This is a genomic window from Streptomyces sp. NBC_00223, assembly GCF_036199905.1.
Taxonomy (GTDB): domain Bacteria; phylum Actinomycetota; class Actinomycetes; order Streptomycetales; family Streptomycetaceae; genus Actinacidiphila.
This window is the reverse complement of sequence record NZ_CP108109.1, coordinates 1202156-1258954: the sequence shown is the minus strand read 5'-3', so window position 1 is coordinate 1258954 and position 56799 is coordinate 1202156. Positions and strand designations below refer to the sequence as shown.

52 protein-coding genes and 1 tRNA gene (2 of these 53 only partly in view) are annotated in these 56799 nt (G+C 73.7%); 28 read left to right on the top strand and 25 right to left on the bottom strand.

Going from position 1 to position 56799, the window contains the following annotated elements; genetic code table 11:
- The 4 genes in view from OHA30_RS05270 to OHA30_RS05255 are tightly spaced (at most 41 nt apart) and all read left to right on the top strand, a layout consistent with a single transcriptional unit that may run on beyond the window.
- Positions 1 to 94, top strand: partial view of a M55 family metallopeptidase gene (locus tag OHA30_RS05270; protein WP_328912625.1) — the 3' portion only. 740 nt of this gene lie to the left of the window's left edge; only the last 94 of its 834 coding nucleotides appear in the window; its start codon lies beyond the left edge, outside the window; it ends in the stop codon at positions 92 to 94.
- Positions 87 to 1463 carry a M20/M25/M40 family metallo-hydrolase gene (locus tag OHA30_RS05265; protein ID WP_328912624.1) on the top strand — a complete coding sequence of 459 codons (1377 nt, stop codon included), beginning with the start codon at positions 87 to 89 and terminating at the stop codon, positions 1461 to 1463. The genes OHA30_RS05270 and OHA30_RS05265 overlap by 8 nt, the downstream gene beginning before the upstream one ends.
- Positions 1460 to 3454 carry a prolyl oligopeptidase family serine peptidase gene (locus tag OHA30_RS05260; RefSeq protein WP_328912623.1) on the top strand — a complete coding sequence of 665 codons (1995 nt, stop codon included), beginning with the start codon at positions 1460 to 1462 and terminating at the stop codon, positions 3452 to 3454. Before OHA30_RS05265 ends, OHA30_RS05260 begins: the two co-directional genes overlap by 4 nt.
- 41 nt (positions 3455 to 3495) lie before the next feature.
- Positions 3496 to 4419 (top strand): S66 peptidase family protein, encoded by a 924-nt coding sequence (locus tag OHA30_RS05255; protein ID WP_328917732.1) that lies wholly within the window; start codon positions 3496 to 3498, stop codon positions 4417 to 4419.
- Between the two features lie 220 nt (positions 4420 to 4639).
- Here OHA30_RS05255 and OHA30_RS05250 read toward each other — a convergent pair whose 3' ends face one another.
- Positions 4640 to 5533 carry an alpha/beta fold hydrolase gene (locus OHA30_RS05250; protein WP_328912622.1) on the bottom strand — a complete coding sequence of 298 codons (894 nt, stop codon included), beginning with the start codon at positions 5531 to 5533 and terminating at the stop codon, positions 4640 to 4642.
- 1095 nt (positions 5534 to 6628) lie between these two features.
- Between OHA30_RS05250 and OHA30_RS05245 the strand changes: the two genes are divergently transcribed.
- Positions 6629 to 7867, top strand: coding sequence for a M14 family zinc carboxypeptidase (locus OHA30_RS05245; protein WP_328912621.1), 1239 nt, complete (start codon positions 6629 to 6631; stop codon positions 7865 to 7867).
- Positions 7868 to 8002: 135 nt separating this feature from the next.
- Positions 8003 to 8248, top strand: a complete 246-nt coding sequence (locus tag OHA30_RS05240; RefSeq protein WP_328912620.1) for a DUF1049 domain-containing protein — start codon at positions 8003 to 8005, stop codon at positions 8246 to 8248.
- Between the two features lie 99 nt (positions 8249 to 8347).
- Here the strand turns inward: OHA30_RS05240 and OHA30_RS05235 are convergent, their stop codons facing one another.
- Complete coding sequence (locus tag OHA30_RS05235; protein WP_328917731.1) at positions 8348 to 8773, bottom strand: GNAT family N-acetyltransferase; 426 nt, start codon at positions 8771 to 8773, stop codon at positions 8348 to 8350.
- Between the two features lie 176 nt (positions 8774 to 8949).
- Here OHA30_RS05235 and OHA30_RS05230 point away from each other — a divergent pair, with 176 nt between their 5' ends.
- Both OHA30_RS05230 and OHA30_RS05225 read left to right on the top strand, forming a co-directional pair.
- Positions 8950 to 9756, top strand: coding sequence for an exodeoxyribonuclease III (locus OHA30_RS05230; protein WP_328912619.1), 807 nt, complete (start codon positions 8950 to 8952; stop codon positions 9754 to 9756).
- Positions 9757 to 9895: 139 nt separating this feature from the next.
- Entirely contained in the window at positions 9896 to 10639 is a 744-nt protein-coding gene (locus tag OHA30_RS05225; protein WP_328912618.1) for a Mut7-C RNAse domain-containing protein, read from the top strand.
- A gap of 54 nt (positions 10640 to 10693) precedes the next feature.
- On the opposite strand, the gene OHA30_RS05220 is transcribed toward OHA30_RS05225, so the two are convergent.
- The 3 genes from OHA30_RS05220 to OHA30_RS05210 all read right to left on the bottom strand — a co-directional run bounded on the left by OHA30_RS05220 (position 10694) and on the right by OHA30_RS05210 (position 16484).
- The gene (locus tag OHA30_RS05220) at positions 10694 to 13615 is read right to left on the bottom strand and encodes a hypothetical protein (protein ID WP_328912617.1); all 2922 of its coding nucleotides are present in this window, start codon (positions 13613 to 13615) and stop codon (positions 10694 to 10696) included.
- Positions 13612 to 15453, bottom strand: coding sequence for an HSP90 family protein (locus tag OHA30_RS05215; RefSeq protein WP_328912616.1), 1842 nt, complete (start codon positions 15451 to 15453; stop codon positions 13612 to 13614). Before OHA30_RS05215 ends, OHA30_RS05220 begins: the two co-directional genes overlap by 4 nt.
- A gap of 110 nt (positions 15454 to 15563) precedes the next feature.
- Entirely contained in the window at positions 15564 to 16484 is a 921-nt protein-coding gene (locus OHA30_RS05210) for a hypothetical protein (protein ID WP_328912615.1), read from the bottom strand.
- Positions 16485 to 16829: 345 nt separating this feature from the next.
- On the opposite strand from OHA30_RS05210, the gene OHA30_RS05205 reads away from it, so the two are divergent.
- From OHA30_RS05205 to OHA30_RS05185, 5 genes are all read left to right on the top strand, one after another.
- Positions 16830 to 17570, top strand: a complete 741-nt coding sequence (locus tag OHA30_RS05205; RefSeq protein WP_328912614.1) for an ArsR/SmtB family transcription factor — start codon at positions 16830 to 16832, stop codon at positions 17568 to 17570.
- Positions 17567 to 18133 (top strand): dihydrofolate reductase family protein, encoded by a 567-nt coding sequence (locus OHA30_RS05200; RefSeq protein ID WP_328912613.1) that lies wholly within the window; start codon positions 17567 to 17569, stop codon positions 18131 to 18133. Before OHA30_RS05205 ends, OHA30_RS05200 begins: the two co-directional genes overlap by 4 nt.
- Complete coding sequence (locus tag OHA30_RS05195; RefSeq protein ID WP_328912612.1) at positions 18126 to 18857, top strand: SRPBCC family protein; 732 nt, start codon at positions 18126 to 18128, stop codon at positions 18855 to 18857. The genes OHA30_RS05200 and OHA30_RS05195 overlap by 8 nt, the downstream gene beginning before the upstream one ends.
- A 118-nt stretch (positions 18858 to 18975) precedes the next feature.
- Positions 18976 to 19701, top strand: coding sequence for an alpha/beta fold hydrolase (locus OHA30_RS05190; protein WP_328917730.1), 726 nt, complete (start codon positions 18976 to 18978; stop codon positions 19699 to 19701).
- A gap of 266 nt (positions 19702 to 19967) precedes the next feature.
- Positions 19968 to 20738: a L,D-transpeptidase family protein gene (locus OHA30_RS05185; RefSeq protein ID WP_328912611.1), complete on the top strand. Its 771-nt coding sequence runs from the start codon at positions 19968 to 19970 to the stop codon at positions 20736 to 20738.
- 103 nt (positions 20739 to 20841) lie between these two features.
- Here OHA30_RS05185 and OHA30_RS05180 read toward each other — a convergent pair whose 3' ends face one another.
- The 3 genes from OHA30_RS05180 to OHA30_RS05170 all read right to left on the bottom strand — a co-directional run bounded on the left by OHA30_RS05180 (position 20842) and on the right by OHA30_RS05170 (position 24147).
- Entirely contained in the window at positions 20842 to 21945 is a 1104-nt protein-coding gene (locus OHA30_RS05180) for a phosphatidylinositol-specific phospholipase C domain-containing protein (protein ID WP_328912610.1), read from the bottom strand.
- A gap of 1153 nt (positions 21946 to 23098) precedes the next feature.
- Positions 23099 to 23422 (bottom strand): AzlD domain-containing protein, encoded by a 324-nt coding sequence (locus OHA30_RS05175; RefSeq protein ID WP_328912609.1) that lies wholly within the window; start codon positions 23420 to 23422, stop codon positions 23099 to 23101.
- Entirely contained in the window at positions 23419 to 24147 is a 729-nt protein-coding gene (locus OHA30_RS05170) for an AzlC family ABC transporter permease (RefSeq protein WP_328912608.1), read from the bottom strand. Before OHA30_RS05170 ends, OHA30_RS05175 begins: the two co-directional genes overlap by 4 nt.
- 130 nt (positions 24148 to 24277) lie before the next feature.
- On the opposite strand from OHA30_RS05170, the gene OHA30_RS05165 reads away from it, so the two are divergent.
- On the top strand, positions 24278 to 24853 hold the full coding sequence (locus tag OHA30_RS05165) for a helix-turn-helix domain-containing protein (protein ID WP_328912607.1): 576 nt from the start codon (positions 24278 to 24280) through the stop codon (positions 24851 to 24853).
- A gap of 65 nt (positions 24854 to 24918) precedes the next feature.
- Here the strand turns inward: OHA30_RS05165 and OHA30_RS05160 are convergent, their stop codons facing one another.
- Entirely contained in the window at positions 24919 to 25416 is a 498-nt protein-coding gene (locus OHA30_RS05160) for an anthrone oxygenase family protein (protein WP_328912606.1), read from the bottom strand.
- 226 nt (positions 25417 to 25642) lie between these two features.
- Between OHA30_RS05160 and OHA30_RS05155 the strand changes: the two genes are divergently transcribed.
- The 3 genes from OHA30_RS05155 to alc are packed head-to-tail and all read left to right on the top strand — an operon-like array spanning position 25643 to position 28872.
- On the top strand, positions 25643 to 26590 hold the full coding sequence (locus OHA30_RS05155) for an AraC family transcriptional regulator (protein ID WP_328912605.1): 948 nt from the start codon (positions 25643 to 25645) through the stop codon (positions 26588 to 26590).
- Positions 26591 to 26650: 60 nt separating this feature from the next.
- Positions 26651 to 27574 carry a LysR substrate-binding domain-containing protein gene (locus tag OHA30_RS05150; protein ID WP_328912604.1) on the top strand — a complete coding sequence of 308 codons (924 nt, stop codon included), beginning with the start codon at positions 26651 to 26653 and terminating at the stop codon, positions 27572 to 27574.
- A gap of 59 nt (positions 27575 to 27633) precedes the next feature.
- The gene (gene alc / locus OHA30_RS05145) at positions 27634 to 28872 is read left to right on the top strand and encodes an allantoicase (RefSeq protein WP_328912603.1); all 1239 of its coding nucleotides are present in this window, start codon (positions 27634 to 27636) and stop codon (positions 28870 to 28872) included.
- Positions 28873 to 29023: 151 nt separating this feature from the next.
- Here the strand turns inward: alc and OHA30_RS05140 are convergent, their stop codons facing one another.
- The 4 genes from OHA30_RS05140 to OHA30_RS05125 all read right to left on the bottom strand — a co-directional run bounded on the left by OHA30_RS05140 (position 29024) and on the right by OHA30_RS05125 (position 32387).
- Positions 29024 to 30283 (bottom strand): hypothetical protein, encoded by a 1260-nt coding sequence (locus tag OHA30_RS05140; protein WP_328912602.1) that lies wholly within the window; start codon positions 30281 to 30283, stop codon positions 29024 to 29026.
- A gap of 110 nt (positions 30284 to 30393) precedes the next feature.
- A complete protein-coding gene (locus OHA30_RS05135) occupies positions 30394 to 30819 on the bottom strand; it encodes an ankyrin repeat domain-containing protein (RefSeq protein WP_328912601.1) in 426 nt (141 codons plus the stop codon).
- A gap of 9 nt (positions 30820 to 30828) precedes the next feature.
- Positions 30829 to 31503, bottom strand: a complete 675-nt coding sequence (locus tag OHA30_RS05130) for a hypothetical protein (RefSeq protein WP_328912600.1) — start codon at positions 31501 to 31503, stop codon at positions 30829 to 30831.
- Between the two features lie 83 nt (positions 31504 to 31586).
- Positions 31587 to 32387 (bottom strand): maleylpyruvate isomerase family mycothiol-dependent enzyme, encoded by an 801-nt coding sequence (locus OHA30_RS05125; protein ID WP_328912599.1) that lies wholly within the window; start codon positions 32385 to 32387, stop codon positions 31587 to 31589.
- Between the two features lie 225 nt (positions 32388 to 32612).
- On the opposite strand from OHA30_RS05125, the gene OHA30_RS05120 reads away from it, so the two are divergent.
- Complete coding sequence (locus OHA30_RS05120; RefSeq protein WP_328912598.1) at positions 32613 to 34655, top strand: DUF5107 domain-containing protein; 2043 nt, start codon at positions 32613 to 32615, stop codon at positions 34653 to 34655.
- Here OHA30_RS05120 and OHA30_RS05115 read toward each other — a convergent pair.
- Entirely contained in the window at positions 34652 to 35665 is a 1014-nt protein-coding gene (locus OHA30_RS05115) for a ketopantoate reductase family protein (protein WP_328912597.1), read from the bottom strand. The two genes, OHA30_RS05120 and OHA30_RS05115, sit on opposite strands and share 4 nt — an antisense overlap.
- 110 nt (positions 35666 to 35775) lie before the next feature.
- Here OHA30_RS05115 and OHA30_RS05110 point away from each other — a divergent pair, with 110 nt between their 5' ends.
- Both OHA30_RS05110 and OHA30_RS05105 read left to right on the top strand, forming a co-directional pair.
- Complete coding sequence (locus OHA30_RS05110; protein ID WP_328912596.1) at positions 35776 to 36009, top strand: hypothetical protein; 234 nt, start codon at positions 35776 to 35778, stop codon at positions 36007 to 36009.
- A 227-nt stretch (positions 36010 to 36236) separates the two neighbouring features.
- Positions 36237 to 36659 carry an SseB family protein gene (locus tag OHA30_RS05105; protein ID WP_328912595.1) on the top strand — a complete coding sequence of 141 codons (423 nt, stop codon included), beginning with the start codon at positions 36237 to 36239 and terminating at the stop codon, positions 36657 to 36659.
- Between the two features lie 73 nt (positions 36660 to 36732).
- Here the strand turns inward: OHA30_RS05105 and OHA30_RS05100 are convergent, their stop codons facing one another.
- Positions 36733 to 38193 carry a bifunctional phosphatase PAP2/diacylglycerol kinase family protein gene (locus tag OHA30_RS05100; protein ID WP_328912594.1) on the bottom strand — a complete coding sequence of 487 codons (1461 nt, stop codon included), beginning with the start codon at positions 38191 to 38193 and terminating at the stop codon, positions 36733 to 36735.
- Positions 38194 to 38362: 169 nt separating this feature from the next.
- Here OHA30_RS05100 and OHA30_RS05095 point away from each other — a divergent pair, with 169 nt between their 5' ends.
- The 3 genes from OHA30_RS05095 (at position 38363) to OHA30_RS05085 (ending at position 42201) form a co-directional block, all read left to right on the top strand.
- Positions 38363 to 38989, top strand: a complete 627-nt coding sequence (locus tag OHA30_RS05095; RefSeq protein ID WP_328917729.1) for an HAD family hydrolase — start codon at positions 38363 to 38365, stop codon at positions 38987 to 38989.
- An 837-nt stretch (positions 38990 to 39826) separates the two neighbouring features.
- The gene (locus OHA30_RS05090) at positions 39827 to 41038 is read left to right on the top strand and encodes an aminotransferase class I/II-fold pyridoxal phosphate-dependent enzyme (protein WP_328912593.1); all 1212 of its coding nucleotides are present in this window, start codon (positions 39827 to 39829) and stop codon (positions 41036 to 41038) included.
- A gap of 98 nt (positions 41039 to 41136) precedes the next feature.
- Positions 41137 to 42201: an MBL fold metallo-hydrolase gene (locus OHA30_RS05085; RefSeq protein WP_328912592.1), complete on the top strand. Its 1065-nt coding sequence runs from the start codon at positions 41137 to 41139 to the stop codon at positions 42199 to 42201.
- 177 nt (positions 42202 to 42378) lie between these two features.
- On the opposite strand, the gene OHA30_RS05080 is transcribed toward OHA30_RS05085, so the two are convergent.
- Together OHA30_RS05080 and OHA30_RS05075 are read right to left on the bottom strand one after the other, a co-directional pair.
- Complete coding sequence (locus OHA30_RS05080) at positions 42379 to 43032, bottom strand: DedA family protein (RefSeq protein WP_405786153.1); 654 nt, start codon at positions 43030 to 43032, stop codon at positions 42379 to 42381.
- Positions 43032 to 43823: an MBL fold metallo-hydrolase gene (locus tag OHA30_RS05075; protein ID WP_328912590.1), complete on the bottom strand. Its 792-nt coding sequence runs from the start codon at positions 43821 to 43823 to the stop codon at positions 43032 to 43034. Before OHA30_RS05075 ends, OHA30_RS05080 begins: the two co-directional genes overlap by 1 nt.
- A 186-nt stretch (positions 43824 to 44009) precedes the next feature.
- Between OHA30_RS05075 and OHA30_RS05070 the strand changes: the two genes are divergently transcribed.
- On the top strand, positions 44010 to 46052 hold the full coding sequence (locus OHA30_RS05070) for a phage holin family protein (protein ID WP_405785793.1): 2043 nt from the start codon (positions 44010 to 44012) through the stop codon (positions 46050 to 46052).
- A gap of 349 nt (positions 46053 to 46401) precedes the next feature.
- Positions 46402 to 47118: a Clp protease N-terminal domain-containing protein gene (locus OHA30_RS05065; RefSeq protein ID WP_328912589.1), complete on the top strand. Its 717-nt coding sequence runs from the start codon at positions 46402 to 46404 to the stop codon at positions 47116 to 47118.
- 51 nt (positions 47119 to 47169) lie between these two features.
- Here the strand turns inward: OHA30_RS05065 and OHA30_RS05060 are convergent, their stop codons facing one another.
- A complete protein-coding gene (locus tag OHA30_RS05060; RefSeq protein ID WP_328912588.1) occupies positions 47170 to 47901 on the bottom strand; it encodes a class I SAM-dependent methyltransferase in 732 nt (243 codons plus the stop codon).
- Positions 47902 to 48081: 180 nt separating this feature from the next.
- Here OHA30_RS05060 and OHA30_RS05055 point away from each other — a divergent pair, with 180 nt between their 5' ends.
- Positions 48082 to 48786, top strand: a complete 705-nt coding sequence (locus OHA30_RS05055; protein ID WP_328912587.1) for an SLATT domain-containing protein — start codon at positions 48082 to 48084, stop codon at positions 48784 to 48786.
- A gap of 39 nt (positions 48787 to 48825) precedes the next feature.
- On the opposite strand, the gene OHA30_RS05050 is transcribed toward OHA30_RS05055, so the two are convergent.
- The 3 genes from OHA30_RS05050 to fdhD all read right to left on the bottom strand — a co-directional run bounded on the left by OHA30_RS05050 (position 48826) and on the right by fdhD (position 52250).
- A complete protein-coding gene (locus OHA30_RS05050) occupies positions 48826 to 50652 on the bottom strand; it encodes an AMP-dependent synthetase/ligase (protein ID WP_328912586.1) in 1827 nt (608 codons plus the stop codon).
- Between the two features lie 258 nt (positions 50653 to 50910).
- On the bottom strand, positions 50911 to 51285 hold the full coding sequence (locus tag OHA30_RS05045; RefSeq protein ID WP_328912585.1) for a hypothetical protein: 375 nt from the start codon (positions 51283 to 51285) through the stop codon (positions 50911 to 50913).
- A gap of 119 nt (positions 51286 to 51404) precedes the next feature.
- A complete protein-coding gene (gene fdhD, locus OHA30_RS05040; RefSeq protein WP_328912584.1) occupies positions 51405 to 52250 on the bottom strand; it encodes a formate dehydrogenase accessory sulfurtransferase FdhD in 846 nt (281 codons plus the stop codon).
- Positions 52251 to 52505: 255 nt separating this feature from the next.
- On the opposite strand from fdhD, the gene OHA30_RS05035 reads away from it, so the two are divergent.
- Positions 52506 to 52835 (top strand): chorismate mutase, encoded by a 330-nt coding sequence (locus OHA30_RS05035; protein WP_328912583.1) that lies wholly within the window; start codon positions 52506 to 52508, stop codon positions 52833 to 52835.
- 159 nt (positions 52836 to 52994) lie between these two features.
- Positions 52995 to 53082, top strand: a tRNA-Leu gene (locus OHA30_RS05030).
- Positions 53083 to 53299: 217 nt separating this feature from the next.
- On the opposite strand, the gene OHA30_RS05025 is transcribed toward OHA30_RS05030, so the two are convergent.
- From OHA30_RS05025 to OHA30_RS05010, 4 genes are all read right to left on the bottom strand, one after another.
- On the bottom strand, positions 53300 to 54154 hold the full coding sequence (locus tag OHA30_RS05025; protein WP_328912582.1) for a hypothetical protein: 855 nt from the start codon (positions 54152 to 54154) through the stop codon (positions 53300 to 53302).
- Complete coding sequence (locus OHA30_RS05020; RefSeq protein WP_328912581.1) at positions 54135 to 55040, bottom strand: aldo/keto reductase; 906 nt, start codon at positions 55038 to 55040, stop codon at positions 54135 to 54137. Before OHA30_RS05020 ends, OHA30_RS05025 begins: the two co-directional genes overlap by 20 nt.
- Positions 55037 to 56224 (bottom strand): cupin domain-containing protein, encoded by a 1188-nt coding sequence (locus OHA30_RS05015; protein ID WP_328912580.1) that lies wholly within the window; start codon positions 56222 to 56224, stop codon positions 55037 to 55039. The genes OHA30_RS05020 and OHA30_RS05015 overlap by 4 nt, the downstream gene beginning before the upstream one ends.
- A 338-nt stretch (positions 56225 to 56562) precedes the next feature.
- Positions 56563 to 56799, bottom strand: partial view of a helix-turn-helix domain-containing protein gene (locus OHA30_RS05010; RefSeq protein ID WP_328912579.1) — the final stretch only. It continues 597 nt past the right edge of the window; 237 of the gene's 834 nt are visible here — the last part of the coding sequence; its start codon lies off the right edge, out of view; the stop codon is at positions 56563 to 56565.

Genomic DNA, 56799 nt, shown 5'->3' with positions numbered 1-56799 from the left:
GGCCTACACGCTGCCCACCATGTACGAGGCGATCAGGGCCTTCAAGGCCGTCACCACACTCGTGTCGCAGGCCGTGGAGGAGCAGTATGGCTGAGCAGTCCGTGGACACCCTTCCGGTCCCGAGCGAGGGGCGGTCCGCCGTGGACGGCCGGGCGCTGGACGAAGTGGTCCGCTTCACCTCCGACCTGATCCGTATCGACACCACCAACCGCGGCGGCGGCGACGGCAACGAACGGCCCGCCGCCGAGTACGTCGCCGAGCAGCTGGCCGACGCCGGGATCGAGCCGCGCGTCCTGGAGTCCGCGCCCGGCCGGGCCAATGTCGTGGCCAGGATCGCCGGCACCGACCCGGCCGCCGACGCCCTGCTCGTCCACGGCCACCTCGACGTGGTGCCCGCCGAGGCCGCGGACTGGTCCGTCCACCCGTTCTCCGGCGAGATCCGCGACGGCGTCGTCTGGGGCCGCGGCGCCATCGACATGAAGAACATGGACGCGATGGTGCTCGCCACTGTCCGCGCCTGGGCCCGCTCGGGCCTGCGCCCCCGGCGCGACATCGTGCTGGCCTTCACCGCGGACGAGGAGGACAGCGCCTCCTACGGCTCCGGATTCCTCGCCGACCGCCACGCCGACCTCTTCGAGGGCTGCACCGAGGGCATCAGCGAGTCCGGCGCCTACACCTTCCACGCGAGCGACACCCTGCGGATCTACCCCGTCGCCGCGGGCGAGCGCGGCACCGCCTGGCTCAAGCTCACCGCGCACGGCACGGCGGGCCACGGCTCCAAGGTCAACCACGACAACGCGGTCAGTCACCTCGCCGCCGCCATCACCCGGATCGGCGAACACCGCTGGCCGGTCAGGATCACCGACACCGTACGGGCCGCGCTGACCGAACTCGCCGCGCTCCACGGGGAGTCCGCCGACTTCGCCGACGTGGACGTGCTGCTCGCCCGGCTCGGCCCGACCGCCTCGCTGGTCCGGTCCACCGTCCGCAACAGCGCCAACCCGACCATGCTCCAGGCCGGCTACAAGGTGAACGTCGTCCCGGGCTCGGCCACCGCCTATGTCGACGGACGCGTACTGCCCGGCGGCGAGGACGAGTTCGTCACCACCATGGACCGGCTCACCGGCCCGCATGTCTCCTGGGAGTACGCCCACCGCGAGGTGCCGCTGGAGGCCCCGGTCGACTCGCCCACCTTCGCCGCCATGCGCGAGGCGCTCGGCCACTTCGACCCCCAGGCGCACGTCGTGCCGTACTGCATGTCCGGCGGCACCGACGCCAAGCAGTTCTCCCGGCTCGGCATCACCGGCTACGGCTTCTCGCCGCTGAAGCTGCCCCCGGACTTCGACTACCAGGCGCTCTTCCACGGCGTGGACGAGCGGGTACCCGTCGACGCCCTGCACTTCGGCGTCCACGTCCTCGACCGCTTCCTGCGCGGCGACACCCGAGAGGAGCCCCGGGCATGACCTCCGCCACCGGGCAGCACCCGGTCCACGGCAGCTGGCCGTCCCCCATCGACGCGGCCACCGCCGCCGCCCACGACGGAAGCCCCGAATTCGTCGGCGTGGTCGGCGACGAGGTGTGGTGGACCGCGCCCCGGCCCGCCGAGGAGGGCCGCCGCGCGCTGATCCGCCGGCTGCCCGACGGCAGCGAGCAGTGCCCGCTGCCCGCGCCCTGGAACGTCCGCAGCCGCGTCATCGAGTACGGCGGCACGCCCTGGGCCGGCGCCGTGCTCGACGGCTCCCCGCTGATCGTCTTCGTCCACCACCCCGACCAGCGGCTCTACGCCTTCCGGCCGGACGGACCCGACCCCGCGCCGCGCCCGCTGACCCCGCTGTCCCCGGTGGGCGGCGGACTGCGCTGGGCGGATCTGGCGATCCACCCGGACCGCGGCGAGGTCTGGGGCGTCCTGGAGGAGTTCACCGGCGAGGGCCCGGGCGACTGCCGCCGGGTGCCGGCCGCCGTACCGCTGGACGGCTCGGCGGCGGACGACCGCGGCGCGGTACGCGAACTCGCCGCGGACACCCACCGGTTCGTCACCGGGCCGCGGCTGTCCCCGGACGGGCGGCAGGCCGCGTGGCTGGCCTGGGACCACCCGAGGATGCCGTGGGACGGCACCGAGCTGAGGATCGCCGACACGGCGGCCGACGGGACCTTCGGGCCCGCCCGCACCCTGATCGGCGGCCCCGAGGAATCCGTCGCCCAGGTCGAGTGGGCGGCCGACGGCACCCTGCTGGCCGCGACCGACCGCACCGGCTGGTGGAACCTCCACCGGGTCGACCCGGTCAGCGGCGAGGCCGTCAATCTGTGCCCGCGCGAGGAGGAGTTCGCCGGCGCGCTGTGGAAGCTCGGCCAGCGCTGGTTCCGCCCGCTGCACGACGGCCTGGTCGCCGTCCTGCACGGTGTCGGCGCCCCCCGGCTCGGCCTGCTCGACCCCGCCACCGGCGAGGTCACCGACGCGGGCGGCCGCTGGACCGAGTGGAACCCCACCCTCGCGGTCACCGGCAGCCGCGTCATCGGTGTCGCCGCGAGCGCCCGCACCTCGTACGAGATCGTGGAGCTGGACGCGGCCACCGGCCGGACCCGTGTCCTCGGCAACGCCCACCACGACACCGTCGACCCCGCCTATCTGCCGGACGCCCTCGACCGGGTCTTCACCGGGCCCGGCGGACGCGAGGTGCACGCGCACATCTACCCGCCGCGCAACCCGGACGCCGGCGCGACCGGCCCGGCCCCCTATGCGGTGTGGGCGCACGGCGGCCCCACCAGCCGCGCCGCGATGGTCCTCGACCTGGAGATCGCCTACTTCACCTCCCGCGGTATCGGCGTCGCCGAGGTCAACTACGGCGGCTCCACCGGCTACGGCCGCGCGTACCGCAACCGGCTGCGCGAGCAGTGGGGCGTCGTCGACGTCGAGGACTGCGCGGCGGTCGCCGAAGGACTCGTCGCCGAGGGCGCCGCGGACCCCGCGCGGCTGGCCGTCCGGGGCGGCAGCGCGGGCGGCTGGACCAGCGCCGCCGCGCTCACCACGACCGGCACCTACGCCTGCGGCACCGTCATCTACCCGATCCTCGACCTGTCCGGCTGGTCCCCGGCCGGCGGCGAGACCCACGACTTCGAGTCCCACTACCTGGAGTCGCTGATCGGGCCGCTGGCCGAGGTGCCCGAGCGCTACCGGGACCGCTCCCCGGTCAGCCACGGCGACCGGATCACCGTGCCCTTCCTGCTGCTCCAGGGCCTGGACGACCCGATCTGCCCGCCCGTGCAGTGCGAGAGGTTCCTGACCGCGGTCGCCGGGCGCGGGATCCCGCACGCGTATCTGACCTTCGCCGGGGAGAGCCACGGCTTCCGCCGCCTCGACACCATGGTCACCGCCCTGGAGTCCGAACTCGCCCTCTACGGACGGGTCTTCGGCTTCCACCCGGCCGGGATTCCGGAGCTGGAGCTGACCTGGTGAGCGAGCGCCTGAAACGGGTGGCCGACGTGGTCGGAGTGCCGGTGCCCGCGCTGATCCGGCCCCGGCGGCTGGTCCCCGGCGACCGGATAGCCGTCGTCGCGCCCAGCGGACCCGTACCGCGCGACCGGCTCGACGCGGGACTCGCCGTGCTGCGCGGGTGGGGCTTGGAGCCGGTGGTGTTCCCGCATGTGCTGGACGCCCACCGGTCCGGGTATCTGGCCGGCGAGGACCGGGCCCGCGCCGACGACCTCCAGGACGCCTGGTGCGACCCGGACCTCGCGGCCGTGCTGTGCGCCCGGGGCGGCTACGGGGTGCAGCGCATGGTGGACCTGCTGGACTGGGAGGAGATGGGGGCGGCGCGGCCCAAGGCGTTCATCGGCTACAGCGACATCACCGCGCTGCACGAGGCGTTCGCCACCCGGCTGGGGCTGGCCACGCTGCACGGGCCGATGGCGGCCACCGAGACGTTCCTCCACGACCGCGCCACCCAGGAGCATCTGCGGCGCACGCTCTTCGCGCCGCAGGACACACGTGAGCTGACCTCGGCGGGCGCGCGCACGCTGGTGCCGGGCCGGGCGCGCGGGGTCACCCTCGGCGGGTGCGTCAGCCTGCTCGCGGCCGACCTGGGCACGCCGTACGCGCGGCCGTCCGCCGCGGGCGGTCTGCTCGTCCTGGAGGACGTCGGCGAGGAGCCCTACCGGCTCGACCGCATCCTCACCCAACTCCTGCGCTCCGGCTGGCTGGAGGGCGTCGCCGGGATCGTGCTGGGCTCCTGGCAGGACTGCGGGCCCTACGACGAGGTGCGCGCGCTCTTCCTGGACCTGCTCGGCGGTCTCGGGGTGCCGATCGTGGAGGAACTGGGCTTCGGGCACAGCCCGTCCACGCTCACCGTCCCGCTCGGCGTGCCGGCCCTCCTCGACGCGGACGCGGGGACGCTGACGCTGGAGGTGCCCGCGCTGGTGTGAGGCCGAGGTTTCCCGCCGGGGCGGCGTCGACCGGTGGGGGAGCGGCGTCGCTTCTCCGCTCTCCGCGGGGCGGGCGGCCGGCGTACGGCCGGCGCGGGGGCGGGCGGCGCGGGGGCGGCCGCACGCCGAAGTGCGCGTCGCGGTACCGGCCGGGTCGACATACGTGTTCCTGTCCGCGGCCATGCCCCGCGCAGTGGTCGCACCGGTCACCGCGCGGGGGTCAGCGGGCCGCCGCCACCGGCACGTCGGCCCACGTCCGGTCGAGGAAGTCCGCGACGAGCGGCGCGATCTCGCCGACGTGCTCTTCGAGCGCGAAGTGCCCGGTCGGGAAGAGGTGCAGCTCCGCCTCGGGGACGTCCCGCAGAAACGCCCGCGCCCCCGCCACGGTGAAGAAGGCGTCCCGCGCGCCCCACACCACGAGCAGCGGCGGCCGGTGCTCCCGCAGCCACCGCTGCCAGCGCGGGTAGAGCGCCACATTGCTCTTGTAGTCGAACGCCAGGTCGACCTGGATGTCCTTGCGGTCGGGCAGGTCCAGGAAGTGCTGGTCGAGGGTCCATCCCTCGGGCGCGACGGTGGCCGGGTCCGAGGCGCCGCCCTCGTACTGCCCCCGGGTGACCGCGAGCGTCAGCAGGTCCCGTACCCGCTTCTCGGCTCCCTCGACCTCGGGCGCCTCGGCCACGAAGCCCCGGGCCATGTCGCTGAGCCCGTCCTCGTACACATTGCCGTTCTGTACGACCAGGCCAGCGATCCACTCCGGGTGCCGGGTGGCGAGGCGGAAGCCGACGGGGGCGCCGAAGTCGAAGGCGTAGAGGGTGAAACGGTCGAGCTCCAGCGCCCGGCAGAAGCCCTCGACGGCGTCGGCGAGCCGTTCGAACGACCACCCACGGTCGGCGGGCAGCGCGCTGTGGCCGAAGCCCGGGTAGTCCGGGGCGATCACCCGGTAGTCGGCGCCGAGAGCGTCGATCAGCCGTCGGTACTGGTGCGAGGCCGAGGGGAAGCCGTGCAGCAGGAGCAGTACGGGGGCGTCCGCTGGGCCGGCCTCCCGGTAGAAGATCCGCAGGCCGTTCACCTCGGTGAAGCGGTGTGCCACTCGTGGCAGTCGCAGTGCGGGCATGAGCGCGTGTCCCTCCCCGTGGAGCGCGGCGACGTAGTGTCGCCGCTGATCGCCACCCTAATGGAAGGTTGACGATGATGCCATTAGGGTGGCGGGCCTTCGCCGCCGCCACCCGTCCAGCCGGATGCGGTTTGGGTCGCTTCCCCGACGCGTGGACCTGCGGCCGCCGACGGCGGGCACCCCCATAGGGGCCACCCGCACCTGAGTACGAAACCCGCACGGGTGGGGCGGGGCGGGAACATCGGCCCGCCGCAGGCGGGCCGCACCCCGCACGGATGTGCGGACGGCGACGGCGCCCAGCCCCGTGACAAGCACCGCCGCGCCGCGCCGGGCGGGTTCGCGGGCCCGCGCGTCTGGGGACGCGGCCCGAACCGCATCCAGCTGGACGGGTGGCGGCCGTGCGGGCCCACGGATCTGGGGGTGCGGCCCTTTTCCCGCTGGGGCTCGGCGCGCCGCACGGGCACGCGGTGGGCTGACGGGTGACGGCATGACACGACCGTTCCGCCGGCGCGCCGCACGCGCCACGGGCTGGGGACGCAGACCCGGCCCCGGCCGGGCGAAACGCTGCGTATGGGGGGTGCGGCGGGCAGGGGTGGGGGACTCGGGCATCTGCCGTATGTCGTCCGGCCGGAGGCGCGGTGCTCACCGTTCGCCGGAGCGTCCTTACGGGAGAGCTGTGAGGCGGGCGGTCTACGTGTGGTCGGCGCCGCCACGGCCGGGCGGACGCGGCGGCGGGCGGGGGCGGCGCCGCGTCGTACGTGCCGCGGCCCGGCGATCCTCGGCGGCGGCCGAACGCCGCACCGCCGCCCACCTCGCCTTCGTACTGCCGGTACGTGTTCCCGGCGGCCGCACCGACCGGCCGCGCCGCCCGCCGGTTCCGGGCGCGAACGGAGGGGCCCGGCCCCCTGTACCGCGCGGCCGGCGGCCCGGTCGTACTCCGGGGTACGACTCCGTCCGTGATTAATCATGCACGCGACAAACCGATGTGCGTAGCGCCGTTGACACCTCGGCGGGGCCCGTGACCTACTGGCTGGATTGACTCGGTGTCGTGACGCGGTCGCAGCCGGTCAGAGTGTCGGCGCCAGGGGGACTGCGGTGGCGAGAGAGCACTATCCGACGACGGTTGAAGTAACCGAGGGCGCCCGGCTGTTGGCCCTGAGATACCCCGGGATCTGTCGGCTGGGGCGAGTCGGCAGTTCGCGCGCGGGTCGTCCGCTGATGATGCTGACGGTCGGTCAGGGATCGCGGAACGTGCTGGTGGTGGCAGGTCCGCACGCCAACGAGGCGGCGCTCGGCGGCGCCACCGTACTGCGGCTGGCCGGACAGATCGCCGCCGCCCGCGAACGCGGCGAGGACGACGGCAGCGCCTGGCACTTCCTGCTCTGCATCGACCCCGACGGTGCCGCGCTCAACGAGCCCTGGCTGCACGGCCCTTACACGCTGCGTGGCCACTACGAGCACTTCTTTCGGCCGTGCGCCGCCGAGCAGCCCGAGTGGCTGCCGCACGACGGCGTCGTCCGGGCCGCCGCCCTGCCCGAGACCCGTGCGCTGGTCGGCCTGCTCGACGCGCTGCGGCCGGTGCTCCAGTGCTCGCTGCACGGCATCGACGTCGGCGGCAGCTTCGTCCAGCTCACCCGCGACATACCCGGCGTGCCCGAGCGGATCGGCAAGTCCGCGGCCGAACTCGACATCCCGCTGGAGAGCGGCTCCTCCGACGCCTTCCAGTGGCCGAGCCCCGGTCCCGGGGTCTACGTCATGCCGCCCGCGTCCGACCCGGCCGCCGGTGACGGCGCGCACTCCACCTGGGTGCACGCCCAGCGCTACGACGGTGTCACCGCCATCGTCGAAGTGCCCATGTGGGCCTGCGACCGGATCGCCGACACCACCCCGCACCCCGACGCCGACCACGCGCTGCGTACGGCGGGCGCCGCGCTGCGCCGAGATCTGCCCACCGTGGCAAGGGTGTTGAACCGTATCGACCCCCAACTCCTCGGAGGTGAACGCGCGCTGCTGCGGACCGTACGCGAACTCGTCGGCATCGGACCGCAGCTCACCGCCGAGTGGGACCCCGCCGTCCGCCCGCCCGACGCCGCGCCCCTGCCGCCCATGACCACCGCCCGCGTCACCAGCATCGAGGTCTACGCCCAGCGCGTCCCGCTGCGCGCCGCCGCGATGCTCCGCCGGATCGCCGCGGTCCCGTCCGTCACGCACCTGGTCGACACGTGGTGCGAGGCGTACGAGCGGGCGTACCGCCCCCGGTGGGTGCCGGTGGCCGACCAGGTCGAGCAGCAGGCCCGCAGCGTCCTCGCGGTGTACGAGGGGCTGTGCGCGTGAGCCCCCCGCCGGCTCGCCGCCGCGCGGAGCTGTGCGGCGCGTCACCCGTTCGGAGTCCTCCAGCGACCACGGGGGCCGCCCGTGCGGCGATCATGGACGCGGGGGCGACCGCGGAGCCGGAGACAGGTGGGCGTGATGGACAGGGACAAGGCCGACGGCCGGAGCGCGCGTGATCTGCTGACGCCGGGACGGATCGTCGTACTGATCCTCACGGTGCTCGCCCTGGTGTTCATCTTCGAGAACACCCGGCATGTGGATATCCGGCTGATCGGTCCGGTGGTCAGCACCCCGCTGTGGGTGGCGCTGCTGGCCACGTTTCTGGTCGGCGTGCTGTGCGGGCGGTATCTGCGGCGCGGCGGCGGGCGCCGCGGCGGACGGTGACCGTGCCGTCGGTCCCGTTGCGCTGATCGTACGGTCGGACCGTGCGGATGGTCGCCGGCCGGTCGGATCGTATGACCGTGCGGCCGTGTGCTGAGCCGATCAGGCCGACAGCGGTTTGCCGAGGCACACGCTCAGCTCTTCGTGCCGGTAGTAGCCGAACTTCGGCACCGGCAGATAGCCGCTCGACTCGTACAGTGCGATCGCCTCGGGCTGCTTGAGCCCGGTCTCCAGCACCATCCGGGTCCGGCCCGCGGCAGCCGCGCTCGCCTCAAGCCGCGCGAGCATCGCCCGGGCGAACCCCCGGCCACGGGCATGCGCCAGTACGAACATCCGCTTGATCTCCGCGTCGCCGTCCCGGAAGCCCTCCGGCGAGGCGTTCCAGGCCCGCCAGCCGCCGCTGGCCACCGGGCTGCCGTCCTCGTCGTACGCCAGCAGGTACAGCCCGCGCGGGGGCTCGAAGTGCGCCGCGTCCATCACGGTCAGGTCGCCGTCGCCGTACCGCTGCACGTACTCCTGCTGGACCATGTCGTTGAGCTTCACCGCGTCGGGAGCGTCGAAGCGCGTCTCTCGGATCTCCACCCGATCATCGTACGTGTGTACGGGAGGGGGTCCGATCGGCCGGTCCGCTCGGTGGGGAGGGCCGGCGGGGCCGACGGGGACGGGCGTCGGGGGCACGGGACAGTCCGGGTATCGTCCGAAGGGTGTCCTTTATCGTCACCACCGCCAATGTCAATGGTCTGCGGGCCGCCGCCAAGAAGGGTTTCCTGCCCTGGCTCGAAGCGACCGCCGCCGATGTGGTCTGCCTCCAGGAGGTCAGGGCCGAGCCCGATCAGCTTCCCGCGGCGCTGCGCGACCCCGACGGCTGGCACGCGTACCACGCGCCCGCGACGGCGAAGGGCCGCGCGGGTGTGTCCGTTCTCACCCGCCGGGCGCCCGCCGCGGTGCGGGTCGGCTTCGGCTCGGCGGAGTTCGACGCCTCCGGCCGCTATCTGGAGATCGACCTCCCGGACGCCGGACCCGGGGTGACCGTCGGCAGCCTCTATCTGCCCTCCGGCGAGGTCGGCACCGAGCGGCAGGACGAGAAGCTGCGCTTCATGGACGAGTTCCTGGGCCACCTCGACACGCTGCGCGCCCGCAGCGCCGAGGCCGGCACCCACGCGCTGGTCTGCGGCGACTGGAACATCGCCCACCAGGAGGCCGACCTCAAGAACTGGCGGGCCAACCAGAAGTCGGCCGGGTTCCTCCCGGAGGAGCGGGCCTGGCTCACCCAGGTGCTCACGCCCTGGACCGATGTCGTACGCGATCTGCACCCCGGCGTCCCGGGCCCGTACTCCTGGTGGTCCTACCGCGGCCGGGCTTTCGACAACGACACGGGGTGGCGGATCGACTACCAGGTCGCCACGCCGGACCTCGCGAAGCGGGCGACCGGGGCCGTGGTCGAGCGGGCCGCCGCGCACGATCTGCGCTGGTCGGACCACGCGCCGGTGACGGTCGTCTACGACCTCTGAGGACGTTCCGCCGGTCCGCGCGCTCGTCGGCGCAGGCCCCGGCGCCGGACGTTCGTCGGCGAAGTCCTCGGCGCCGGGCGCGCGCCGGCCCGCTGAAACCGCGTGGTCCCCGCGCCCGGCCGGATGGGATGCTGGGCCGGTGAAACGCGCGCACATCACCGTCAGAATTCCGGCCGGACTACGGCTGTTCGTGGCCGCGGACCGGCGCGGCGAGGTGACGGACGTGGCCGTCGACGGCACGTCGTCCCTCGGGCACGTCGTGGAGTCGCTGGGCATCCCGCTCACCGAAGTGGGGCAACTGGCCGTGGACGGGCGGGACGTGCCCTTCGCGCATGTGCCGGCGGCCGGCGAGGCGGTCGAGGTGCGCGCGGTGGAACGGCCGCAGGACGTGCCGGGCGCGCCACTGCGCTTTCTGCTCGATGTGCATCTGGGCACGCTGGCACGGCGGTTGCGGCTGCTCGGCGTCGACGCGGCCTACGAGAACGAGGACATCGGTGACCCCGCGCTGGCCGCGCTGTCGGCGAAGGAGCGGCGGGTGATGCTCACCCGCGACCGGGGGCTGCTGCGCCGGCGGGAGATCTGGGCGGGCGCGTACATCTACAGCGACCGGCCCGAGGAGCAACTCGCCGACGTCCTGGGGCGGTTCGCGCCCGTCCTCGCGCCCTGGACGCGGTGCGTCGCCTGCAACGGGCGGCTCGAAGCCGCGGACAAGGACTCGGTACGCGACCGGCTGCGGGACGGCACGCGCGCGTCGTACGACGTGTTCGCGCGGTGCACCGCGTGTGAGCGGGTCTACTGGAAGGGCGCGCACCACGCCCACTTGGAGGAGGTCGTGGCCTGGGCGCTGCGCGAGTACGGCTCCCCGGCCGCCGCCTCCGAATAGCCGCGCCGCGGCCGGCGGCCCGCCCGCCGGGAGGGCGAGCGGGCCGAGCGCGGGTCAGGAGGGGCGGGGAGCGGCGAGGGTCGCGCGGACCGAGGCCAGCGCCGCGGCCGCCTCGGGGAAACCGGCGGCCTCGCAGCGGGTGATCGACGCGGTGAGGCGGGCGGTCGCCGCGGCGACGTCACCGAGGGCGTTGCCCTCGATGAGCGCCGCGATCCGCACCGCCTCGGCGCGGGGCTCCTCGCCGGGCCGGCCGCCCGTGTCGTAGACGGCGATGGCCTGTTCCATCTCCGCGAGGGCGTTGTCGTACTCCTGCGCCGCCGCGTACGCGCGGGAGCGCTGGTAGTGGACCGCGCCGCGCTGGTACCAGTGCACGAAGTCCTCGACGTCCGGCGGGACTTGGGCGCACAGCGCCTCCGCCTCCGCCAGGTGCCCCAGCGCGTCGGGCAGCCCCTCGGCCTCCCGCTCGGCCATGGTGAGCCGGGCGAACTCCCGCATCATGCTCGCCACCGGAGCGGGCCGCGCGGCACGCTCGTGCGAGGCGACGGCCCGCCGGTACGCGGTGTGCGCGGCGTCCCAGCGGCCGGCGTTGGCCAGTGCGACCGCCGCCTCGCACGCCACGAGGGTGTGCGTGTACCGGTCGTCGTCCCACTGCTCGACCACGTCGGCCAGCCGCAGGAACTCCTCGGCGGCTGCCCGCAGTTCGCCGAGCCCGACAAGTCCCCGGGCGAGGTTGAGCTGGATCTGGGCGACGAGCCGCGGGTCGAGCTTGCCGGTCTCGCCGAGCACGATCGACTCCAGCACGGCCACCGCGTCGGCCTGCCGCCCCTGCCCGGACAGCAGATCGGCGAGTTCCAGGCGGACCTGCGCCGCGTGCTCGTCGCTGCCGTCCCGGTCCAGCCGGTCCGCGGCCTCGGACAGGTGCCGTACCGCGCCCGCCGCGTCACCGGAGTGCGCGCAGGCGTGGCCGAGCAGCGCGTGGAAGGGGCCGAGCGACAGCGACGCGTCCGGCCAGCGCGCGGCGGCCGCCAGCGCCTGGTGGATCAGCGGCACCGCCTCGTCCGCGTGGCCGCTCTGCACCTTGATCTGGGCGAGCAGCGCCAGCGGCCGCGGAGCGCGCCACGGGTGCCCGGCCCGCTCCACCAGGTCGAGCGCCGCGGTCAGTTCCTCGGTCGCCGCCTCGAACCGCCCGGTGCGCGCGGCCACATCGGCGGCGTACTGCCGGGCCGCGGAGGCGCGCGGCAGCGAGCCCAGCCGGTCCGACTCGCGCAGCAGCGTGGCCACGGAGGCGTCGAAGGCGTCCCGCACGGCCGCCGACGGCTCGGGCAGCTCGTCGACCAGCGCGTGCCGGGTCACCATCGCGTCGCACTGGAGCACGGCCAGATAGCGGTCGTCCTCGATGCCGCCGGCGGTCCCCAACAGCTCCGTGGCCAGCCGCATTTCGGCGTCGAGTTCGTTCCGCGCGGACGAGGAGTCCACCGCCGGGTCGCGTTCGCTCGCGGCGACCAGCGCGGTCGCCGCCCTGGCCCGCGCGGCGGCGGCCCGCCCGCGCTGCCCGCCCTCCTCGTACAGCGCGGCGGCCTCCAACATCACCTCGCGGGCCCGTGCCCACTCCTCGCGGTCGAAGCCGTCGAAGGCGTCCCGCTCGGCGAGTTCGGCCCGCAGCACGGCCTCCGGGCCGACCGTACCGTCGTGCCGGTGGTCCTCGGCGGCGGTGAGCGCGCGGATGCGGTCCCACAGCGCGTCCGCGTCCGGCCGCCCGATGGCCGTCAACTCCCGTGCCCGCAGCACCAGTCCGGCGAAGTCCTCGGCCCCGGCGTCCGACCCCGTCTCTGTGACGGGTTCGGCGTCCGGCGGGCGGACCGGCGACGGCAGCGCCGCCCGGATGCCCAGCGCCAACGGCTCGTTCAGCAAGGGCCGTTGGGCCAGCCGCTCACGCCGCCGCTCGCTCACGGCCGAGGTCCCGTTGCGCGTGTCGAAGGCCGCCGCGAGAGCCGACGCCTCGTCCCGCACACGGCCGCGCAGTGCGTCCACCGTCCAGGTACGTCCCGGCGGGCCCGCCACGGCCAGAGCCCCGTGCCCCTGCTCGGCCAGCCGGGCGAGCAGGATCTCCACGCCGGTCAGAAAGCCCAGCCGGTCCAGCGGCGAACCGGTGACCTCGAACATCGCCCGGTTCTCCGCCAGCACCTCGAGCCCGCGGCCCTCGTTGCGGGACAGCGCGCAGAACTCCAGGTGCCTGCCCACCGCTTCGGTCATGTCCGGCTTGCCGCGCGCGAAGCGGTAGCCCACGAGGTGGTACGAGCGCGCCTCGTCGCTCCGGCCCGCCCGCAGCAGCGGCAGCAGCGCGTACGCCATGCTGACGTACGGCTCCTCCATGCAGGTCTGCGCGCCGTCGAGCACCGGCTCCCACTCCGCCAGCGCCCGCACGTCGTCGCCCGCCGCCACATGGTGCAGTGCCCGCTCCCGGGTCTCGCACGCCTCGCAGTCGCTCAGGTCGGTACGCGGCCGGGTCACCCACAGGTCGTATGCCGCGTCGGCGCCCTCACCGGTGTGCTGGGCGACGAAGTGCCGTACCGCGTAGACCGGTTGCATGCCGTGACCGGCCGCGCGGTACCGGTCGCGCATCTCTCCCGCCCACCGCTCGATCGCCGCCAGCGGCACCTCGGGCACCTGCACCAGCGCGTTCGCCACCCACTTGAAGCGCCAGTAGAGCTGGTGCTCCTCCCACTCGCTGAAGTCGTCCGGCCCGGTGTCCCACATCCGCACGATGCGGGCGAAGACCACCGGCGACTTCCGCTCCTCACCGGAGTACGTGTACGCCGACATCAGCTCGAACAGCGCCGTCACCAGCGCGCCCTTGTCGTCGAACTGCTCGGCTGCCTCGACCAGTTCCTCCGCGCGTACGGTCCGCTGCCGGCCGTAGGGGCGCTCGTTGTTCTCGCGCAGCGCCGCGAAGACCTCGTCCGGGGTGTCCGTCACGACTCCTCCCGGACATCGTGCATCGCGTGGTCGAGCAGCCCGATGAACGCCCGGTTCAGCAGCGCGCTCTCCGAGGACCGCAGCGGGCGGCGGGTCAGCAACAGAGCCTGGCCGTACAGCGCTTCGACCGCCGTCACCGCGAGACCCCGCTCGGTGATCGTGGCCGCCCGCCGTACCAGCGGGTTGAGATGGTTGAGCACCAACTGCGCCCGGGGCGCCTCGGAACGCAGCGAGCCGAGGATGTCGGCCCACAACCCGTCGGCCCGGCCCGCGAGTTCGGTACGGGTCCGCTCGTGCCTGGCCTCGCGGTTGTCGAGCAGCAGGGAGGGCGCGCTGACCGGGTGGAAGCTGCGCAGCACCACGTCGCAGTCGAACTGGCCGATCACCTCCCGCGCGGTGTGCAGGAAGGCCGCCGCCGCCAGTTCCGCGGCCGGGTCCACCGTGTCCAGGTGCGCGGTGACCGTCCCCGGATCGAGGTCCACCACCGAACAGCCCGGCCGGACCTCCGGCATGCGGTGCACCAGGTCCCGGTCGTACGCGTAGCCGCCGTTGACCACGCCGAGTCCGGCCGCGGCCGCGATCGGCGCCACCTGCCGGAACTCCTCGACGGTCTGCGTGACCAGCAGCACCGGGTGCGCGCGGGCGAACTCGTCCAGCGTGACCTGACCGTCGGTCGTCTCGAACGGCAGCCAGGGCAGCAGCAGCCGCAGCAACTCGTCGTCGTAGCGGGCCAGCGCCTTCACCGCGAGATGGTGGACGGCGATGAACTGGTGCAGCAGCGCCGGGTCGCTGGCGGACAGGGCGGTCAGCCAGTCGCGGATCCGGGCGCCGAGCGCGTCCCGGATCGCGCCGAGCGTCTCGTCCTCGTACAGCGCCTCACGCGAGGCGGTCGGCCGCAGACTGTCCGCGTCCACCACGACGCGCACGAAGAACGCCCACTCCGGCAGGAGTTCGTGCGCCTGGTCCGACAGCAGCATGCCCTTGAGGTGCACCCGGTGCCCGGCCTGCCGCGACGGGTGCACGGACGTGGGCAGTACGTACGCGACCCCGCGCAACCCCACGAGCGGCAGGTCGAGTTCGATGGTGTCCAGCGGGGTGAAGTCGAAGGTCCTGCGGCAGTGCTCGACCAGCGCCTCCCGGCGGGCGAGCGGCGAGCCGTACCGCACCTCCCAGGGCGCGGGCGTCTCGTTGATCCGGGTGACGCCGCCGCGCTCGTCGGTGACGGTGACCGGGTGCCGCAAAAGGCCCCCGTAGTGCCGGGCGAGCGCGACGACCTGCTCGGGGCGGGTCCACTCGGCGCCGTCCGCGCGCGGTACGAGGGTGACGGTCGTGCCGGGCTCGGGGACGGCGGAGGCCGGCAGCGTACGGATCGCGTAGCGGCCGTCGGAACTGCCGCGCCACTCCACGGCGGGCGCGTCCGGGTCGGCGGCCGACCTGGTCAGCACGGTGATCTCGTCGGCCACCACGAAGCAGGCCAGCAGCCCGATGCCGAACTGACCGATGAAGTCGCCGCGCGCGGAGGCCAGTCCGTCGCCGTCCAGACCGCCGTCGGCGCCGCGCTTGGAACTGCGGCCGATCGTGGCGAGGAAGCGGTGCACATCCGCCTCGGTCAGCCCGATGCCGGTGTCGGTGACGGTCAGCGCGTCGGTGCCCGCGTGCACGGTGATCCGGGCGGGCGCGTCCACTCCGAGCGCCTGGCGGGCGGTGATCGCGTCCACCGCGTTCTGCAGCAACTCGCGCAGATAGACCCGGGGACTTGAGTAGAGGTGATGCGAGAGCAGGTCGACCAGCCCGCGCAGGTCGACCTGGAATGTGTGCGTTGTCTGTGCGTCTGACACCGGTGCGGCTTTCTCGGTCGGCTCGGGGATGGCTCGGCTCGGGAGCGGTTGCGGGGGAGGGGCGGGGCGGAAAACGGGAGGTGGGGGAACTCGTGTGCGAAGAAGGGACGTTACCCCTTGACGCGCGCCCGCAAGGAACCGAAGGGCGCGGTCGGGTCCTGGCCGTCGAGGTACATCCACGGGAACTCGGTGACCCGGCCGTCCAGTACGCGGAACAGATCCGCCGCCGCGTCGGCCTCCCCGGCCTGGGCGAAGGCCATCGCGAACGTGTTGAAACCGCGCGTCCAGTCACGGTGCCGCACGTAGTCCGGGTGGTGCACCGAGCGCTCGGCGGCCTCGTACAGCGACAGGACCACCGAGGAGTGCCGCAGATAACCCGGGTTGTCGTCCTCCTCGTCCAGCCACTGCTCCAGGTGCGCGACGGCGACGAGTTCGCCGAGCGGGCTGCCCTCGGGCGCGGCGAGCATCGAGGCGCGGGCGAAGGCGTGCATGGCCTCGTGCGAGCCGCCCCACTTGCGGCACAGCTGCTGCAACTGCTGGCGGTGGGCGGCCAGATGACCGGGTCGGCGGCGCACCGCGGCCTCGAACCTGCGGGCGGCGGCCTGCTGTCCGACCTGGAGGCCGCGTGCGGTGATCTGCAGGAAGTACCAGGGAGCGGCCCAGTCAGGGGCGCGCTCGGCGACCTCGTACAACTGCTCCTCGGCGATCCGCAACCGGGCGTGGAAGGTTCTGAACTGTTCCTCCGAGACGTACTTGGCCATCTTGCGGGTGCGGGCCTCCCAGGCCCACTCGATGTGCCGGGCGCCGGTGAGCAGCAGCGGCAGCGGCGAGTCCGGTTCCGCGGCGACCGCGTCCGGGAGCCACAGCTCGGCGCCGGCGGTGAGCATCACGCCCTCGGCGAGCCAGGTCAGTTGCTCGCCTTCGCCGCTCTCGGCGGCGGCGGTGAGGTGGGCGCGGACCTCCGGCCAGCGGCCCGCCGCGGCGGCTGCGCGGACCTCGGCCAACCCGGGGTCGCCGTAGGCGGGATCCACCCGAGGCGTCGTGCTCCGCCCCCGCCTCGACGGTCTCGCGGCGGTACGGCGGCGGATCAATGGCATGTGGCGACCCCTTCGTCGGCTGCTGCTCCGCAGGGCCGTGCCAAGACTGCCCCCCGACAGGTAGATATCACGCCTGCCTGAGCCCGGCCCCCACGGGTCGCACGAACACGCTGCCCCAGCCCTCGCCGGGCGGCCCCGGGCACGCGACCTGGGCGGCGGGTGGTTGGGCGACGGAGGTCGGGCGATGGGCGGCCCGGGCTGGTGGGCGCCCGGAGTGGTCGTTGCGCCGACAAGGTGAATGTTCTGGACAAGAAAAGTGTTCGGTGGGACCGTGGAGTCATGTTGGACGTGAGCGTGATCGAGGATGCCGACGCGGCAGCGGCCTCACTGGACCCGATACGGGCCAGGCTGCTGGCGGAGCTGGCCGCGGGCCCGGCCTCGGCGACGATGCTGGCCGCCCGGGTCGGCCTGCCCCGGCAGAAGGTGAACTACCACCTGCGCGCACTGGAGAAGCACGGCCTGGTCGAGCTCTCGGGGGAGCGCCGCAAGGGCAATGTCACCGAGCGGCTGATGCGCGCGACCGCGGCCTCGTACGTCATCTCGCCGACCGCGCTCGCGGCCGTGCAGCCCGACCCTGCCCGGTTCCGCGACCAGCTGTCCGCCCGCTGGCTGCTGTCCGTCGCGGCCCGGCTGGTCCGGGACGTCGGCACGCTGATCACCGGCGCGGACCGGGCCCGCCGGCCCGTCGCCACCTTCGCGCTCGACGGCGAGGTGCGCTTCGCCTCGGCGGCCGAACGCGCCGCGTTCGTGGAGGAGCTGGCACTCGGCGTGAGCGCGCTGATCGCCCGGTACCACGACCCGGACGCCGAGAGCGGCCGTCCGCACCGGGTCGTCGTCGCCCTTCACCCGACCGTGAAGGCCGCGCCGGACGCCCTGGTGGTCGCCGCGGCCAAGGACCGAGAAGTCAAGGACCGAGAAGCCGGCGAACGCGAGCACCAGGAACGCGAACACCAGGAACACGAACACCAGGAACGCGAACACCAGGAACGCGAGCCCGAGGAGATCGAGAGAACGTCATGAGAAAGCTGATCGTCACCGAGTTCCTGACCGCCGACGGCGTGATGGAAGCGCCGAACGAATGGCACGGCCCGTATTTCGACGAGGACATGTCCCGTACGGTCTCCGCCCAGATGGCCGCGTCCGACGCGCTGCTGCTCGGCCGTACGACCTACGAGGGCTTCGCCGCCGCCTGGCCCGCGATGGCCGACGAGCCCGGCGCCGACCATATGAACGGCATCGCGAAGTACGTCGTCTCCACCACTCTGGAGAAGGCCGACTGGAACAACTCCACCGTCATCGCCGACGACCCGGCCGCCGCGATCACCGCACTCAAGCGGCGGGACGGCGGGGACATCACCGTGATGGGCAGCGCCACCCTCGTGCAGTGGCTGCTCGGCCAGGGCCTGGTGGACGAGGTCGACCTGCTGATCGACCCGGTCGTCGTCGGCCGCGGCAAGCGCCTCTTCCAGGAGGGACTGGCCGAGATCCCGCTGACCGTCGTGAAGTCAGAGCTGTTCCCCTCGGGCGTCCACCACGTGGTCTACGCCCCGGCGCCGCGGAGCGGGGGCGAGCAGCGTGTCTGAACGGTTCGAGATCGTCCGGGAGTTCGAGGTCGACGCCGGCCCCGACGAGGTCTGGGAGGCCGTCACCACCGGTACGGCCGGCTGGCTGTGGCCGATGGAGTACGAGCCCAAGGAAGGCGGCGCCGCGCCCTTCGGCGGGACCGTCACCGCCTGGGACCCGCCGCACCGCCTCATCGCCCGTACCGAAGACCCCGAGGACGTACCGCGGCAGACCTTCAACCAGCTCGACCACCTCATCGAGCCCCGCGCGGGCGGCGGCTCCTGGGTGCGCTACGTGCACAGCGGGATCTTCGTCGACGACTGGGAGAACCAGTACGACGGCGCCGACAAGCACACCGACTTCTATCTGCACACCCTGCGGGAGTATCTGCGGCACTTCGCCGGACGGCCCGCGGTCTTCGCGGGGGCGAACGGCCCGGTGGCCTCAGGCGCGGCCGACGCGTTCGACGTCGCCGTACGGGCCCTGGGGATCGCGGACACAGCGGTCCAGGGGGAGACCGTACGGGCCACACCGCCCGGCGCCGACGGTCCGGTGGCGGCGGTGCTCGACTACCGGAACGCGTACTTCCTGGGACTGCGCACCGGCGACGCGATGTACCGGGTCTTCGGCCGCAACCACTTCGGCGCGACCGTCGGCGTCAGCGTCCACGACTTCGAGCCCGGCGCGGACGCGGCCCGTATCTCGGGGGAGTGGCAGCACTGGATCGACGCCCTCTACGGATAGCGTTCCGCGCGAGCGCACCACGGGGGACGGCCTGCGGCGTCGCACGGGCTGACCACCCGTCGGAGGGGCGGCGGGCCCCTGGGTTGGAACCGAACGCACGTACACCTCGGGAGTGAAGATGGCGACGTACGTACTCGTCCCCGGCGCGGACGGCTCCGCCTGGTACTGGCACCGGGTCGTGCCCGGACTACGGGCCCGCGGGCACCGGGTGGTGACGCTCGACCTGCCGTCGCACGACACCGCCGACCTCGATGACTTCGCGGACGCGATCGCCGCCGCGGTCACCTCGGCGGTCACCTCGGCGGGGGCCGACCCGGCCGAAGCGGGCGACTCCCACGGGCGGCCGCTGGTGGTCGTCGCGCAGTCGCTCGGCGGGTTCTCCGCGCCGCTGGTCTGCGCGCGGTTGCCGGTGGACCGGTTGGTGCTGGTCAACGCCATGGTGCCGGTGCCCGGCGAGACCGCGGGGGAGTGGTGGGGCAACACCGGCCAGGCGGAGGCCCGTGCGCGGTACGCGGAGGCGGTCGGCCGTGGCGCGGACCCGGAGTTCGACCTGCGCGTCGACTTCTTCCACGACGTGCCGGACGACCTGACACAGGAGGCGCTCGCGGCGCCGCCCGCCGGTCCGCCGCCCGGGATCTTCGGACAGCCCTGGCCGCTGGAGAAGTGGCCCGACGTGCCGACACGATTCCTTCAGGGGCGCGAGGACCGCTTCTTCCCGCTGGAGTTCCAGCGGCGCAATGTCCGGGCCCGGCTCGGCATTGACGTCGAGGAACTTCCCGGCGGCCATCTCTTGGCGCTCAGCCGGCCGCGCGAACTGACCGAGGCGCTGCTGCGGGAGGGATGAGGGCGCCGACCCGCGACCACCACGTATGGCCGCTGCTGCTCGCCGTCCACCGCGCGGTGTGGTGACCCGGACTCCGCCACGAAGGTGATGTGTGGGATAAAACGGGCGGTAGTGGGGGCTGGGTGAAGGACCTCGCACTCGGGTTTGCGAGGATCGAGGCAATGACTGCCGCTCCTCCTCGCACGCTCAGCGAGCGTCCCAGCATGGAAAGCCGTGGCCCGCGTCGGCACCGGCGGCCTCGTTGTGCCGCCCGTCGGAAGGTGATCGTGGCGGCAGTCGTCGCCGTCACGCTCGCCCTGCTCGGTGCGGGATATGTGATCGTCGGCCGGACCGGCGGACAGACCGTCGCCGACAGCAAGGCGCGCTCCGCATCCGCGCTTACGGGCCTGGCGCCCAAGGCCGCGGCGGCTCCGGACGCGGACCCCACGCCCGCGCACGAGAACCTGCCCAGCTCCATCCCCGGTCTCGGCCCGAAGACCCGGGCCGAGATCCCCGCCGCGAGCCGTCAGGTGCTGGTCGCCTCCGGAAAGGCCAAGAACTCCTCGGAGTCCCTGGTCACCCTGTGGTCGCGCACCTCGGACGGCCACTGGCACGCGGGCGCCGCCTGGCCCGCGCACAACGCGCTGCACGGTTGGACCCGTACCCACCACGCGGGCGATCTGCACAGCCCCATCGGCGTGTTCGCGCTCAGTGACGCGGGCGGGTTCGACGCCAACCCGGGCACCAAGCTGCCGTACCACCACTCGTCGAAGTTCCAGGCGGGCGGCGTCGGCTTCGAGGGCGAACCGCTGGACGACGCCTTCGACTACGTGATCGCCATCAACTACAACCGCGTCGCCGGGACCTCACCCCTCGACGGCACCCAGCCGCTCGGCCCGAGCCGCGGCGGCGGCATCTGGGTCCATGTCGACCACGGCGGTCCCACCCACGGCTGCGTCAGCGTCTCCGCGGCCCACATGGTCGACCTGCTGCACACGCTGCTGCCCGCCGCCCACCCCGTCATCGTGATGGGCGACAGCGCCTCGCTCGCCGCGTAACCCCGGCCTGGTCGTCCCCTCGGTGCGGGTGTCCGCCGCCGGCACCGTACGTCCGGCGGCGGACACCCGGCCCGTACGTCGGCGGACACCCGGCCCGTAGGGCTCAGCCGCGCGGCAGGACCAGCGACTGGACGGTGGGCAGCCCCTTCCAGTCGTTGGACGCCACGGTCGCGTGGGCCTTGGCCAGTTGGGCGACGCGGGCCTGGGCGTCGGCCGCCGACGGGTTCATGTCGTCCAGGGCCGGCGGTACGTTCTGCGCGTCGGTCATGAACAGCAGATAGTGGTGCGAGTCGTACCAGCCCGTGTCGATGCTGCCGTTGAGATACGTGGCCGCGTCGCCGTCGAACGCCACGAACCACGGGCGCAGCGAGGTGTCCGAGTAGCGTGAACGCGGGTCGCCCGACTGGGCGTTGTGCACGGACGGGAAGACATTCGCCTGGGCGGCCTTGCCCTTGCTGTTCAGATCGCGCAGATAGCTCGCGTACTCCTTGTCCGTCCACAGGGAGTCGGTGGGATTGGCCTCCTCGACCGTGCCCGGGATGATCTCCAGGAGCACCTTGCCGGCGAGTTGCTGCCGGGTGGGCCAGTTGTTCGCGACGGCCGCGTCGTCCAGCGTGGCGTACGTGCCGCCACCGGGCTTGGCGAGGAGGTCGGCGGGCTTGAACACCAGGCTGCCGAGGTGCGCGCTGATCGACTGGTCGAGCTTGGCCGGACTCATCCCGAAGGTGGCCTGGAAACCGGCCTTCATCTCCAGCTTGATGATCAGCGGCCCGTGTCCCGGGTGCGCGCCGAGCCACACCCGGACGTCGTCGAGGCAGCTCTCCAGGTCCTTGTTGGCACCGCCGCTGTAGAGCTGCGCGGGCGTGGAGGCGTCGACGCAGTTGTTGCCGTTGCCGGTCGGGTTGGAGTGGCTGACCTTCCACTCCTGGGTCAGGAAGTCGTCCCAGACGTCGAGTTCGATCATCGAGGTGCCGGTGTCGAGCGCCTGGGCGAGGTAGCCGAACGCGGCGGGGTCGTAGGTGTTGTGCAGGCCGGACGTGGTGGCGGCGGTGAGCGGCAGGGCGTCGGTGTCGGCGCCGGAGGCGGGGCCGCCTCCGGCGAGGGGGAGGGCGAAGGCGAGCGTGAGGCAGGCGGCGAGGGCGCCGAGGCGCGCGGTTCGCGCGGTTCGCGCGGGGTGGGGGGCTCGGCGGGTGAACTGACGGGTCATGTGTCCTCCAGTGGGGGGTGGCTGGGGGCGGCTCTCCGTCTGGACGGTGACGGTCGCGTGTGAATCGACGGAGACATGACACGTAACACGATCTGGATTCCCCCTGTCAGCTCCGTTCCCGCCTATCTCCCCACCCCCACGAGCCCGTCGCCCGGGCGGCCAGTTGGCGCCCAGCCGCAGCTCGGGTCGGCGCCGCGGCGGTGTGGACCGGCGGTGTGGACCGGCGGTCGGGGCGCGGGACCTGCTGGGCCCGTCACGTTCCCCTTGCCGTGGGGGCCGGTTGGCCTGTGCGCCTGCGCTGGGCTCGCGGGGGGCGTGCACCTTTTTCCGCCGCGGCGGTGCTCAGCCGGGATGGCGGGGTCCGGCGGTGTCGACCGGCGTTTGGGGCGGGGGCCTGCGGGGTCGTGACGTTCCCCTTGCCGTGGGGGCCGGTTGACCTGTGCGCCTGCGCTGTGCTTGTGGTGGCGCTCGCCAATTTCCCGCCGCAATGGTGCTCAGCCGAGATGGCGTGGTCCGGCGGTGTCGACCGGCGGTCGAGGCGGTGGACCCGATGGGCCCGTTACGTTCCTGTGCGCCTGCGCTGTGCTTGTGGTGGCGCTCGCCAATTTCCCGCCGCAATGGTGCTCAGTCGGGACGGCGTGGTCCGGCGGTGCCGACCGGCGTTTGGGGCGGGGCGCCGTCCGTTGGCCGCTTGCCGCGGCGGCGGCCGTCACGCCCCTTCGCGCCGAAGGCGGCGAACACTCGACCGCGTGGGCGGCCGTATCCCCGCCTTCCCGCGTCGCCTCCGCCTTTCCCGCCGCGGCGGTGCTAAGCCGGGACGGCGTGGTTCGGCGGTGCCGACCGGCGGTCGGGGCGCGGGACCCGCTGGGCCCGTCACGTCCCCCCTGCTGTGGAGGTCGGTTGACCTGTGCGCCTGCGCTGGGCTCGCGGGGAGCGTGCACCTGTTTCCCGCCGCAGGGGCGCCCGGTTGGGACGGCGTGGTTCGGCGGTGCCGACCGGCGGTCGGGGGCGGGGGCACTGCCCGTTGACTGCTCGTCGCGGCGGCGGCCGTCACGTCCCGTTCGCGCCGAAGGCGACGTCGTAGGGCTTCACCCCGCGGCGGGACGGCCAACGTCCCGACGGCGTCTGACCGGCAGAAAGGCAAGCACGGGGATCACGCCACGCCCAGCAGCCGCAACCCCGCCGTCGTGACCGCCGCGGCGAGGACCACGACGAAGAACGGCGCCCGGCGCCACGCGCAGATCCCGCCGACGAGCACCCCCGCCGGCCGGGCCGGGCCCGCGAACGCGTGCGACTCCGTGAGCGAGGACGTCGCGACCAGCGCGGCCAGCAGGACGACGACCGCCACGGCCATCAGACGTTCCAGGCGCGGCGAGAGAGGCACCCGGGCCCGTAGCACCGGCCCCGCGAAGCGGAACGCGAACGTGCCGACGCCGAGAACGGCCGTGGCGAAGACCAGACCCGTACCCGTACTCACGGCGCCACCCCGTCCCGCGCCGCGCCGGCGCCATCCCGCGACGCCTCGTTCCGGGAGTGCTGCCACGGCGCTCCCGCCGCCACCCCGCCGAGCGCGAGCAGCACCGGCAGCCCGGCCGGCAGATACGGCGCCGCGACCAGCGCGATCACCACGCCCGCGGCCGCCGCCCGCCGCGTCGCCGCGTCGTTCAGCGACGGCAGCAGCAGCGCGAGCAGCACCGCGGGGAAGGCCGCGTCGAGCCCGAAGACGTCCGTGTCGCCCACCGCCCGGCCGCCGAACGTGCCCGCCACCACCCCGAGGTTCCAGGACGCGAACAGCGCCGTCCCGCAGGCCCAGTACGCCACGCGCCGCAGCCGGAGCTCGTCCTGCGCGAGGGTGAACGCGACCGTCTCGTCCACCATCAGGTGACTGCCGACGATCCGCCGCAGCCACCCCGTACCGAGGGCGTCGCCGACCGCGAAGCCGAACGGTACGTGCCGCGCGTTCACCAGCAGCCCCGCGACCACGGCGGCCACCGGGTTGCCGCCGGCGCCCACGATGCCGATGAAGAGGAACTGCGCCGCTCCCGCGAAGACCACCACCGACAGCAGCATCGGCAGCCACAGCGGCAGCCCGAGACCGACCGCGATCGCGCCGAACGACGCCCCCACGAGGGCATCGGCGACGCAGACCAGGGCGATGTCTCTCGCCAGGCCCTTCTCCGGGGTTCGCCATATCGAACGCATCACCGTCTAGAATGAACACAAGGACTGGCGTTCGTCAAACCGAACGGAACAACTTCTCTGGCGAACGCTCCCTGTGAGCGCCCCGCCCCGTAGACGCCCCCCGTACGCGAACCGACCCCCGGAGCACGGCATGGCCCCCGACGACAGCACCACCCCCAACGGCGCCCCGCTCGCCGCCATCGCCGCGTCCCTCCAGCGCGAACGCCGCCGCCTCGGCCTGTCCCTCGCCGAGGTCGCCCGCCGCGCGGGCATCGCCAAGTCGACCCTGTCCCAGCTCGAATCCGGCAGCGGCAACCCCAGCGTGGAGACCCTGTGGGCGCTGAGCATCACCCTCGACGTCCCCTTCGCCAGGCTCGTCGACCCGCCCCGGCCCCGGGTGCAGGTCATCCGCGCGGGCGAGGGCATGACCTTCACCGCCGAGCGGTCGGACTACGCGGCCACCCTGCTCGCCTCCTGCCCGCCGCACGCGCGCCGGGACATCTACGTCGTCACCGCCCGGCCCGGCTCCGACCGCGAGTCGGAGCCGCACATGACCGGCGTCATCGAACATGTCGTCCTCAGCACCGGCCGCGCCCTGGTCGGCCTCACCGAGGACCCCGTCGAGCTGCGCCCGGGCGACTACGTGGCCTATCCCGGCGACCTGCCCCATGTCTTCCGCGCGCTGGAACCGGACACCGTCGCGGTCCTGCTCTCCGAACACCACTGACGCCGGCGCGAGCGCCGTACGCCAGTGGCCCGGCGGATCGCCCAACCGCCGTGCGCCGGCGGGTGTCACGCACGCCCCGCGACCCGCATCGCCCACGCCAGGCACCCCAGCGAGGCCGTGCACACCACCGTGCGCGCGATGTTCCAGTGCACCCAGCTCGACTCGAAGTGCGCCCGTACCGCGGCGAGATCACGGATCTTGCCGGGAGCGCCCGCGGCGGCGAGCCGGTCGTTGAGCGGCACATTGAGGCCCATTGTGATGACCAACGACAGTACGTAGAGCACGATTCCGGCGACGATCCACGGCAGCGCGGGCCGTCCTTCGCCACGCCAGTGCAACGCCGCCGCGACCCCGCCGAGTACGACCGCGCCGCCGAACGCGAGGGTGAACCAGCCGTTGAGAATCGCCACGTTGACCCGCTGCATCGTCTCGACGAACGTACGGTCGTCCGCCCGGCCGAGCCCCGGCATCACCGCGCAGGAGAACGCGAAGTACAGGCCCGCCATCAGACCGGTGGTGAGCGTGGCGGCGAGCAGCACAAGGCCGCGGATGTCGCCGTTCATGGCAACTCCCTTTCTGGGGGCGGGCGTTGGAGTGAAGGCCGGGCGCGGCGGCTGCTGCTGCCCGTGCTGATACGGCTGTGGCCGCGCGTCCCACCGGTAGGTGCCGGGACGCTGTTCCGAGGTCGGGTGCGGTGTCATGGCCCCAGTACAGCCGCGCGGTCCGGGCGCTCACCATGGTCGAAAAGCTCACGCCCATACGCGGACGTCTCCGCCTAGGCTGGACGTCATGGACGCACTGGCCACCCTGCTCGACGGCCCCCGGGCCCGCGGCGCCTTCCTGCTGCGCTCGGTCCTCACCCCGCCCTGGTCGCTGCGCGTCGAGGACCGCGCGCCGCTGACCCTGCTCTACCCGGCGCGCGGCGACGCCTGGGTGCTGCCGGACACCTGCCGGCCGGTACGCCTGCGGCCCGGCGACATCGCGGTGGTCCGCGGCCCCGAGCCGTACACGGTCGCGGACGACCCGGCGACCGCGCCTCGGATCGTCATCCGCCCCGGACAGGTCACCACCAGCCTCCAAGGCGACGAACTGTGCGACGAGATGGACCTCGGCGTGCGCACCTGGGGCGACGACCCGGACGGCTCGGCCGTGCTGATCAGCGGGACGTACCAGATGGAGGGGGAGATCAGCCGGCGCCTGCTGGCCGCGTTGCCGCAGGTGCTCGTCCTGACCGGTGACGCCTGGTGCAGCCCGCTGCCCGAGCTGCTGCGGGAGGAGATCGTCCGGGACGAGCCGGGCCAGGACGTCGTCCTCGACCGGCTGCTCGACCTGGTGCTGATCGCGGTGCTGCGGGCCTGGTTCGCGGGCGCGGCACCGGATTCCGGCGTGCCGTCGTGGTTCGCCGCCCAGAGTGATCCCGTCGTCGGCCCCGCGCTGCGACTGCTGCACGACCGGCCCGCGCATCCGTGGACGGTCGCCGAACTGGCCGCGCGGACCGGTGTCTCCCGCGCCGGGCTCGGCCGGCGCTTCACCGAACTGGTCGGCGAGTCGCCGATGGCGTACCTCACCGGCTGGCGGCTGGCCCTCGCCGCCGACCTCCTGCGCGAGCCCGACGCCACGGTCGCCTCCGTGGCCCGGAAGGTCGGCTACGGGAGCCCGTTCGCGCTGAGCGCGGCGTTCAAACGGGTGCGCGGGGTCAGCCCCCGGGAGTACCGGGAGGGCGTGGCGGTCTCCTGAGTGCGGCGCGCGTCTGCCCGGCGTACGGACAACGCCCGTGGGACTGTTTAGGCTGACTGCATGAAAGAGTGGGATCTGCGGAAGCTCCAGGTGCTCCGCGCGCTGCACGACACGGGTACGGTCACGGCCGCCGCGGCCGCCCTCCGGATGACCCCTTCGGCGGTCTCGCAGCAACTCGCCGCCCTGGGCAAGCAGATAGGCGCGCCCGTGATCGAGGCGCGCGGGCGCGGCGTACGGCTGACCGGCGCGGCGCACGTACTGCTGCGGCACGCCGAGGTCGTCTTCGCCCAGTTGGAACGGGCCGGCGCCGAACTCGACGGCTACGCCCGGGGCGACGCCGGGCTCGTCCGCGTCGGCACCATCGCGACCGCCGTCAGCCGCCTGGTCGTGCCCGCCGCCGGCCTGCTGCGCCGCTCCGCGCCCGGGATCACGCTGTCCGTCCGCGAGGCCGAGGCCGCGGAGGTGTACGAGGAACTCGCCGCGGGCGACGTGGACATCGCGGTGTCACTGGCCGTGGACGCCCCCACCGCGCGCGATCCGCGCTTCGTGCTGTTCCCGCTGCTCACCGACCCGCTGGACATCGCGCTGCCCATCGGCCACCCGCTGGCCGCCGTGCCCGGGCTGCGGCTGGCCCGGTTCGCCGCCGAGCCGTGGATCTTCGGCAGCCGGGGGCCCTGGCGCGACATCACGCTCGCGGCCTGCGCGGACGCCGGATTCGTGCCCGAGCAGGCGCACGCGGCCGCCGACTGGCAGGGCATCTTCTCGCTGGTCGCGGCCGGTATGGGGATCGCGCTGGTGCCCCGGATGGCCACCGCGGGCGGACTGCGGCAGGCGGTGGCCGTACGGCCGCTCGACGCGGACCGGCCGCGGCGGCGGATCGTGGGGGCCGTGCGGGGCGGCGCGGAGGACGCGCCCCTGCTGCGGCGGACGATGGGGGCGCTGCGGCAGGCGGCGGAGCTGGATCCAAATGTGCAGTTTGACTGAACGGTATATTCAGAAAGTTTCGATGGACGTGAAGGGTCGTGGGGGCTGAGAGTGGAGCCATGACGAGGACAGGGGATGAGGACATGACGGGGCAGGGGCAGGAGCGTGGGGCCGACGCGGGGGCGGGCTCGGTGTCTGGGGCGGGGCCGGGGCCGGGGCCGGTGGAGGCGTTCACCGCGCTGACGGCGTTCACCGGGGCCGCGTCGCCGTACGGCGGAGGGAATCCGTTCGCGGACTACCGCAGGGGCGAGCTGCCCTTCGCGGGGCTGACGGACCTGGCCGACCGGCGGCTGGGCGCGGGGGTGATCGCGGCCGGCGACGAGTTCTTCGCCGAGCGGGAGAATCTGCTGCGGCCCGGGCCCGCGGTCTTCGACCCGGAGCACTTCGGACACAAGGGCAAGGTCATGGACGGCTGGGAGACCCGCCGGCGACGCGGCCCCTCGGCGGAGGTCCCGCATCCCGACCCGGCGGACCACGACTGGGCGCTGATACGGCTCGGGGCGCCGGGCGTGATCGGCGGCCTGGTGGTCGACACCGCGCACTTCCGGGGCAATCACCCGCAGGCCGTCTCGGTCGAGGCGACGTCCCACTCGATGTCGGCGGCGCCCGAGGACCTGCTCGACCCCGAGGTGGAATGGACCGTACTGGTCCCGCGTACGGAGGTCGGCGGGCACGCGGAGAACGCCTTCGCGGTCCATGCCGAGCGGCGCTTCACCCACGTCCGGCTGAGGCAGTATCCGGACGGCGGAGTGGCCAGGCTGCGGGTGTACGGAGAAGTGGTGCCCGATCCGGGGTGGCTGGCGGAGCTGGACACCTTCGATCTGGTCGCGTTGGAGAACGGCGGTTCGGTGGAGGACGCCTCCGACCGCTTCTACTCGCCGCCCGAGCACACCGTCCTCCCGGGCCGTTCCCGGCAGATGGACGACGGCTGGGAGACCCGCCGACGCCGTGACACCGGGAACGACTGGATCCGGTATCGGCTGGTCGAGCAAGGTGTGATCCGTGCGGTCGAGATCGACACGGCGTATCTGAAGGGCAACGCGGCGGGCTGGGTGTCCCTGTCCATACGTGACGGGGAGGGCGGCGCCGACGGCACCGAAGGCGAGTGGGTCCAGCTCGTGCCCCGGGTCCGCCTCCAGCCGGACACCGTCCACCGCTTCCTGGTCAACCAGATCCCGGCCACGCATGTCCGGCTCGACATCTTCCCGGACGGGGGCATCTCCCGGCTGCGCCTGTACGGCTCCCTGACCGCGCGCGGCGCCGCGCGTCTGGCGGAACGGACAGCGGCGCTGAGCTGAGGGACGCCCGCAGGCGTCGGGCCGGGGCTGGAGGCTGGGGCTGGGCCTCGGGCGCGGCCGGGCGTGGGTGCGGCTACATGCGGGTGCGGCTGGGCGCGGGCCGGATCTCGTTACGACGGTGCCGGCCCGGTGTACGGGTGCGGGTGGTCGGTCAGCGCGGGCCCAGGGTTCGGTCCGACCAGTCGACAAGGTGCTCGAACAGGCCGATGCGGCGCCGCAGTACGGCCGTGTCGTCACCCCCGACGTCGTACGCGGCGGAGCCCACAGGGGTGCCGGTGGCCAGCCTGGTGAGCATCAGCGGAGCCAGCCAGCAGTACTTCGCCGCCCCGGCCGCGGCGACCGAGCGGCGCAGCGTATCGGCGTTCGTACGGTGGCCGCCGTCCCGGAGCCCGGTCAGATATCCCTCGATCACGGTCTCCGAGATCTCCGGCAGCAGTTCGGTGGGCATCAGGCCGTCGGCGACGCAGTCCGGGATGAGGTTGGCGATGTCCTCACCGACACCGCCTTCCCCGACGAACGCCCAGTCCAGAAGAACGGTTCGGTCGGCGGCGCCCGTGGGGGTGTCGACGGAGAGGAGGTTCAGCGGCCAGACATCGAGGTGGCACAGCGTGCGCGGAGTGGACTCGGCGGCGGTGAGGAGCGTGTCGCGGCTCTCCCACAGACGACGTAGCCCCGTGCGCAGGGCTGCGGGCCAGACGGCGACGGCGGTGGGATGGTCCCAAGGGAGGTGAGCGGGAATCGACTTGCTCGACACGTACTGGCGCAGCCAGCCCCGGGAGAGCCAGGGCCGGTCGGGGAGACGGTCGGTCCAGGGCGCCTGGGCGGTACCGAGGGCCTGGGCGAAGGCGGCAATCCGGGGGACCGTCCAGTGGGAGCCCGACAACCCTGACACGTCCTCCAGCCAGAGGGCGAAGGAACCGTCGGGCCGGGTGTCGGCGGCCAGCAGCCGGGGACCTTCGATCCCGGCGTCGGCGAACGCGGTCGTGGGCAAGCCGTCGAGGTAGGCAAGGGGTTCGCGGCGCCAGTGGTTCCAGTGCCGCGGGTCGGGACTGCTCGCCCACCCGTCGGGGACGGGCGCGGAGCCGGAGGCGTCCACCGTGCCGGGGCTCGCAGGGGAAGCCGAGGTATCGGCCATGCCCGCGCCGGGGGCCAAGCTCGCGGAAGGCGCTGAGGCGTCCGCCGCGCCCGGGTCGGCCGAAGTGTCCGCCGCGCCCGAGCCGGCGGCAGTCCCCGGGCCGGCCGGTCCTGCGGGTGTGCCCGGGAGGCACAGTTTGAGCACTGCGCTGCCCAGGGGGCCGGTGACCCGCCACACCCCGCCGGTGGCCAGGTTGAGCTGGCTGTGCGTCAGCGGGGTGAATGTCCGGTCCGCGGGGCCGGAGCCGCCGAGGACGGCCGCGACGGACTCGGGCACGGCTGCGGGCGCGGCCGCTGTTGCCGCGAGCCCACCGGCACCTGCTCCCGCCCCGGCCGCCATCCCGTCCCCCACATCAACCCCGGCCTTGCCCGCGGCTCCCGGCAGGCTCACTGCGCGCCGAACAGCGCCAGCAGCTCGTCCTTGCCGAACATCCTGGCGGTGTCGATCGCGGACGGCGTCCCGGCGGCCGGGTCGGCGCCGCCGTCCACCAGGGCGCTGATCACGTCCTGTTCGCCCTTGAAGACCGCGCCGGCCAGCGGGGTCTGCCCGCGGTCGTTGGCCCGGTCGGGCTCGGCACCGCGCTCGAGCAGCGCGCGTACCGTCTCGGCGTGGCCGTGGTAGGCGGCGAGCATGATCAGGGTGTCGCCGCGGTCGTTGGTGAGGTTGGCGGGCACTCCGGCGTCGACATAGGCGGTGAGGCCGGCGGTGTCGCCCTGCCGTGCGTAGTCGAAGACCCGCGCGGCGAGCTCGATGACCTCCGGGTCCTGCGTGGGGTCGTCGTCGGCGGCGGGATCGGGCGTGGGCTCGGTCATGGAAACACCCTACGCAGGGCACCGGCCGTTGAAGAAGGAGATCACGACATGCCGCGTGGGACCGTCGCCGACCCGCACGTCCAGCGGGACGCAGGCCCGGCCGTCCCCGGCGACGAAGAACCCGCCGGGAAAGGCGGTGGTGGCGGCCGGGCAGCCGTGGAAGGTCACGGCGGGCGCGGGCGCGGTGCCGTAGCCGCCACCGAACTCCAGCCCGGCACGGGCCCGTTGCTGGGCGCCGACGGTGACGGTCACCACCGCGCCCGGCCGCACCTGGGTGATGATGCGGTAGTGCCAGCCGTCGGAGTTGCGGCCGCCGTGCGCGCTCTGGTTGCCGTCGGCCAGCGTGCGCAGGCCCTTCCAGATCAGCGGGCCGACCGTCACGTCGTCGGGTCCTGCGGTCGGCACGGACGACGGTCCGGGTACGGGGTTGCCCGTCGCCCTGCGCGTCGGTCCCTGCCCGGAGGGTGCGCCGGTGGCCGGGGCGTGACCGGTGACGGCGCCGGAGGTCGTGCCGTTGGGGCTGCCGTGGGAGGTGACGGTCGGATACGTCATGCCGTCGAGGCACTCCACCGGCCGGGGGTGCTCGATACTGCCGACCGGCGGCGGCGCCGAGGCGTCGACCGCCGGGTCCGTGGCGGTCACATCCGAGTGCGCGCCCAGCGTGCACCCGGAGAGCAACGCCAACGCCAAAGCTCCGCCCGCCACACCAGCCGCTCGCCGTACTCGACCTGACATGGGCATCACCCCTCCGTCAGGACGGTACGTCCTCAGCCGAGCGGCGGCCAGACCACCAACTGCCGTACAAGATCGGGGTCTCCGCTCACCCGCAGGTCACCGCCGTCCCAGGGCGTCCGGCGGTAGAGCGCCAGCAGCAGTGCGTCGGCCGGGCCGGAGACCGCCGCACCCGGCGCCGGACCGTCGCCCGGACCGCCCCGCACGGCGGAGGCTCCCGTCGCGTCCAGGATCAGCGTCCAGGCCGGGCCCTCGTCCGAGACCAGCGCGACGCGGGCCGGCGCGTGCGGCCAGCCGTCCATCGAACCGAACCCGACGTGCAGGAATTCGTCGACCGCGTCCACCGCCAGACCGGGCGGCAACGATTCCGGGGCGCCCGCCGCCTCCTGGGCGTCCCGCGCGTGCACCGCCGCCTCCTGCACCTGATGCCGGGCCACCGCCTCGGCCGTGGACGGGTTGCCCGACTCCGCCCACCACGTCCAGCACTCCACGTCCGGCCCCGCCGTGCGCAGCGCGTCCAGCAGGACATCGGTGGACCGGGCCGACCAGTCGAGCAGTTCGCCCGGCGGGACCGGACCGTCCACCACCGCGTCCACCGGCGGCCGTTGGGCCGGTCCGGCCGCCACCGACGCCGCCCAGAACCGCTGCACCTCGGCCAGGTGCGCCACCAACTCCCGTACCGTCCAGTCGGGACAGCCCGGGACGCGGTTCCGCGGGTCGGCCTCCGCCGCGGCCTTGCGCAGCGCGGCCGACCGTTCCCCGATCTGCTCCAGCCGGTCGGCGAACCGGAGTTGCGGGAAGGAGGACCCGGACGGCGGGGTGTGCGAAGTCGTCATGGGTTCCGTTGTAGCAGCGACTGCCGACAGCCGGCCGCGCGCCACCGCCGTACGCCGGGTGACCGCGCCGCGCGCCCCCCGCCGGGCCGCCGCCACCGGCCCGGCGTCGAGCCCGATTCCGACTGCCCCTGGTCAGCGGGCCGGGAAAGCTGTTCCATGGTCATCGAACGGCCGCCGTGACCGAGGCGGCCACGTGTGCAAGATGAGGTGGCCTTGGCTACGACCGTGCGACGTACCGCTGTGAGCATTCCGGCCGCGCCTCTCGGCCCGGAGAACCCGCTGCCCGCCCTGCGCTCATCCGGCGAACTGCACCAACTCGACCCGCGGGACCGGGAAGGGCTGCCCGCCGACATGGCCCGGCAGATCGGCTACGCGCCGCTGCGATCCGTGCTGCCCGTCCGGGTCCTCGACAATTACGGCCGCACGCGCGCCCCCGCCGAACTCGACGCCCTCGTCATCGAGAACGACCGGGTCCGCGCCACCGTGCTGCCCGGCCTCGGCGGCCGGCTGTACTCCCTGGTGCACAAGCCCACCGGCCGTGAACTGCTCTACCGCAACCCCGTGTTCCAGCCGGCCGACTTCGCGCTCGCCGGTGCCTGGTTCTCCGGCGGCGTGGAGTGGAACCTCGGCGCCACCGGCCACGCCGCGCACACCTGCGCCCCGCTGCACGCCGCCCGCGTCCCCGCCCCCGACGGCGGCGAGATGCTGCGGCTGTGGGAGTGGGAACGCCTGCGCGACCTGCCGTTCCAGATCGACATGTGGCTGCCCGACGGCTCCGACTTCCTCTACGTCGGGGTGCGGGTCCGCAACCCGCACGACCGCACCGTCCCCGCCTACTGGTGGTCCAACATCGCGGTCCCCGAGGCCGAGGGGACCCGGGTGCTGGCCCCCGCCGACGCCGCCTGGCACTTCGGCTATCAGCGCACCCTCAGCCATGTCCCGGTCCCCGGGGACGGCGGCGGCCCGGACCTCACCTACACCACCCGCGCCGAGCACGCCGCCGACTACTTCTTCGACGTCCAGGACACCGACCGGCGCTGGATCACCGCGCTGGACGGCGACGGCCACGGCCTCGTGCAGACCTCCACCGACCTGCTGCGCGGCCGCAAGCTCTTCCTGTGGGGCCACGGCCGCGGCGGCCGGCGCTGGCAGGAATGGCTCACCGAACCCGGCACCGACGGCTACCTGGAGATCCAGGCCGGGCTGGCTCGTACTCAGCTCGAACACATTCCGATGGCCGCCGGTTCCGACTTCTCCTGGCTGGAGGCGTACGGTCCGCTCGCCGCCGACCCCGCGCTCGTGCACGGCGACGACTGGTCCGCCGCCCGCGCCGAAGCCGCCGGACGGCTGGAGACGGCCCTGCCGCGCGAGACCGTCGACGCCGCCTACCGGACCTGGCTCGCCCACGCCGACAACGAACCCAAGGACGTCCTCGCCACCGGTTCCGGCTGGGGCGCCCTGGAGACCGAGCGCGGCCGCTTCGACCTGCCCGGTACGCCCTTCCCCGCCGATACCCTCGGCGACGCCCAGCAGCCCTGGCTGGCGCTGCTGCACACCGGGGTCCTTCCGCCTCCCGCCGCCGACGAGCCCCCGGGCCCCTCGCTGGTCTCCCCGGAGTGGCGCGAGCTGCTGGAGTCGTCCGACACCCACCCGGGCGAGGAGTGGTACCGCGACTACCACCTCGGCGTCGCCCAGTGGGCGGCGGGCGACCGGGCGCAGGCCGTACGCAGCTGGGAGCGCGCGCACGCCGCCCGCCCCTCGCCCTGGGTGCTGCGCGCCCTCGCCGTCGCCGACACCGATGCGGGCAGGACCGAACAGGCCGCGGAACGCTTCCTCGCCGCGTACGCGCTTCTCGGCGAGGCTCCTGCGGCCGGCGCCGAGCAGGCCGTACGTGTGCGGCGCGCCCTGGTCCTGGAGGCCGTGCCCGCGCTGCTGGCGGCGGGCCGCGCCGGGGACGCCGACCGGATGCTCGCCGATCCGGCGCCCGGAACGGGCGAACAGCCGCCGGACGGCGGACGCTTCCGGCTGCTGCGGGCCCGTACCGCGCTCGCCCAGGGCGACCCGGTCCTGGCGCGGGCGATCTTCGACGAGGGCTTCGTCGTCGACGACCTGCGCGAGGGCGACGAAGTGCTCGGCGACACCTGGTACGCCATCGCGGAAGCGCTGATCAGCGCGGACGGTCCGGCCGGACTCGACCTCCGGGCCCAGGCCCGCGCCGAACACCCGCTCCCGGCGGCCTACGACTTCCGGATGCGCCCGGAGGACTAGCCACCCGTCGTGGCGCCCGCCCCGGTCATCGCGCCCAGGAGCGCCGTCCGTTCACCGGCCGTCAGGTCGCCCGGCCGGCGGCGCTCCCGCGCGAAACGGTTCGCGGCGCGCTGCAACGTCTCGTTGACCGGCGTCGGCACCCCGAAGCGGCGGCCGAGCAGCACGATCTCCCCGTTGAGATAGTCCGTCTCGATCGACCCCGTGCCGCGCATCAGGCTCTGCCAGGACGAACCGCCGCCGCGCACCGAGCCTTCGAGCGGCTGGACGCTCACCCGGTCACCGCGCACCCGGGAGGTCTCCCGCTGGTCGATGTGCGCGATGCCCGCCGCGTCCAGGACGGCCACGCCCTCGGCGCGCGCCCGTGCCGTCAGCTCCCGCAGCGACTCGGCGTCGTCCGGGCCGCACACCGCCTCGACGGCGTTCCCCAGGTTCGCGATCAGCTTGGCGTATTTCCATGCCATCACCTCCGCCGAGACCGGGGCGCCGAAGCCCGACGCCGCCAGATCGGCCGCGATCCGCCGCGTCACCTCGTCCGCGCCCGACGGATAGCGGCCCAGGTGCAGTATTCCGGTCAGTGGCGCGCACGGCGCCAGCACAACTCCCGGCTCCAGATGCGAACTCGGCAGCCAGACGCACATCGCGTGCACGTCACGGAAGCGGCGCAGCGCCAGCCGCTCGTTCTCCACGCCGTTCTGCGCGCACACCACGGCGGGACCGGCACCGTCGCCGTCCCCGTAGCCCGCCCAGGTCTCCAGCACGCCCGCGGTGTCCTGCGTCTTCACGGCCAGGAGGAGGACGTCGTCCGCGCGGGGCGTCAGCTCGTCCGGGCCCTCGGCCACCGGAACGGGCAACGTCCGTACGCCGCCGGGCAGTTCGAGCCGCAGTCCGCGTGCGCGCAGGGCCGCCGCGTTGGCGCCCCGCGCCACCAGCACGACCTCGTGCCCGCTCTCGTGCAGCCGCCCCCCGATCGTGCCCCCGACCGCCCCGGCGCCGATGATGATGTATCGCATCCCCCGAGCCTCGCACACCCCCTCACCCGGCCCGGCGGCCGACCGCCCGAAGACCCGGCCACCGCCCCCGCAGGCGAAGCAGAGCCCTGTGGGCCCGACCGACGGCCGGCGTGCCGCTGATCGTCGGCCTCGGCTCGGCTGTGCCGTGGTCTGCCGTGGTCTGCCGTGGTCTGCCGTGGTTCGCCGTGCCCGGTCCGCTGCGGCTGCCCGACCGCCTCTCGCTGTCCGCCGTCCGGTGCGGGGAGTGCCGGGCCCTACGTGTCGGCCACCCCGCCGCCGGTGCGCGGTCGGCCCGGGCGACCCTGCGCGACCTGCCGCTCGAATCGGCGGAAAAAACCGCGTGACCTCTCCGGAATCCCGTCGTTATTCGTACAGAGATGCCAAAAAGGCGTATGTGTGCGAATGCGGGGTGGGTGCGGTGCGTACGACGGGGGAGCCGGCCGAAGGGACGCGGTCGGCCGTGTTCGCGGGGGCGGCGCATGGTCCGGGGTGGCTTGGGTACGCGCCGGGTTCAGCGACAGGAAGCCATGAAGACCGAGCAGAGCAGTACCGGCGAGAGGAATCCGTAGCGATGACCGACATCAACCCCAACGGTGCCCTGCCCCCGGCGCAGCGCGCACTCCACGAGATCGCCCACGGCAGTGAGAACGTCATCGCGTTGAGCACCCTCGCGGTGAGCGAGGTTCTGCTGCCCGTACCGGCCGCGGACGAGTTCCCGGAAGGCGTCGGCGGCGCAGAGCTGCCCCGCGAGATACAGCTCCCGGTGTACGAGCAGGATGACGGCAGGCAGCTGGTCCCGGTGTTCACCTCCGAGACCCGGATGGCCGACGCGCTGCCCGCGACCCGGCGCTACCGGCTGGTCCAGCTGGCCGCGCTGAGCGGCGCCTGGCCGTCGGACGAGCTGATCCTGTCCATCGACACCGGCAGCGAGGACGCGCTGAGCATATCCGGGGAGGGGGTGCGGGCGCTGGCCAGCCTCGTCGGCGAGAACTGAGTCGCGAGAACTGAGCCGCGGGCGTTGAGCCGCGGGCACTACTGAGCCGTGGGGCCCGTCAGGGTCCCGCGGCTCAGCCCCGGTACACGACCAGGCCGCCGGGCACCTTGTCCAGCAGCAGCTCCCGGGGCGCGGGCGCCACCTCGCCGTCGAAGGCGAGGTGGACTCCTTCGCCCGGGACGCTCAGCCGCAGCCTGCGCAGGGCGGTCGACCGGTACACCGGCGACGAGGTCACCACCCCGGTCAGCGCCGCGCCCAGCAGCCGCGTCCTGGCATACGGACCGGCGTCCACGATCCGGATGTCCAGCAGTCCGTCGGCGAGGTCGCGCCGCCGCACGGGGGCCGGGCCCCAGCTGGAGTAACGGCAGTTCCCGGCGAAGAGCAGCCACACCGACCGGGGCCGCCCGTTGACCTCGACGTCGACCGGTTCACAGGTCCGCAGCACATGCACGGCGGCCAGCACACCGGCCGGCCAGCTGCCGACCCGCCGCGACCAGCGTTCCCGCACCCGGACGAGATCGGGGTAGGAGCCGATGCTGAAGGTGTTCAGAAAGGGGGAGGTCAGACTGTCCGCGAGATCGGTACGGCGGGCCAGGTCCACGGTCGCCGCCCGCCCGGTGACGACCGCGGCCGAGGTGTCCTCGACCGAGCCGCAGCCGAGGTCCAGCGCGAAGTGGTTACGGGTCCCGCCGGGGAAGACGGCCAGCGGCAGCCGGTGCCGCAGCGCGACGGACGCCGCCAGGCAGACCGTGCCGTCGCCGCCGCACACCCCGAGCGCCCCGCCCTCCTCGGCCGCCGCGCGGGCCGCCCGCTCCAGCAGCTCGGCCAGGTCGTCGTCCTCGGTGCCCTCGACCACGGACGCGCGCGGCAGCTCCGCGCGGATACGGTCGGCCAGCCCGGTCAGCAGCGGCGGCGGCCCGGAGGCGGTGTTGACCACGACATGCAGTCCTTGCCCCGACGGCAGCGCCGGGGCCTCGGCCGCGGGTCCCGGGTCGGGCCGCCGCTCGGTCGGCGGCAGCATCGCCCGTACGGCCAGGGCCGCGCCCACGCCCAGCGCGCACCCGACCAGTACGTCGCTCGGGTAGTGCACGCCGGTGTAGACGCGGGAGAACGCCACGCTCGCCGCGACCGGGGCCAGCGCCGTGCCCCAGGCGCCGGACTCCGCGGCGGCGCCCGCGGCGAAGGCGGCGGCCGAGGCGGCGTGCCCGGAGGGGAAGGACGAGGTCACCGGCTGGCGGCGCAGCCGCCGTATCGCCGGTACGGCGTCCAGCAGCGGCCGGGACCGCCGGACCGCGCCCTTGCCCACCGTGTTCACCGTCAGGGAGGCGACCGCCAGTGACCCCAGCCCGCGCAGGGCGGCCCGCCGCCCGCTCTTCCCGCCGGCCACGGCCATCCCGGCCGCGACGGCGAACCACAGCCGCCCGTGGTTGGCCGCGTGGCTCAGCCGGGGCAGCACGGGCTCGGCCCCCGGCCAGTGCCGCCCCGCCACGTCGGCGAACAGCGCCCGGTCCCAGTCCTTCCAGCGATACGTCATGACGCGTCGGTTACCCGGTGTGTCCTGGTTGTACGCTCACCGGATGAGCGCACCGCAGCCGGACGTCCGGCCCGACACCGTCGAGCCGACGGCCGCAGCGCCGGTCGCCGTACCGTCCGGCCGAGTGGAGCCCGACGGCGGGGAGTCCGCGCCGCCCGGGGTCGAGCTGGTGATCTTCGACTGCGACGGCGTCCTGGTCGACAGCGAGAAGATCGCCGTCAAGGTGGACGCGCGGGTGCTGGCCGAGCTGGGCTGGCCGCTGAGCGAGGCGGAGATCGTCGAACGCTTCGTGGGCCGTTCCTTCGCCGACATGACCGCGGAGATCGAGCGGCACCTCGGACGCCGTCTGCCCAACGGCTGGGACTCGGAGTACCGGGGGCTGTACCGGGAGGCGTTCGAACGTGAACTCACCCCGGTCGACGGCATCGTGGCAGCGCTCGACGCGCTGACCCTGCCGATGTGCGTCGCCTCCAGCACGGGCCACGCCGGGCTGCGCCACACCCTGGGCCTGACCGGGCTCTACGAGCGGTTCGAGGGCCGGATCTTCAGCGCGAGCGAGGTGGCCCGGGGCAAGCCCGCCCCCGACCTGTTCCTGCACGCGGCCCGCAGCCTCGGCGTCGACCCGGCCCGCTGCGTGGTGGTCGAGGACAGCCGTTACGGCGTGGAGGCGGCCCGCGCGGCGGGCATGCGGGCGTTCGGCTACTGCGGGGGCCTGACCCCCGCGAGCTGGCTGGAGGGCCCGGGTACGACCGTCTTCGACGACATGCGGCAGCTCCCCACCCTGATCACCCCCTGACCACCCCGTCCCGCCCGTCTCCCCGACGACCCGCCCGGCTCATCACCGGCGCCCCCACCTCGCCCCCGCCATCTCTTGGCGGCACTTCGCCAACAGCGCCCGGCCAGACGCGCCCCGCCGCGCCGGCCGCGCCCGCGCCCCCACCACGCCGCCGATGGCACCCCCGCCGGGCCGCTCACCGGCTGATCAGCCCGGCACCTCCCTGGTCGCGCCGCGCCGACGGCGTGTGGGCACGCGCTCGCCAACCGCCGTCCGCCGGGCTGATCATCGGCTGAGAACGCGGCGCCCCCGCCTGCCCGCGTCCGTACCATCACCACCGCGCCTCGCCGACGGCGCCCGGATCGGCCGCGTCCTGCCTCGCTGACCGCGCCCACGCCGCCCGTGCGGGCCGTCACCAGGTCGCGCCTCGGCGGCGGCGCTCCCGTCGGCTGCTCCCCGTGCCTTGCCTTGTCGACGGCGTCTGGGCACGCGCTCGCCAACCGCCGTCCGCCGGGCTGATCATCGGCTGAGAACCCGGCGCCCCCGCCTGCCCGCGCCCCCACCACGCCGCCGATGGCGCGCCCGCCGCCCGCGTCCTGCCTTGCTGACCGCGCCCACGCCGCCCGTGCCGTTACCAGGTCGCGCCTCGGCGGCGGCGCTGCCGTCAACCTCTTCCCGCCCTCGGCGGGCGGCGTCGTGCCCGCGACCGCCCCTTCACCCGCCCTTTGGGCGGGTCCGCTGACCTGGGGGTTTGTGTGCGGCGGTGCGGGAGGGGGCGGAGAGGGGGATGGTGAAGCGGGTAAGGCCACTCCCCGGTGCCTGCGAACTCCGGGTGTCACCACGCAGCGGAGGTGCGGAATGCGGCTCTCCCCGCCGTACGACGTCCGGCCCGACCCCGGCCTGCCGGTTCCCGCGTACTGGACCGAACATCTCAGCACCCGGACGGCCGCCGACCCGCCCGGCGGCGGCCCCCGCCTGCTGGCCGCCGCCGACGGCTACTGGACCCGGCGCGGCCTGCCCGGCGGCGCCGACCGCGTACTGGCCGCGCCCGGCGCCGAGACGCTGCTGCTCGCACTGCTGGCCGCCGCCGAAGGCGAACCCGTGCTCGCCCGCCCGTCCGCCGCCTGGCAGTCTCCGGTGGTCCGGCTGCTCGGCCGCCGTACGCACACCGTGACCACTCCCGCCGAGGGCGGGGGAGTGCCCGACGCCTTCGCGCTGCTGGAGACCGTACGGCGGGCCCGCGCCGAGGGCGGCGACCCGCGGCTGCTCGTGCTGTCCGCCGCCGACGACCCCAGCGGCACGGTCAGCCCGCCGGAACTGCTCCACCAGACCTGCGAGGCGGCGGCCGAGGCGGGCCTGCTGATCGTCTCCGACGAGACGTACTCCGACACGCTGCACCACCACGACACCGTGCTGCTCAGCCCCGCCGAGATGCTGCCCGACCACGCGGTGGTGCTCACCGACCTCGGCGCGACCCTGGTCCCCTCGGCCGTGCCCGCCGCGCTCGCCCGCTTCCCCGGCACCGAGTACGGCATGGCCTGGCGGGCCGGTACCGCCCAGGTGCTCGCCGCGCTGCGGGCCGCGCTCCCCGGGCCCGTGGCCGCCGCGACCGCGTACGTGCTGACGGAGCCCGCCGAGGTCACCGACCGCACCGCCGCCGCGAACCTGCTGCACGCGCGGACCGCCGCGGCCGCGTACCGGACGATCACCGGCGCCGGGGCGCTGTGCCGCCCGCCGAAGGCCGGCTTCCAGCTCTACCCGACGCTGCGCACACCCGGGCTCGGCGCGGCGGCCGTCGCCGAACGGCTGACCGCGGCCCTCGGCAGACCCGTGCCCGGCGGCGACCGTTTCGGCGACGACCCGGCCGAGCCCCGGGTCCGGATCGACACCGGCGCCCTGCACGGCGCCACCGACGCCGAACGGCGTACGGCACTGGCCGCCCCCGACCCGCTCACCGTCCCGCATGTCGCGGCCGCGCTCGCCGCGCTCGGGGCCGCGTTCGCCGGGCTGAGCGGGGCGACCGCGGTCGGCGGCCCGGCCGACACGGGATCGCGGGGCCGCGGGGCCTGACTTACGTTCGAGGAGTCGCGGCCGGAGCCGCGGCCGCGGTGTCCTCACCGCCGCGGCGCGCCCACCGGAGCCGTACCGGCGCACGCAAGGGAGTCCGGATGACCGAACAGAGCGAGCGCACCCGCCCCGCGCCCCGCCCGCCCGGCGAGGACCGCCGCTGGCCCCGGTCCTTCGCCGACCGGCTGACCGACCCGCTGGCCGTGCCCGCCTCCACGCCGGCGCTCGGCATCGGCAACCTCGTCCGCCTGGTGCGCGAGTGCGCGACACGGCCGCCCGCGCACACCCTCAGGGACGTGCCGTCGCTGCCGGTCGTCCCCGGCCCCGTACCGGACGCCGGGCCCGGCGAGATCAGCGTGACCTGGGCCGGGCACGCCAGCTGGGTGATCAGGATCGGCGGGCTCACCGTGCTCACCGACCCCGTCTGGTCCCGGCGGATCCCCGGCACCCCGGCGCGGATCACCCCGGTCGGAGTGCCCTGGTCCGCGCTGCCGCCGGTCGACGCGGTCGTCATCAGCCACAACCACTACGACCACCTCGACGCGCCCACCCTCAAACGGCTCCCGCGCCACACCGCGCTCTACGTCCCGGCGGGCCTGGGCCGCTGGTGCCGCCGGCGCGGATTCACCCGGGTGACCGAACTCGACTGGTGGGAGGCCGCGGAGCTGCGCGGGGTGCGGTTCGACTTCGTGCCCGCCCACCACTGGAGCCGGCGCACCCTGACCGACACCTGCCGTTCGCTGTGGGGCGGCTGGGTGCTCACCGGTCCGGCCGGTACCCGTGTCCACTTCGCCGGGGACACCGGCTACGGCCACTTCTTCCGCGAGATCGCCCGCGCCCACCCCGGTATCGACCTCACCCTCCTGCCGATCGGCGCCTACGCCCCGCGCTGGCTGCTCGGCCGGGTCCACATGGACCCGGAGGAGGCCGTGCAGGCGTTTCTCGACCTCGGCGCGGGGGCGATGGCCCCGATGCACTGGGCCACCTTCCTGCTCTCCGGCGAACCTCCGCTGGAGCCGCTGACCCGGCTGCGCGCGGCCTGGGCGGCCGAGCCCCTGCCCCGCACGGCCCTGTGGGACCTGCCGATCGGGGCGTCGAGGGTGCTGGGCCGGGCCGCGTCTCCCGCGCATCCCGGCTCAGCCGCGAGTTCCGCCCGCCCGGCGTAAGTCTTCGACGCCCCCTCACGGCTGGTGCGGCGATCGCGGATATCGGGCAGCCCGCCGACCGCGCGGTGTCCTCGATCGCCGGACGGGCTGAAAATCAGCCCGTCCGGCGATTGAGGACAGAACCGGAAGCCGGACGGACCCGGCCAACCCGTCCGGTCACCGCACGCGCACGCCTGCCTACTCGCCCGTCGTGGCCCCTCCCGTTCCCGTCGGCGCCGGGCGCAGCCGCCTGCGGATCGTCGGCACCGCGGCGATCACAAAGGTCAGCGCGACCGCGAGGGCGACCCCCTGCCACGGCTCGGGGAAGAGCGAGCCGCCCAGTATGCCGATCAGCTGATACGCCGCGGCCCACGCCAGGCACGCGGCTATGTCGCCCCGCGCGAAGCGCCGCAGCGGCATCTCCGCGAGCAGACACGCCACCATGACCGGCAGCCGGCCCGCCGGTATCAGCCGCGACAGCACCAGAACGGCGGCCCCGTGCTCGTCGAGCTGCCGCTGGGAGCGGGCGAGCGTCCCCTCGTCGACCCGGTCGTGCAGTCGCCGCAGCCAGCGCGAGCCGTTGCGGGACCTGACCCCGCGCAGCCCCAGCCAGTACAGGGCCACGTCCCCGAGGAACGCCGCCAGGGACGCCACCGCGAACACGAAGGCGAGCGCGACCGGTTCTGTCTGGTGGAAGGCGACCACCGCCGCACTCGACACCAGCGCCCCGGTCGGCACCACCGGGAGCAGCGAGCCCAGCGCCACCAGCAGGAAGAGCGACGGGTAGCCGATGGCCTGCTGCGCGCCCTGCGACGGGGGCGGGTTCGCGGCGGCCGACGCCAGAATGCCGATCACCCCGCGCTCTCCCGCCCCGCGTCCGCGACCAGCACACTCTGCCCGTGCTCCAGCCGGTGCACCGCCACCTCGGGGGCCAGCCGCGCCGCGAGCCGTACGAACTCCTGGCCCGGGGTGTGGAACTCGTGCGGCCGGACCGCGTCCATGCCGATCGGCCAGAACGTCCCGTAGTGCACCGGCACGGCCACCCTCGGGGCCAGCTCCGCCAGCGCGTGCGCGGCCCGCTCCGCGTTGAGGTGGCCGTGGCCGAGGAACGGTCCCCAGCCGCCCACCGGCAGCAGCGCGATGTCGCACGGGCCGACCGCCTCGGCCATCCCCTCGTAGTGCCCGGTGTCCCCGGCGAAGTACGTACGCGCGGCGCCCTCCACCACGTAACCGAGCGCGGGGGCACGCTGCGGCCCGTACGGCAGGCGCCGGCCGTCGTGCGAGGCGGGCACCGCCCTGACCGTCAACTCGCCGTACTCCACCGACTCCCCTGCCGTCACCTCCACCAGCCGCAGCCGGTCGCGCAGCTGCCGCAGACCCGGTACCGCGGCCAGGGCGCCGCGCGGCAGCAGCACCGTGGTGCCCGGGGCCAGCCGGGCCAGCGAACCGACATGCAGATGATCGGCGTGCAGATGCGACACCAGCACCACGTCGGCCCGCGCCGCGGCCGGCGGCGGCACCGCGCCCCGCCTGCGGCGCAGATGCGCCAGCCGCCGGACGAACAGCGGGTCGGTCAGCACCCGCACCCCGGAGTCCCGCACGGTCACCGTGGCATGCCCCCACCACGTGATCTCCACCGACACCGCGCACGTCCCTTCCCGGCTGCCGCCGACGTCCGCCCCCGAGCGTAAGCCCTGCGCCCGGGGCGGAGGCCGGTGAGCAGCCGACCACGACCGGACCTGCGCGTATGGCAGGGTGGAGGGGTGCCTCAGCCGGGAGAGAGTCGGAGACGGGCCGCGGGCAGAAGCGCGCTGCGGACCGTCGGTCGCGTGCTCGCGGTGTGGGTGGTGGCCTCGGCGACGCTGGCCGTACTCGCCTGGCTGCTGCCGGACTTCAGGATCGAGGCGCCGGACGGCGACAGCCCGACGCAGATCGCGGTCACCGCGGGGATCGGGGCGGGCGCGTTCGGCGTGCTGAGCGCGCTGGTGTGGCCGCTGATCGTCCGCGCGCTGCTGCTGGTGCCCGCGCTGGTGCTGGGCGCGCTGGTGTTCTTCCTCAACGGTTCGCTGCTGCTGGTCGCCCTGCGCGTCACCCCCGACGGGCGCGGCGAGGTCACCCCCGCCACGGCCGTGGTCATCGCCGCCGTGATGTCCGCCGCCTCCTCCGCGACGAGCACCGCGCTGGCCGTACGGGACGACGCCGCGTACGGCCGCAGGCTGGCCCGGCTGGCCGGCCGGCGTCGCCGCCGGGCGGGCGACCCGCCGCTGCCGACCACGCCCGGCACGGTCTTCCTGCAACTCGACGGCGTCGGCCACGATGTGCTGCGCGACGCGCTCACCTCCTCGCCGCCCGTCATGCCCACGGTCGCGGGCTGGCTCGGCGGCTCCCACCGGCTCACCGCGTGGCGCACCGACTGGAGCAGCCAGACCGGCGCCAGCCAGCTCGCGATCCTGCACGGCACGAACCACGACGTGCCCGCCTTCCGCTGGTTCGAGAAGAAGACCGGGCAGGTGATGGTCTGCAACCGACCGTCGAGCGCGGCCGAGCTGGAACGCCGGGCGGTGGCGTTCACCGGCTCGCTCGGCCTGCTCGCCGACGGCGGGGCCAGCCGCGGCAACCTCTTCACCGGCGGCGCCGAGCAGTCCGCGCTGGTGATGTCGGTCGCGGCCCGACGGGACAAGTTCAGCCGCCCGCGCTCGGGGTACTTCGCGTACTTCTCCGACCCGGCCAACGCGGTACGCACCGCCTGGTCGTTCTGCGCGGAGGTCGGCCGGGAGATCCTGGAGTCCCGGGCGGCCCGGCTGCGCAGGGAACGGCCGCGGATCAAGCGCGGCGGGCTCTATCCGCTGCTGCGGGCGTTCGCGACCGTGGTCGAACGGGACGTCGCCGTGGCCGCCGTGGTCGGCGACATGCTGGCCGGGCGCACGGCCGTCTACGCCGACCTGGTCGCCTACGACGAGGTGGCCCACCACTCCGGCCCGAACAGCCGGGACGCGCGCAAGGTACTGACCCGGCTCGACCGCTCGGTACGCCTGATCGCGGACGCGGCACGGTACGCGCCGCGCCCGTACCGGGTCGTGCTGCTCTCCGACCACGGGCAGAGCGCGGGGGAGACCTTCGAGGGGGCGTACGGGGTCGCGCTGCGTGAGCTGGTACGGGCCGGCTGCGGGCTGGCCCGCGGCGGGCGGCTGCCCCGGCGGCGCGGCGGCGCCGAGGCGCGGGCGGCCGCCCGTACGGCGCTGCGGCGGCCCGAGCGGGGCCGGAGCGCGGAGGAGGCGGAGTGCCAGGGGCCGCCGTCCGAGCCGGTCGTGCTGGCCTCGGGCAATCTGGGCCTGGTGGCCTTCCCCGACATCGAGGGGCGGGCGACGCTGGAGGAGATCGAGCGGCGGTACCCGGCGTTGGCGGCGACGCTCACCGGGCATCCGGGGATCGGGTTCGTGCTGGTCCGCAGTGCGGAGCGGGGGCCGTTGGTGCTCGGGGCCTGCGGGGAGCGCGAGTTGGCGACCGGGCGGGTGGTCGGGGCGGACCCGCTGGCCGGGTTCGGGGAGGGGGCGGCCGAGGCGGTGCTGCGGACGGACGGGTTTCCGCACACGGCTGATCTGATGATCAATTCGGCGTGCGATCCGGAGACGGGGGCGGTGCACGCCTTCGAGGAGCAGGCCGGCTCCCACGGCGGCCTGGGCGGCCCCCAGGGCCGGCCCTTTCTGCTGCACCCGGTCGAACTCCCCCTGCCGGGCGGCCCATTGGTGGGCGCGAGCGCGCTGCACACGCTCTTCCGCACGTGGCTGGCCCCGCCCCCACGCTCCCCCCGCCCACCCACCCCGTCCCCGTCCCCGGAGAACGCGACCGCCCTCCCGGCCCCCCACCCCTGAGCGGTCGCCTCCGGCGCGGCTGGATCACGCGGCCGGACTCTGTGGCATGGGGGAGCGTTGGCCCCCACACCACCCCCGCCGCGACGGCCGGGCCCGAAGAACTGTCCCGGTCAGAGCCGACGCGGTCCGGGCTCCCCCGCCCGCCAGGCAGTCCGGCACCGCAGAAAGGGCCCGATCCGCGTCCCGCCGCGGCGGCAGGGATCGGGGCCGACGCTCAGGCGATATCCCCGCCGCAATGGCGAGAAGCCCCCCACACCGCGTCCCGGCGGTGCCGAGCGACCTCAGCGAGAGAAGACGGAATCGTCAACTCCGGGTTGACGTCAATATCTCGTCAACCTAAAGTTGACGCATGACCGATCGCCCCGTACGACTCGACGACCTCATCGACTACGTCAAGCAGCAGCACACCGACAGCGACCCCCTGAAAGACCTTGAGCACGCCGTGACCGTGGCCGGTCACGTCGGCGAGGTCGCCGACCACCTCATCGGCCACTTCGTCGACCAGGCCCGCCGGGCCGGCGCCTCCTGGACCGAGATCGGCGCGCACATGGGCGTCAGCAAGCAGGCCGCCCAGAAGCGCTTCGTGCCCAAGCTGCCGGAGGACCTCGGGCTCAATCTCGACGCCAACTTCAGCCGTTTCACCCCCCGGGCCCGCAGCGCGGTCGCCGCCGCCCAGGAGGAGGCCGGCAAGGCCAAGCACGCCGCCATCGGGCCCGAGCACCTCGTACTCGGCCTGCTCGCCGGGCCCGACACCCTCGCCGCCCGCGCGTTCGTCGACCTGGGCACCGACGCGGCCGCCGTCCGCGCGGCCGTGGCCACCCCGGGCACGGAGAAGAAGTCCGTCAAGGGCCACCTGCCGTTCAGCCCCGCCGCCCGCAAGACCCTGCAACTGGTCTTCAGCGAGGCGCTCCGCCTCGGCCACAACTACGTCGGCACCGAACACATCCTGCTCGGCGTCCTCAGCGACGACCAGGACCCCTCGGCGCGGGCCCTGACCGCGCTCGGCGTCACCCACCCGGCCGTGGAGGAATGGGTGCTGGCGCAACTGGCCAAGTTCGGCAGGTGAGCCGGGAAAGACGAGAACAGCCAGGAAGAGGCGGGTGAGGCCGCCGCGCGGTCAGCCCTCCTTGCGCAGCGCCAGCAGCCGGTACACGGGATCGGCGCGCGGGACCTCGGGGTCCGGCAGCAGCGACAGCCGCCGGACCAGCAGCCCGCACTGGTCCTCGTCGAGGTCCAGTGCGGACGCGAAGTACCCGCGCGCCACGTCCCGCGCGGTACCGGCAGGCGAACGCCCCTGGCCGTGGCCGGTGAAGCGTGCCTCGCCGGCCCGGCGCAGCCCGTGCTCCGAGGCCACCGCCAGAATCCGCCGTTCCGCGTCGTACGCCCGGTGCACCCGGTACGGCGCCAGCAGCCCGGTCACATCGCTCTCCACGTCGTGGCCCGCGTCCTTGTCCACCGTCGTGACGAAGGTCCCGCCCGGCCGCAGCACCCGCGCGCACTCCGCGACCACCACGGGCGCGTCCGGCAGCAGATGCAGCAGCCACACCGCGCTCACCGCGTCCAGCGACGCGTCGGCGAACGGCAGCCGGTGGCAGTCGCCGAGCACCAGCGCGGGGCCGAGCCGCCCGGCCGCGACCCGGGCCATGCCCGGCGCCGCGTCCACGCCGACGACCCGCAGCCCCGGCCGTACCATCCGCTCGGTGACCAGACCCGTGCCGCAGCCCACGTCCAGCAGGGTGCGGGCCCGGTCCGGTATGAGCGCGAGCACCGCCCGTGCGGCGGACCCGGCGCGCGGCACACCCCCGCGCGTCGCGTCGTAGCGCGCCGCTTCCACGTCGTAGTCCAGCATGTGGGACATGCTAGAGGCCCCACGTGAACGGCAGTTCACCCGGGACCTTGCGCCCCCGTTACGCCCTGCTCCCCAGCGGCAGCCGTTCGGTACACGCCCGCAACGGGCGTGGCACCCGGCCGATAGCCTCGGCGGTCCAGGGCGGGGGCGGGGCCGGAGGTACGAGGGGGAGCGGGACGGATGACGGGCCGGGAGTACGACGGGACGACGGCGATACCCACAGGTACTGGCACGGCGACGGGCACCGGTACGGCGAGGCGGCGGGACCGGGGGCGCGGGGATCTCGAACCGCGGCCCTTCCCCGCCGTCAGCGCCGACGACCCGGGCACCCAGCGCGAGGCGCTGGCGCGCCTGCGCGAGTGGGCCGAGCAGGGTGTCGAGGACGCCGTGGACTGGTACTTGCGCGACAAGAAGCGCAAGCGCGTCGGCTCGCGGACGTTCCAGGGCCTGGCGATCGTCCTCGCGGTGGCCGGCACCGCCGTCCCGCTCGGCGCGGCGGCCGCGGGCGGCTCCGGCCAGGGCTGGGGATACGTCCTGCTCGCCCTCGCCGCGGGCTGCAAGGGCTTCGACCACTTCTTCGGGCTGTCCTCCACCTGGATGCGGGACATCGCGGCCGCGCACGCCCTGCGGGGTGAGCTGAACGCCGTACGGCTGGAGTGGGCCTCCGACGTACTGCGGGCCGGCCCGGGCGGTGCCCGGCCGGACGATCCGCTCGAACCGGCCGAGGTGGAACGGCAGTTGGCGCTGATCGGCCGACTCGTCACCGCCGTGCGCCGGCAGATCGACTCGGAGACGGCCGACTGGCAGACCGAGTTCAGCGCGAACACCCGCCAACTGCACGAGCTGGGCGCCGCGTTGGGCCCGGAGCGCACGCCGGGAGCGTGACGGGGGGTCCGGCCACCGGCGCAGCCCCCGCCCCCGCCCTCAACCCCCGTACAGCGCTGCGATCTCCGCCGCGTACCTGTGCTCGATCGCCCGCCGCTTCAGCTTCATCGACGGAGTCAGGGTGCCGTACTCCTCGGAGAGCTGGGTGGGCAGGATGCGGAAGGAGCGGATCGACTCTGCCTGTGAGACAAGGGTGTTGGCGGCCACCACCGCCCGGCGGATCTCCAACTCCAGGTCGGAGTCGCGGACCAGCTCCGACGGCGGCACGTGCGGCCTGCCGCGCATGGTCAGCCAGTGCTCGACGGCGTCCGGGTCGAGGGTGACCAGCGCGGCGACATAGGGGCGGTTGTTGCCGATGGCGACACAGTGCGCGACCAGCGGGTGCGAGCGGACCCGGGCCTCCAGGGCGGCGGGCGACACGCTCTTGCCGCCGCTGGTCACCAGGATCTCCTTCTTGCGTCCGGTGATGGTGAGATAACCGTCCTCGTCGAGCGTCCCGATGTCGCCGGTCGCCAGCCAGCCGTTGCGCAGCACCGCGTCCGTGGCCCGGCTGTTGTTGAGGTAGCCGCCGAAGATCTGCCCGCCGCTCAGCAGGATCTCGCCGTCATGCGCGATCCGTACGGTCGTGCCGGGCACCGGCTGGCCGACCGTGCCGAATCTGGTCCGCTCCGGCGGGTTCGCGGTGGCGGCCGCGGTGCTCTCGGTGAGCCCGTAGCCCTCGTAGATCGTCACCCCGGCGCCGCTGAAGAAGAGGCCGAGCCGCCGGTCCATCGCCGAACCGCCGGAGATGCCGTGCCGGACCCGGCCGCCGAGCGCGTCACGCACCCGGCTGTAGATCAGCTTGTCGTACACCTGATGCCGCAACCGCAGACCGGTGGTCGGCCCCGGTCCTGTGCCGAACGCCTTGGCCTCCATCGCCTCCGCGTGCCGCACCGCGATGTCCACGGCCTTCTCGAACACGCCGAGCCGGCCGCTCGCCTCCGCCTTGCGGCGGGCCGCCCGGAAGACCTTCTCGAAGACGTACGGCACGGCGAGCACGAAGGTCGGCCGGAAGGCGGCCATGTCGGGTACGAGGTCGGCGGCGGTCATGCTCGCCTGGTGGCCGAGCCGGATGCGGTGGCGCACACAGGCCACCTCGACCATCCGCCCGAAGACATGGGCCAGCGGCAGGAAGAGCAGGGTGGACGGCACCTCGCCCGGCTTGGCGGTGAACATCGGCGCCCAGCGGGCCACCACGTTGTCGGTCTCGGCCATGAAGTTGGCGTGCGTGAGCACACAGCCCTTGGGCTGCCCGGTGGTGCCCGAGGTGTAGATGACGGTGGCGACCGCCTCGGGGGTGACCGCCAGCCGGTGGCGTTTCACCACGTCGTCCCTGATGTGCCGGCCCGCCTCCGACAGCGCGGCCACGCAGCCCGCGTCGATCTGCCACAGCCGGTTCAGCCGGGGCAGCCCGTCCACGACCGCGCCGATCGTCATGGCGTGGTCCTCGTGCTCCACGATCGCGGCGACCGCCTGGGAGTCGTGCAGCATCCACCGCACCTGCTCGGAGGACGAGGTCGGGTAGATCGGCACCGACTGGGCGCCGATGGACCAGAGCGCGAAGTCGAAGAGCGTCCACTCGTAGCGGGTACGGGACATGAGCGCGACGCGGTCGCCGAACCGTATCCCCTCCGCCAGCAGGCCCTTGGCCACGGCGACCACCTCGTCGCGGAAGGCGGCGGCCGTCACGTCCTGCCACCCGCCCCGCCCGTCCGCGCGCCCGAACACCACGTCGCCTGGGCTCCGGTCGGCGTTGCCGAACACGGCGTCGGCCAGACCGCCCGCCTGCGGTGTCGTGACCAGTGGGGGGACAGTGAACTGACGCAACGGGGATGCTCCTATGGGGCCTGTGCGGGCCCGTAAGCTATCCGATCCCCAGGAGGAAGGGGAGAGGGCCTCAGTACGCCGGGTTTTCGGACATCCGTACTGATGCGATAGGTCTTACCCGGCGTGGCAAGGGGAGGGACGCGCTCCGGCGCGCGCGGGGGTACGCCGGGGCGGCGGTGCATCTCCACGAAATCCGCCCCTCCCGGCCACGTCCGCTCCACCCGGCGAGGCGGGCGCCGGGTGCCGGGTGCCGCGGGGTCAGAGCCGGGCGGCGGACACCGCCAGGACGGCCAGTGCCCACGACAGGAAGAGCGCGTACGCGAACAGCGCCCTGCCGCGGTCGCCGCAGCGCGACTGCCTGCCCAGCACCCAGCCGAAGAACACCGCCTCGACGGCCGCGCCCGCGACACCGTACGGCGGCCGCCAGATCCCGGCGAGGAGCGCCGCCGTGGTGAGGGTGTGCAGGACGCCGACGCCCGGCACGAGCCACGGACGCCGGCCCTCGCGCAGCCCCAGCCTGGTCAGACCGTCGAGCCGTTCCACTCCCGGCCCGAACCGGCTCAGCGCCGCCAGCGCCGACGGCACCACCTCAAGGAGCAGCAGGACGGTCAGGGCGGCGCTCAGGGCGAACACGGTCGGCTCCCAGGTTGCTGTGCCGCTCCGTCGGGGGGCGGCCGCGCGGACCGGCTTCCGTGCGGACGGGCTCTCGTACGGATCGCCTTGGGCGCAGGCAAGCTCGGTCCGCGGCGGGCTCAGTCCGTGTCTTCGGACGCCAGTACGATACGGGACTCGCCCGCGTAGACGTTCATGGACTCTCCCCGCAGGAAGCCGACCAGGGTCAGACCGGACTCGGCCGCCAGGTCCACGGCGAGCGAGGACGGCGCGGACACCGCCGCCAGTACGGGGATGCCCGCCATCACGGCCTTCTGCGCCAGCTCGAAGGAGGCCCGGCCGGAGACCATGAGGATGCGCCCGTCCAGCGGCAGTCGACCCTCGCGCAGCGCGCGGCCGACGAGCTTGTCCACCGCGTTGTGCCGCCCCACGTCCTCGCGGACGTCGAGCAGTTCGCCCTCCGCGGTGAAGAGCGCCGCCGCGTGCAGCCCGCCGGTCCGCTCGAAGACCGCCTGCTCCGCCCGCAGCCGGTCCGGGAGCGCGGCCAGCAGCGCGGGCGTGACACGCGGCGTGAGCGGGTCGGCGATCGGCAGCCGGGTACGGGTCCGTACCGCGTCCAGGCTCGCCTTGCCGCACAGCCCGCACGAGGACGAGGTGTAGACGTTGCGCTCCAGGCTGATGTCGGGGACGGGGACGCCGGGGGCGAGCGCCACGTCGACCACGTTGTACGTGTTGACGCCGTCCGCGGTGGCGCCCGCGCAGTAGACCACCGAGGCCACTTCTTCGGCGGCCGCGAGCACCCCCTCGCTCACCAGGAAGCCGATGGCCAGGGCGAAGTCGTCGCCGGGGGTGCGCATGGTGATGGCCAGCGGGCGGCCGTTCAGCCGGATCTCCAGCGGCTCCTCGGCGACCAGGGTGTCCGCGCGGTGCCCGGCGGCGCCGTCCCTGATCCGCAGTACGCGGCGCCGTTCGGTGACCCGTCCCATTGCCTCACCAGCCCCGGTTCTCTCGCTGTGCGCCGTACGTCCTGTGGGCCGTACGCCTGTGCGCCGTTCATGTGGCGCCCTGAGTGTGCCGGGCGGGTGTGCCGCCGGCGTCACCGTGTGCTCCGGCGCGCTGCGGCCCGCCTTCGTTCACCCTGTGCGCGCCCGGCCGCACCGGGCCCCTCCTACGCAGGGTGTCATAGGGTGAACCCGGCATCACCGCGGAGCATCACTGACCTACCAGGATGGCAGACCTCGATGAACGACCAGCCGACCGCCGAACACACTCTCGTGGGCGACGAACAGGCACTGGAACAGCTGCGGGCGCTGCGCGGCAGCATCGACAACCTGGACGCGGCGCTGGTCCATCTGCTCGCGGAGCGCTTCAAGTGCACCCAGCAGGTGGGTGAACTCAAGGCCGCGCACCAGCTGCCGGCGGCCGACCCGGCCCGCGAGGCCGACCAGATCGCCCGGCTGCGGCGGCTGGCGGCGGAGGCGAAGCTCGATCCGGCGTTCGCGGAGAAGTTCCTGAACTTCATCATCGGTGAGGTGGTGCGCCACCACCGCGCGATCGCCGCACGGAGCTGAGCGGCCCCCCAGGGGCGCCTTCGGCGGGGGCCCGGCCGGGGTGGCGGGGGCGCCGGACCGATGCGGTCCGGCGGCCGGAATCCCAGGTGAGAAGCACTCCGATTCCTTGGTATCGTTGACCCTGTCACCGCGACTTCGCAGGTCACGGCGGCACACCCGGTCCGGGTGGCGGAATGGCAGACGCGCTAGCTTGAGGTGCTAGTGCCCTTTATCGGGCGTGGGGGTTCAAGTCCCCCCTCGGACACCACCGGAGACCCCAGTTGATCTGGGGTTTTTCTGTTTCTCCGGCTGTGGCGTGACCAACCACGGCGGGAGCCATCGTGTGCGCAGTCCTGGCCGTCAGCGCCGAGGTGGAGCGGGAAGGCGTCGGCACATCGGTGGGAGCGCCTGAGACACGGGCGCCCGAAACCGCAGAGACCCCGTCGCATCGCTGACGCCGGGGTTCTCAAGACGGGGCGAGATTCTCAGGCACTGACCTCGGAGTGCACCGGGAGCGGTGGCCGAACGCCCGTGAGTGCCTCGGCACGAGCGAGAAGGCGCGGGGCCAGGTCCGGGTACCAGCCACGAGCTACAGCTTGCAGCATCTCCGCCAGGGCGGCGAGTTCCCCGATTCGGCCGGCAGGGGTGTGCAGGACCGGCTCGAACTCCTTGCCGATGCGGGCAGCAACGTCGGGAACGAGCAAGCTGTTGGCGTGGAGGAGCCCCGCGTCATAGCCGACGGGCACCAGCCCCCACCGCTCCCAGTCCAGCAGGGTCAGGGGCATGGTCGTGAGATTGCCCCAGTGCAGGTCACCGTGACCGGTCACCCGCTCCACCCTGGCGGGTGCCGGGACCCCAAGGAACTGGGGAAAGGCACGCGCGATCCACCCGTCCCGGACGGTTACCTTCACTCCCTCCGTCTGTGCGAGCAGGGCCAGGGCTCGGCGCAGGCTCCCCCACCACTCATCCGGCAACCGCGGGTCGTGGTCGATATCGGCTCGGTCCGGGGACACCACGGGTTGCCTGACGAAGTCGAGGACTTCGGCCTCGAAGGCCCACTCGCCGTCAGTCCAGTCGTGCACCTCGTACAGGCGCGGGCACGGGACAGCGTCGGGCACGAGCAGGGACACTCCCACGATGCCCTCCCCCTGTTTCCTCCCCGCGTTGCGCTTCGCAGTCCGGCTCACCCGTAGCCACAGGTTCCCTGCCCGCCGCCCGAGGGTGACACCGAGGAAGCCCCACGCCAGCGGTCCCGCACATGTGAGACCCAGTGCCTTGGCCGCCCGGTCGTGGGCGGCCTCCATCAGGGTCTGTACCTCCTCATTCACCGGCGAGTTCATCCGTCACCCTCCTGAGTTCCTGGGCCGTCAGCGGCGCAGCCAGAGCCCTGGCCACATCGTCCCAGTGCTCGCGGGTGCTCGCGGAGGTCAGGACGACATCGAGGCCGGGACAGGAGCCGGCAGCCAGCAGGGCAGCGGCTGCGGCCGACAGGCCGGGGCGGATGAAGTCCACCAGTTCGGGTGTCATGGCATCGAGCAGGTCGCCCCCGTGCAGGGGCGCGGAGCCGAACGTGATCAGACCGGCGTCCTTCGCCTGAGCCAGTGGCCCGCCACCGCTGAGAGCCTGCCTGATCATGTCATCCATGATCAGGCTGACGGGCATCTGCAAGCCCGTGAAGTGATGCTCGGCGGAGCCCGCCGCCTGCCGGGCGAGCGCGAGCAACTTGGGCACGCTGAACGCTCCGGCAGTCAGGCCGGACCAGGTGGCCACGCCGTACCCACCGATCCTGCCCGCATGTGCGAACTCCTCCAGCGTCGTGAAGGCTTCCCGCACACGCCAACGTGAATCGTCACGGCCAAGGCCGTGCCCGCGGTGCTCGGGGTTGTGCACGAACACCAGGTCCACGCGGCCGAGCGCGGCCAACGAGCGTTCCGTCTGCCAGCGAACGAAACCCCGTTCAAGGCTGTGCCCATTGGCCGCCTCTTCCCGGGTGAGCACGCCCTCAGCCAGTGCGGTGCGGCCCTGCTCCTCCGTGAAGAACCCCGTCTTCGTGGCTACCCGCACGGTCGGGTACTCCCCGAGAACCGGGCGCAGCTCCTCATGAGCCCGGCCGTGGGCGTAGTTGGGTGCCGTGTCCACCCAGGGACTACCGGCAGCCAGGGCGGTGCGTGCCGCCTGATCGACGGTACGCACGCGGTATGTCCCCAGGGAGAGCGCGGCGGTCACAGCGCGGTCCCCACGACTGCGACTGCGTGACCTTCGACGAGAACGGAGACCAGTTCGGCCACGTCCTTGACTTCCAGCCCGGCGGAGTCGGCCATCTCGCCGAGTGTGGTCGGCTGGTTGGTCAGCAGTGTGCCCAGCGCGTGCGCTGCGGACTCGGCGAAGTCCCAGGCGGTACCAGCCGCCGAGAAGGTGACTGTGCCCTGTGTGCGGTTCGCCGTCAGGCGACCCCTCGGAGCGGTGAGCTTGACCGTGATCTCCGATCGTGCGGGGAGCCCATTCACGTAGGGCAGCGAGGGAATCGCATGGCCCAGGTCGGTCGTGTCGATCGACTCGGCCCAACGTTCCACGAGGCGCGGGTCCGCCATCATGCCGGCCACCTCACGGCGCACGGCGTCGATGAAGTCCGACTGTTCCGCCAGCGAGCCGAAGCGCGGAATGTCCCTGCGCAACGCGAGGGACGCCCGGAGCTGATCGACGACCCACAGCATCAGGTCAGCGCCCGTGTGCGGGACCGTGCCGAACGTCAGGTGAAGGGATTCCGTCCCTTGGTCGGCGGAGACCGCGTGCCACCAGCCGCGCGGGAGGTAGAGCACGTCCCCCGGGGACAGAACGAGGTCCGCTACCGGGTCGCCCTCCGGCTCCTCCGGCGACTCCACGTCCCGGAAGGTGGGCGCTTTACGGGTCATCCCCCACAGGCGCCACCGCTTCGAGCCGTGCAGTTGGACCACCACCACGTCGTGGTCGTCCCAGTGCCGGCCGAAGCCCTCTCGCTCGGTCCACGAGGCGTACACGTTGGCTTGTACGGAAGTCCCAAGGAAGCGTTCCAGTCCCTCCGCAGCCGCCCCCACAGCAGGGTGGATCTTCTCCACCGCGTCGAGGACCAGCGACGCCCCGTCTCTGAGCTGCGCGTGGAAGTCGGACGGTTGGATACGGGACCAGGTGACCGCACGGCGGTTCGTGGTCGGGATCGCGTAGCGGTGGAGCGGGACCGTCTCGCCGTCGACCGACAGGCGCAGCCGGGGCGGCTCCAGCCGCTGCGTGGCGATGATCCGGTTCAGGTCGTCCCAGGAGAACAGATCCGCCGTGCCGGCGACTCCGGGGAAGAGCGCGTAGGAGCGGTGGTACGTCTGGGCGAGGAAGTTGTCCCCGCCCAGACGCCCCGCCCACGAGGCTGCATCAAGCATCGTGGGCAACCCCGCTGGTCGTTGCCGTCGGAACGGCCACTGCTGACGTCCGACTCCTGCTCGGCGCGGGTACGCGCGGCCACGATCTTCCGCTTCGCGACGAGCAGTCCACCCCCCTCGGGGGCCGGTGAACCGATGTTCTCTTCCACTGCCGGACTACCTCTCTTCTCGGAACCCCCACCGGAAATCCGGCAGGAAGCAAAGGGGACAGGCGGCGAGTTCGGCGGTTACCGGATCGCCAGGGTTCCGGCGAGAACCTGGGCTCGGTCGCCGCCATGGGAAAATGATTAACCCTGATAGCGAGGGCTGTGCAGTTCTTTCCCGTCATGGACTAAAGATCATGAACGGCAGGCGGCGGACCATGACACCAAGAGGGCTCTGGCTTCCTCGCCGAAAAACGCATAGCCCTCCAACGTGGAGTACAGCTCCAGGTGCATGTCGATGTCTCTGGGGTCTCTCAGGATCACGACACCGGTCGTGTTCTCCACGGTGGCTAGCCTGTTGTCGTAGACAGTGAAGGTATCCATCGGGGCCATGGGCTTGTATCCCGCTATCGGGATTACGCCGAGCTTCAC

Bases quoted from the DNA above. Each gene is read 5' to 3' on its own strand.
- OHA30_RS05265 (WP_328912624.1), top strand. From the start codon at position 87: ATGGCTGAGCAGTCCGTGGACACCCTTCCGGTCCCGAGCGAGGGGCGG.
- OHA30_RS05260 (WP_328912623.1), top strand. From the start codon at position 1,460: ATGACCTCCGCCACCGGGCAGCACCCGGTCCACGGCAGCTGGCCGTCC.
- OHA30_RS05250 (WP_328912622.1), bottom strand. From the start codon at position 5,533: ATGCCCGCACTGCGACTGCCACGAGTGGCACACCGCTTCACCGAGGTG.
- OHA30_RS05240 (WP_328912620.1), top strand. From the start codon at position 8,003: ATGGACAGGGACAAGGCCGACGGCCGGAGCGCGCGTGATCTGCTGACG.
- OHA30_RS05235 (WP_328917731.1), bottom strand. From the start codon at position 8,773: ATGGTCCAGCAGGAGTACGTGCAGCGGTACGGCGACGGCGACCTGACC.
- OHA30_RS05205 (WP_328912614.1), top strand. From the start codon at position 16,830: ATGTTGGACGTGAGCGTGATCGAGGATGCCGACGCGGCAGCGGCCTCA.
- OHA30_RS05200 (WP_328912613.1), top strand. From the start codon at position 17,567: ATGAGAAAGCTGATCGTCACCGAGTTCCTGACCGCCGACGGCGTGATG.
- OHA30_RS05190 (WP_328917730.1), top strand. From the start codon at position 18,976: ATGGCGACGTACGTACTCGTCCCCGGCGCGGACGGCTCCGCCTGGTAC.
- OHA30_RS05180 (WP_328912610.1), bottom strand. From the start codon at position 21,945: ATGACCCGTCAGTTCACCCGCCGAGCCCCCCACCCCGCGCGAACCGCG.
- OHA30_RS05170 (WP_328912608.1), bottom strand. From the start codon at position 24,147: ATGCGTTCGATATGGCGAACCCCGGAGAAGGGCCTGGCGAGAGACATC.
- OHA30_RS05165 (WP_328912607.1), top strand. From the start codon at position 24,278: ATGGCCCCCGACGACAGCACCACCCCCAACGGCGCCCCGCTCGCCGCC.
- OHA30_RS05160 (WP_328912606.1), bottom strand. From the start codon at position 25,416: ATGAACGGCGACATCCGCGGCCTTGTGCTGCTCGCCGCCACGCTCACC.
- OHA30_RS05155 (WP_328912605.1), top strand. From the start codon at position 25,643: ATGGACGCACTGGCCACCCTGCTCGACGGCCCCCGGGCCCGCGGCGCC.
- OHA30_RS05150 (WP_328912604.1), top strand. From the start codon at position 26,651: ATGAAAGAGTGGGATCTGCGGAAGCTCCAGGTGCTCCGCGCGCTGCAC.
- alc (WP_328912603.1), top strand. From the start codon at position 27,634: ATGACGAGGACAGGGGATGAGGACATGACGGGGCAGGGGCAGGAGCGT.
- OHA30_RS05135 (WP_328912601.1), bottom strand. From the start codon at position 30,819: ATGACCGAGCCCACGCCCGATCCCGCCGCCGACGACGACCCCACGCAG.
- OHA30_RS05125 (WP_328912599.1), bottom strand. From the start codon at position 32,387: ATGACGACTTCGCACACCCCGCCGTCCGGGTCCTCCTTCCCGCAACTC.
- OHA30_RS05115 (WP_328912597.1), bottom strand. From the start codon at position 35,665: ATGCGATACATCATCATCGGCGCCGGGGCGGTCGGGGGCACGATCGGG.
- OHA30_RS05105 (WP_328912595.1), top strand. From the start codon at position 36,237: ATGACCGACATCAACCCCAACGGTGCCCTGCCCCCGGCGCAGCGCGCA.
- OHA30_RS05100 (WP_328912594.1), bottom strand. From the start codon at position 38,193: ATGACGTATCGCTGGAAGGACTGGGACCGGGCGCTGTTCGCCGACGTG.
- OHA30_RS05090 (WP_328912593.1), top strand. From the start codon at position 39,827: ATGCGGCTCTCCCCGCCGTACGACGTCCGGCCCGACCCCGGCCTGCCG.
- OHA30_RS05085 (WP_328912592.1), top strand. From the start codon at position 41,137: ATGACCGAACAGAGCGAGCGCACCCGCCCCGCGCCCCGCCCGCCCGGC.
- OHA30_RS05065 (WP_328912589.1), top strand. From the start codon at position 46,402: ATGACCGATCGCCCCGTACGACTCGACGACCTCATCGACTACGTCAAG.
- OHA30_RS05060 (WP_328912588.1), bottom strand. From the start codon at position 47,901: ATGCTGGACTACGACGTGGAAGCGGCGCGCTACGACGCGACGCGCGGG.
- OHA30_RS05055 (WP_328912587.1), top strand. From the start codon at position 48,082: ATGACGGGCCGGGAGTACGACGGGACGACGGCGATACCCACAGGTACT.
- fdhD (WP_328912584.1), bottom strand. From the start codon at position 52,250: ATGGGACGGGTCACCGAACGGCGCCGCGTACTGCGGATCAGGGACGGC.
- OHA30_RS05035 (WP_328912583.1), top strand. From the start codon at position 52,506: ATGAACGACCAGCCGACCGCCGAACACACTCTCGTGGGCGACGAACAG.
- OHA30_RS05025 (WP_328912582.1), bottom strand. From the start codon at position 54,154: ATGAACTCGCCGGTGAATGAGGAGGTACAGACCCTGATGGAGGCCGCC.
- OHA30_RS05015 (WP_328912580.1), bottom strand. From the start codon at position 56,224: ATGCTTGATGCAGCCTCGTGGGCGGGGCGTCTGGGCGGGGACAACTTC.